This window comes from Vibrio sp. CCUG 15886 (assembly GCF_028570825.1).
GTDB lineage: Bacteria > Pseudomonadota > Gammaproteobacteria > Enterobacterales > Vibrionaceae > Vibrio > Vibrio vulnificus_B.
The window spans coordinates 230,687-288,357 of sequence record NZ_JAQQBT010000004.1; the positions used below are offsets into that span (position 1 = coordinate 230,687).

Annotated in this window: 47 protein-coding genes and 3 pseudogenes (2 of these 50 running past the window's edge); 16 read left to right on the forward strand and 34 right to left on the reverse strand. The window is 44.3% G+C overall.

What is annotated here, in order from left to right; translation table 11 throughout:
• The 4 genes and pseudogenes from PQQ36_RS11085 to htpX all read right to left on the reverse strand — a co-directional run.
• Positions 1-1,211: the 5' portion of an NAD(P)/FAD-dependent oxidoreductase gene (locus PQQ36_RS11085; RefSeq protein WP_011080753.1), read on the reverse strand. It extends 82 nt beyond the left edge of the window; only the first 1,211 of its 1,293 coding nucleotides appear in the window; the start codon lies at positions 1,209-1,211; its stop codon lies beyond the left edge, outside the window.
• A gap of 16 nt (positions 1,212-1,227) precedes the next feature.
• The gene (locus PQQ36_RS11090) at positions 1,228-1,953 is read right to left on the reverse strand and encodes an SDR family oxidoreductase (RefSeq protein WP_011080754.1); all 726 of its coding nucleotides are present in this window, start codon (positions 1,951-1,953) and stop codon (positions 1,228-1,230) included.
• A complete protein-coding gene (locus PQQ36_RS11095) occupies positions 1,950-2,369 on the reverse strand; it encodes a nuclear transport factor 2 family protein (RefSeq protein WP_011080755.1) in 420 nt (139 codons plus the stop codon). The genes PQQ36_RS11090 and PQQ36_RS11095 overlap by 4 nt, the downstream gene beginning before the upstream one ends.
• Positions 2,370-2,609: 240 nt before the next feature.
• Positions 2,610-3,478: pseudogene (htpX, locus tag PQQ36_RS11100) on the reverse strand (protease HtpX).
• A 352-nt stretch (positions 3,479-3,830) separates the two neighbouring features.
• Here htpX and PQQ36_RS11105 point away from each other — a divergent pair.
• On the forward strand, positions 3,831-3,998 hold the full coding sequence (locus PQQ36_RS11105; RefSeq protein WP_013572034.1) for a hypothetical protein: 168 nt from the start codon (positions 3,831-3,833) through the stop codon (positions 3,996-3,998).
• 50 nt (positions 3,999-4,048) lie between these two features.
• On the opposite strand, the gene bioD is transcribed toward PQQ36_RS11105, so the two are convergent.
• Genes bioD through bioB form a run of 4 tightly spaced genes read right to left on the reverse strand, consistent with a single transcriptional unit; the run spans position 4,049 to position 7,731 of the window.
• Positions 4,049-4,732 (reverse strand): dethiobiotin synthase, encoded by a 684-nt coding sequence (bioD, locus tag PQQ36_RS11110; RefSeq protein WP_011080758.1) that lies wholly within the window; start codon positions 4,730-4,732, stop codon positions 4,049-4,051.
• Positions 4,729-5,538 (reverse strand): malonyl-ACP O-methyltransferase BioC, encoded by an 810-nt coding sequence (gene bioC / locus PQQ36_RS11115; RefSeq protein ID WP_194592859.1) that lies wholly within the window; start codon positions 5,536-5,538, stop codon positions 4,729-4,731. Before bioC ends, bioD begins: the two co-directional genes overlap by 4 nt.
• Positions 5,538-6,695: an 8-amino-7-oxononanoate synthase gene (bioF, locus tag PQQ36_RS11120; RefSeq protein ID WP_273661209.1), complete on the reverse strand. Its 1,158-nt coding sequence runs from the start codon at positions 6,693-6,695 to the stop codon at positions 5,538-5,540. Before bioF ends, bioC begins: the two co-directional genes overlap by 1 nt.
• Positions 6,679-7,731: a biotin synthase BioB gene (bioB, locus tag PQQ36_RS11125; RefSeq protein ID WP_011080761.1), complete on the reverse strand. Its 1,053-nt coding sequence runs from the start codon at positions 7,729-7,731 to the stop codon at positions 6,679-6,681. The genes bioF and bioB overlap by 17 nt, the downstream gene beginning before the upstream one ends.
• A 140-nt stretch (positions 7,732-7,871) precedes the next feature.
• Here bioB and bioA point away from each other — a divergent pair, with 140 nt between their 5' ends.
• Positions 7,872-9,149, forward strand: coding sequence for an adenosylmethionine--8-amino-7-oxononanoate transaminase (gene bioA, locus PQQ36_RS11130; RefSeq protein WP_039553314.1), 1,278 nt, complete (start codon positions 7,872-7,874; stop codon positions 9,147-9,149).
• Positions 9,150-9,211: 62 nt separating this feature from the next.
• On the opposite strand, the gene serS is transcribed toward bioA, so the two are convergent.
• The 5 genes from serS to lrp all read right to left on the reverse strand — a co-directional run bounded on the left by serS (position 9,212) and on the right by lrp (position 16,226).
• Positions 9,212-10,519, reverse strand: coding sequence for a serine--tRNA ligase (serS, locus tag PQQ36_RS11135; protein ID WP_011080763.1), 1,308 nt, complete (start codon positions 10,517-10,519; stop codon positions 9,212-9,214).
• A gap of 91 nt (positions 10,520-10,610) precedes the next feature.
• Positions 10,611-11,960, reverse strand: a complete 1,350-nt coding sequence (locus tag PQQ36_RS11140; RefSeq protein WP_047109176.1) for a replication-associated recombination protein A — start codon at positions 11,958-11,960, stop codon at positions 10,611-10,613.
• Positions 11,961-11,966: 6 nt separating this feature from the next.
• Positions 11,967-12,563 (reverse strand): outer membrane lipoprotein chaperone LolA, encoded by a 597-nt coding sequence (gene lolA, locus PQQ36_RS11145; protein ID WP_176301207.1) that lies wholly within the window; start codon positions 12,561-12,563, stop codon positions 11,967-11,969.
• 72 nt (positions 12,564-12,635) lie between these two features.
• Positions 12,636-15,587, reverse strand: coding sequence for a DNA translocase FtsK (locus tag PQQ36_RS11150; protein ID WP_273661210.1), 2,952 nt, complete (start codon positions 15,585-15,587; stop codon positions 12,636-12,638).
• A 144-nt stretch (positions 15,588-15,731) separates the two neighbouring features.
• Entirely contained in the window at positions 15,732-16,226 is a 495-nt protein-coding gene (gene lrp, locus PQQ36_RS11155) for a leucine-responsive transcriptional regulator Lrp (RefSeq protein ID WP_011080767.1), read from the reverse strand.
• Between the two features lie 155 nt (positions 16,227-16,381).
• Here lrp and ald point away from each other — a divergent pair, with 155 nt between their 5' ends.
• Positions 16,382-17,506: an alanine dehydrogenase gene (gene ald, locus PQQ36_RS11160; protein ID WP_011080768.1), complete on the forward strand. Its 1,125-nt coding sequence runs from the start codon at positions 16,382-16,384 to the stop codon at positions 17,504-17,506.
• A 116-nt stretch (positions 17,507-17,622) separates the two neighbouring features.
• Here ald and PQQ36_RS11165 read toward each other — a convergent pair whose 3' ends face one another.
• Both PQQ36_RS11165 and cysB read right to left on the reverse strand, forming a co-directional pair.
• Entirely contained in the window at positions 17,623-18,825 is a 1,203-nt protein-coding gene (locus PQQ36_RS11165) for a methyltransferase (protein ID WP_273661213.1), read from the reverse strand.
• A gap of 58 nt (positions 18,826-18,883) precedes the next feature.
• Positions 18,884-19,858 carry an HTH-type transcriptional regulator CysB gene (gene cysB / locus PQQ36_RS11170; protein WP_011080770.1) on the reverse strand — a complete coding sequence of 325 codons (975 nt, stop codon included), beginning with the start codon at positions 19,856-19,858 and terminating at the stop codon, positions 18,884-18,886.
• 336 nt (positions 19,859-20,194) lie between these two features.
• On the opposite strand from cysB, the gene PQQ36_RS11175 reads away from it, so the two are divergent.
• The 5 genes and pseudogenes from PQQ36_RS11175 to miaE (PQQ36_RS11195) all read left to right on the forward strand — a co-directional run.
• Positions 20,195-20,959 carry a hypothetical protein gene (locus tag PQQ36_RS11175; protein ID WP_013572040.1) on the forward strand — a complete coding sequence of 255 codons (765 nt, stop codon included), beginning with the start codon at positions 20,195-20,197 and terminating at the stop codon, positions 20,957-20,959.
• A gap of 72 nt (positions 20,960-21,031) precedes the next feature.
• Positions 21,032-21,181, forward strand: a pseudogene (gene miaE / locus PQQ36_RS11180) (tRNA isopentenyl-2-thiomethyl-A-37 hydroxylase MiaE); the annotation flags it as partial.
• Between the two features lie 141 nt (positions 21,182-21,322).
• Entirely contained in the window at positions 21,323-23,524 is a 2,202-nt protein-coding gene (locus PQQ36_RS11185) for an AAA family ATPase (protein ID WP_130194689.1), read from the forward strand.
• Positions 23,525-23,894: 370 nt separating this feature from the next.
• Entirely contained in the window at positions 23,895-24,659 is a 765-nt protein-coding gene (miaE, locus tag PQQ36_RS11190; protein ID WP_039553304.1) for a tRNA isopentenyl-2-thiomethyl-A-37 hydroxylase MiaE, read from the forward strand.
• A 193-nt stretch (positions 24,660-24,852) separates the two neighbouring features.
• Positions 24,853-25,500: pseudogene (gene miaE, locus PQQ36_RS11195) on the forward strand (tRNA isopentenyl-2-thiomethyl-A-37 hydroxylase MiaE); the annotation flags it as partial.
• Between the two features lie 70 nt (positions 25,501-25,570).
• Here miaE (PQQ36_RS11195) and PQQ36_RS11200 read toward each other — a convergent pair.
• From PQQ36_RS11200 to sohB, 14 genes are all read right to left on the reverse strand, one after another.
• Positions 25,571-29,215, reverse strand: coding sequence for a zinc-dependent metalloprotease (locus PQQ36_RS11200; RefSeq protein WP_013572051.1), 3,645 nt, complete (start codon positions 29,213-29,215; stop codon positions 25,571-25,573).
• 29 nt (positions 29,216-29,244) lie between these two features.
• The gene (locus tag PQQ36_RS11205) at positions 29,245-30,111 is read right to left on the reverse strand and encodes a hypothetical protein (RefSeq protein WP_013572052.1); all 867 of its coding nucleotides are present in this window, start codon (positions 30,109-30,111) and stop codon (positions 29,245-29,247) included.
• A 230-nt stretch (positions 30,112-30,341) separates the two neighbouring features.
• Complete coding sequence (locus PQQ36_RS11210) at positions 30,342-31,172, reverse strand: ABC transporter ATP-binding protein (RefSeq protein ID WP_011080788.1); 831 nt, start codon at positions 31,170-31,172, stop codon at positions 30,342-30,344.
• A 2-nt stretch (positions 31,173-31,174) separates the two neighbouring features.
• Positions 31,175-32,041, reverse strand: coding sequence for an ABC transporter ATP-binding protein (locus PQQ36_RS11215; protein WP_011080789.1), 867 nt, complete (start codon positions 32,039-32,041; stop codon positions 31,175-31,177).
• Positions 32,042-32,059: 18 nt separating this feature from the next.
• Positions 32,060-33,901 carry an extracellular solute-binding protein gene (locus PQQ36_RS11220; RefSeq protein WP_011080790.1) on the reverse strand — a complete coding sequence of 614 codons (1,842 nt, stop codon included), beginning with the start codon at positions 33,899-33,901 and terminating at the stop codon, positions 32,060-32,062.
• Positions 33,902-33,927: 26 nt separating this feature from the next.
• Positions 33,928-34,971 carry an ABC transporter permease gene (locus PQQ36_RS11225; RefSeq protein ID WP_045619963.1) on the reverse strand — a complete coding sequence of 348 codons (1,044 nt, stop codon included), beginning with the start codon at positions 34,969-34,971 and terminating at the stop codon, positions 33,928-33,930.
• On the reverse strand, positions 34,971-35,993 hold the full coding sequence (locus PQQ36_RS11230) for an ABC transporter permease subunit (RefSeq protein WP_011080792.1): 1,023 nt from the start codon (positions 35,991-35,993) through the stop codon (positions 34,971-34,973). The genes PQQ36_RS11225 and PQQ36_RS11230 overlap by 1 nt, the downstream gene beginning before the upstream one ends.
• Positions 35,994-36,535: 542 nt before the next feature.
• Positions 36,536-37,234 (reverse strand): orotidine-5'-phosphate decarboxylase, encoded by a 699-nt coding sequence (gene pyrF, locus PQQ36_RS11235; RefSeq protein ID WP_011149988.1) that lies wholly within the window; start codon positions 37,232-37,234, stop codon positions 36,536-36,538.
• A gap of 84 nt (positions 37,235-37,318) precedes the next feature.
• The gene (lapB, locus tag PQQ36_RS11240) at positions 37,319-38,488 is read right to left on the reverse strand and encodes a lipopolysaccharide assembly protein LapB (RefSeq protein WP_061058398.1); all 1,170 of its coding nucleotides are present in this window, start codon (positions 38,486-38,488) and stop codon (positions 37,319-37,321) included.
• Between the two features lie 15 nt (positions 38,489-38,503).
• A complete protein-coding gene (locus PQQ36_RS11245; RefSeq protein WP_011080795.1) occupies positions 38,504-38,770 on the reverse strand; it encodes a LapA family protein in 267 nt (88 codons plus the stop codon).
• A gap of 138 nt (positions 38,771-38,908) precedes the next feature.
• Positions 38,909-39,190: an integration host factor subunit beta gene (ihfB, locus tag PQQ36_RS11250; RefSeq protein WP_011080796.1), complete on the reverse strand. Its 282-nt coding sequence runs from the start codon at positions 39,188-39,190 to the stop codon at positions 38,909-38,911.
• A 250-nt stretch (positions 39,191-39,440) separates the two neighbouring features.
• Complete coding sequence (gene rpsA, locus PQQ36_RS11255) at positions 39,441-41,111, reverse strand: 30S ribosomal protein S1 (RefSeq protein ID WP_273661216.1); 1,671 nt, start codon at positions 41,109-41,111, stop codon at positions 39,441-39,443.
• Between the two features lie 109 nt (positions 41,112-41,220).
• On the reverse strand, positions 41,221-41,901 hold the full coding sequence (gene cmk, locus PQQ36_RS11260; protein ID WP_011080798.1) for a (d)CMP kinase: 681 nt from the start codon (positions 41,899-41,901) through the stop codon (positions 41,221-41,223).
• A gap of 192 nt (positions 41,902-42,093) precedes the next feature.
• The gene (gene sohB / locus PQQ36_RS11265) at positions 42,094-43,155 is read right to left on the reverse strand and encodes a protease SohB (RefSeq protein WP_273661218.1); all 1,062 of its coding nucleotides are present in this window, start codon (positions 43,153-43,155) and stop codon (positions 42,094-42,096) included.
• Positions 43,156-43,285: 130 nt separating this feature from the next.
• Between sohB and PQQ36_RS11270 the strand changes: the two genes are divergently transcribed.
• The 4 genes from PQQ36_RS11270 to PQQ36_RS11285 all read left to right on the forward strand — a co-directional run bounded on the left by PQQ36_RS11270 (position 43,286) and on the right by PQQ36_RS11285 (position 49,333).
• On the forward strand, positions 43,286-44,029 hold the full coding sequence (locus PQQ36_RS11270; RefSeq protein ID WP_011080800.1) for a YciK family oxidoreductase: 744 nt from the start codon (positions 43,286-43,288) through the stop codon (positions 44,027-44,029).
• Between the two features lie 130 nt (positions 44,030-44,159).
• The gene (gene imuA, locus PQQ36_RS11275) at positions 44,160-44,843 is read left to right on the forward strand and encodes a translesion DNA synthesis-associated protein ImuA (protein WP_013572059.1); all 684 of its coding nucleotides are present in this window, start codon (positions 44,160-44,162) and stop codon (positions 44,841-44,843) included.
• A gap of 2 nt (positions 44,844-44,845) precedes the next feature.
• On the forward strand, positions 44,846-46,243 hold the full coding sequence (locus tag PQQ36_RS11280) for a Y-family DNA polymerase (RefSeq protein WP_273661220.1): 1,398 nt from the start codon (positions 44,846-44,848) through the stop codon (positions 46,241-46,243).
• Positions 46,244-46,258: 15 nt separating this feature from the next.
• Entirely contained in the window at positions 46,259-49,333 is a 3,075-nt protein-coding gene (locus PQQ36_RS11285; RefSeq protein ID WP_273661221.1) for an error-prone DNA polymerase, read from the forward strand.
• 71 nt (positions 49,334-49,404) lie between these two features.
• Here the strand turns inward: PQQ36_RS11285 and PQQ36_RS11290 are convergent, their stop codons facing one another.
• Positions 49,405-50,346 carry a chemotaxis protein CheV gene (locus PQQ36_RS11290; protein WP_011080804.1) on the reverse strand — a complete coding sequence of 314 codons (942 nt, stop codon included), beginning with the start codon at positions 50,344-50,346 and terminating at the stop codon, positions 49,405-49,407.
• 182 nt (positions 50,347-50,528) lie between these two features.
• Positions 50,529-51,746, reverse strand: coding sequence for a sugar metabolism global transcriptional regulator Mlc (gene mlc / locus PQQ36_RS11295; protein WP_011080805.1), 1,218 nt, complete (start codon positions 51,744-51,746; stop codon positions 50,529-50,531).
• A gap of 269 nt (positions 51,747-52,015) precedes the next feature.
• Between mlc and pyk the strand changes: the two genes are divergently transcribed.
• Positions 52,016-53,464, forward strand: coding sequence for a pyruvate kinase (gene pyk / locus PQQ36_RS11300; RefSeq protein ID WP_011080806.1), 1,449 nt, complete (start codon positions 52,016-52,018; stop codon positions 53,462-53,464).
• Positions 53,465-53,496: 32 nt separating this feature from the next.
• On the opposite strand, the gene PQQ36_RS11305 is transcribed toward pyk, so the two are convergent.
• Complete coding sequence (locus PQQ36_RS11305) at positions 53,497-54,675, reverse strand: patatin-like phospholipase family protein (protein WP_011080807.1); 1,179 nt, start codon at positions 54,673-54,675, stop codon at positions 53,497-53,499.
• 15 nt (positions 54,676-54,690) lie between these two features.
• Positions 54,691-54,783 carry a cytochrome bd-I oxidase subunit CydH gene (gene cydH / locus PQQ36_RS11310; protein ID WP_026060839.1) on the reverse strand — a complete coding sequence of 31 codons (93 nt, stop codon included), beginning with the start codon at positions 54,781-54,783 and terminating at the stop codon, positions 54,691-54,693.
• Between the two features lie 125 nt (positions 54,784-54,908).
• On the opposite strand from cydH, the gene PQQ36_RS11315 reads away from it, so the two are divergent.
• From PQQ36_RS11315 to PQQ36_RS11325, 3 genes are all read left to right on the forward strand, one after another.
• Positions 54,909-55,502 carry a porin family protein gene (locus PQQ36_RS11315; protein WP_225470699.1) on the forward strand — a complete coding sequence of 198 codons (594 nt, stop codon included), beginning with the start codon at positions 54,909-54,911 and terminating at the stop codon, positions 55,500-55,502.
• Positions 55,503-55,956: 454 nt separating this feature from the next.
• Positions 55,957-57,417, forward strand: a complete 1,461-nt coding sequence (locus PQQ36_RS11320; protein WP_011080809.1) for a sodium-dependent transporter — start codon at positions 55,957-55,959, stop codon at positions 57,415-57,417.
• Between the two features lie 2 nt (positions 57,418-57,419).
• On the forward strand, positions 57,420-57,515 hold the full coding sequence (locus tag PQQ36_RS11325) for a MetS family NSS transporter small subunit (RefSeq protein ID WP_017422301.1): 96 nt from the start codon (positions 57,420-57,422) through the stop codon (positions 57,513-57,515).
• Positions 57,516-57,582: 67 nt separating this feature from the next.
• Here PQQ36_RS11325 and PQQ36_RS11330 read toward each other — a convergent pair whose 3' ends face one another.
• A protein-coding gene (locus PQQ36_RS11330; RefSeq protein ID WP_225470698.1) for a hypothetical protein crosses the window boundary here: on the reverse strand, positions 57,583-57,671 show its 3' portion. 313 nt of this gene lie beyond the right edge of the window; the window shows 89 of its 402 coding nt (coding positions 314-402); its start codon lies beyond the right edge, outside the window; the stop codon is at positions 57,583-57,585.

Below are 57,671 nucleotides of genomic sequence, written 5' to 3' on the forward strand. Positions count from 1 at the left end.
CGAACGCCATCTTCATGGAATCCGTTGTACCAATACGCACCGCAAAACCATGTGTGATTTCGCCCTTGAATGTCATCTCGTCTCTGCTGTGCCGCGATCGACTCTGTGGTAAATACCGGATGGTGGTAAACAAACTTACGGATAACTTTGTCTTCGTCTATCTTGTCGCTGCTATTGAGCGTCACGCAAAACGTATGTTCTGCTTCAATGTGCTGGAGAATGTTCATGTTGTAGGTTAACGAAGGTAAGCGTGTGTCTTCTCCTTCCTTACCATCGAGTAAATAGTTCCACGATGCCCACGCAGCCTTTCTGCGAGGCAGCAAGCTGTCATCTGTATGCAAAACAACCTCGTTGGCTTGATATGCCATACGCGACAAAATCGAGGCTTCATCACAGGAAGCATCCTCCAATAGCGACCTCGCTTGATCGCTGTGACAGGCAAAAATAACGTGATCAAAACGTTGTGCTGCTCCTGCAACATATAATGTGACACCCGTTGAGTCGCGGATCACTTTTTCAACTGGACAGTTCAAACGAATACGATCAGAGAAGCCCTTCGTTAATGGCGGGATGTAAGCTTTTGAGCCACCATCAATCACGTACCACTGTGGTCGGTTGGTAACATCAAGAAGGCCATGATTGAGAAAGAAACGTAGAAAAAACGTAAGAGGGAAAGCACGCATATCCGCTAAGGTCGATGACCAAATCGCAGCCCCCATTGGCAAGATATAGTTGTCGCTAAAATAGTCACTAAAGCCATGCGTATCTAAGAACTCCCCAAGTGTTTGTTGGGCAATGTGGTCATGGTGCGCAGACGCTTTTGCCAGTTTGTTAAAGCGCAGGATTTCAAAAATAAAACCGTAGAACTGCGGTTTAAACCAGTTCCTTTTTTGAGCAAACAGTGTCGCCAGCGTGTGGCCATTGTACTCAAGTCCATTGCTGTCATTGCGAACACTAAAGCTCATTTGGGTTGCACGCCCAGTCACGCCAATTTCATCCATCATATTGATGAAATTGGGGTAGGTTCGATCGTTATAGACGATGAACCCCGTATCGACTGAGTAGTCTTTACCGTTGAGTGCAAAATCGATCGTCGCCGTATGCCCTCCAATGTAATCATTGGCTTCAAACAGTGTAATGTCATGCGCTTTGTGCAGATGGTAGCCACATGTTAATCCGGAGATGCCTGTACCTATTATTGCAATTTTCATACATTATCCTTTGAATTTATTGGGCAATTAATTTTGAAGCTAACGCCTTCTGCCAACGGTAAGGCAGTAACGCAAGTAACCGAATAAGAGCGGTAAACCGAGCGGGAAAATAGATGTGCTGCTTCCCGGATGCCAATTGTTGCCGAATCGCCTTTGAGGCTTGTTCAACCGTGATGATCATCGGCATTGCAAACGTATTTTTGTCCGTCAGCGGAGTGGCAACAAAACCAGGAAAGACAGTGACAACATCAATGCCCTTGGCTTGAAGATTGAGCGACAAGCTACGCGCAAAATACCCAATCGCGGCCTTAGACGCGCCATACGCTTCCGCTCTTGGCAGGGCGAGTTCCGAAGCAATAGAACCGACAATCACCACCTTGTGTCCAGGTTGAAAATGGGTTTGGCTGGCCTCGATACAGTTCACCACACCAAAAACATTGACGCTGAACACACGTTGCATCAATTGGGCATCAACGATGCCATCGTCCATGTATTCACAATCACCGGCGTTAAATATCCAAACGTTTGGAATAAAGGGCAGCACCGATAATGCCTCTCGCGTTTGCTGGTAATCCGTGACATCAAAACTGATCGTTGCTATGGCGGGGGAATAATCTTCTAGCTCTTGGAGAACCTGACGATTGCGTCCGCATGCAATCACTTTTGCACCTGCATCAGCAAAATCTTTCGCTAGCTGCTTGCCGATCCCCGATGTCGCACCGGTAATGAGCACTGAGTTCATTGCCCTAACCTCTGCTTTATGGCCCGAATGATCCCACCCAGTAACGGAAGGTTTTCATAGAGCATTTCGCCAAGGTCAAAATAGTCGCGGTGGTAAATCACCTTCCCCGCTTCAAATTTGAGGTGTGAAACGCCTTTAACCTCGACACTGGCCCCTTTTTTGAGTTTGGGATGCTGTAACGTCATCGTCCAAGTAAGAAAGCCTACATTGTCGATTTGGTGCTGCTCATGAATATCGAAACGGCAGTCAACCACGTTTTCATAAAGATTGGTAAAGTAAAGCTCCAACGCTTGCCAACCCTCTAAGCGATGTGCCGCATCCTCAAACACGACGTTTCTATGATATACATCCGCCAGTAAGTGAAGATTGTCTTTATTCAGTGCTCGGTACACATTACCGACCTTCATCGCGTCCATATTTCCCTTGTTCCATGGTTAAAGTGTTTTAAAAACAGTCACATTTAAAACATAGACTAGTGTAAGCAGTTATACCGATTGTTTTTTTGTATAACTTCTACTGAATACGAGAGGGGAAAAATTTGGATCACTCAAAACGAAAAAAGCCCAGAGAGAGTTCTCCAGGCTTTCTGTTTCGAATCCAATTCGCTGATGAGTTGGCTCACCTTTGCATCGATTCGCGATTCACTTGTCGCATCATTAGAAATTGCGAAGGGCAGCGATACGCTTATCGAGTGGCGGGTGGCTCATAAGCAGTTCTGTTAGAGATTGCTTACCGTTAATACCAAATGCCATCATGGTGCCATCCAGTTTTGATTCTTGGCTCATTTTTAGACGCTCTAGAGCCGCTATCATTTTCTCTTTACCAACTAGACGGGCGGCTCCCGCATCGGCATGGAATTCACGATGACGGCTATACCACATGGTGATGAAGCTCGCGAGAAAACCAAACACCAGCTCAAGCGCGATAGAAACCGCGAAATACACCATCATGTTTGAACCTTCACCTTCTTCATCGCTGTTATTAGAAGCCACCATGTTGGCAATAAAGCGAGACAAGAAGATAACGAAGGTGTTCACAACACCCTGCATCAACGTCATGGTCACCATGTCACCATTGGCGATATGGCTCACCTCATGCGCCAGCACCGCTTCTGCTTCATCACGTGTCATGTGTTGTGCAGCAGACCCGTAGAAACCGCGACCAGCGAATCGTCACGCTTTGCCCCAGTTGCAAACGCGTTGATGTCCGGCGAATCATAAATGGCAACGGTTGGCATACCAATGCCCGCTTGCTGAGCTTGGCGACTCACCGTTTCCAATAACCAGTGCTCTGTCTCGTTACGAGGGCTCTCGATCACCATTCCACCGACAGAGCGTAGTGCCATTCCCTTTGACATCATCAAGGAGATAAATGCACCACCAAAACCAAATACCGCAGCCATCACCAATAAACCTGAGAGGCTTCCTGGCTGCATTCCAGTTACAGCATAAACAATGTTCAACACAACGCTGAGGACTAGAACCACAGCTAGGTTGGTAATTAAAAACAACATGACTCGCTTCATTACTTTTCTCCAAAGAAGCTTATTTATATTGATGGCCAGTTGAGCTGACCTCTTTTGCTAATAGATATAGTCTAATTTGTTTAAAAACAAGGTTAAGTGATAAATTGCAACATTTGTTTACCAAGATGCTTATCTGTTAGAAATCAACATCATCGAATTTCTCTGCATCGTTTTGTTTCAAACGTCCTCTCACGCGTTAGACTTTTGTCTTATTGTGCTTATTCGGCTTCGTGCTATTTTCAATGTCAGATATTCAATACTGCTCTGAACTAGGTCGAATCGTCTTATCTGTGCCAATGAAAAGCGTTTCAAACAGAGCAGAAATAAACCCATGTTAACAAAGGACATGATCATGGTAGAAGCTAACAACTATCAAATGGCTATTGATTTATTGTGCTGTCACCTAGGGATTTCTGAAGAAGAGGCAAAACAGCAGCTCGGCATTTCAACTGAGCAGCAAGTTGCAAAGCAAATCTCTGATACTCAACAGGCGCTTATGGGCTTAGTTCAAGACAAATAAGCACAAGACCTGATAAAGAAAGGGCTGCCAACGGCAGCCCTTTTGATGTTTTAAAGCTCGAGTAACACATCCGCATTGATGTATTTACCGAGGTCTTTACGCTTGGCGCTTGGGATATAAGGAATTTCGCCCAGCTTTGGAACCTCCAAACGCTCTTCCAACATATCAATGATCTCTGCGTAGTGCTCTGTGCCAGGATTCACTCGATTAGCAACCCATCCAACCAAATTGAGGCCATCGGCTTTGATCACTTCAGCGGTCAGTAAGGCGTGGCTGAGGCAACCCAATTTGATGCCAACAACCAACACAACAGGCAGATCTTCTTGCTTAACCCAAGTAGACAGACTGTCAGTGTCTGACACTGGAACTCGCCAACCACCCGCACCTTCAACAAGCACGACGTCTGCATTCTCTTTGTGCTGCGCAAGTTTGCGGCTCAGCACAGCATAGTCAATCTCTACTTTTTCATGTTTTGCCGCAATGTGCGGAGACGCTGGCAACTCGAGGGCATATGGATTGATGTCCTCGTAATCAACGGCCACTGTCGCCGCTTTCTGCAGGTGCAAGGCATCTGAATTACGCCAACCTTCTGGCGTTTTATCGCTGCCTGCCGCTACTGGTTTATAACCAATAGTACGTAGATCTTTGGCCGCTAATGCGTGAAGAATCGCTTTAGATGCCACGGTTTTGCCCACATCGGTATCCGTACCTGCAATGAAAAATGCTTTCATCATAACTGTATAACCCCTAAACAAACCTTATAACTTGCCGGTACATGACCTAGATGGTTCTGAAATGTCTGGTACTCTCTTTCCACTCGTTTTAACGCTTGTCTTGTCGTTAAACCATGTGAGCGCCCGCTTACATGGTTCGCACCTATACCCTTAAGATCACGCATAACAGCAAACGCAGACTCGTACCAGACTGTGATATCGGTCAAGTCTAGATGATGGTTATGACTATGAGATTGCGCTAACGCAATTTTTACCTGATTGGCAGAGATAAAACGGTTGACGTGTTGATATGAGTCAATTTTTGCCCAGGCTTGCTTTAGCTCATTGAGTGAGCCATCCAGTAATGTGGAAAACAACACTTGGCCATGCGGTTTTACAACACGGTTCATTTCACGTAAAGGCCGCGATAAATCCTCGCACCATTGCAAGGCTAAGCTACTGAAGACAATGTCAAAATCATCACGTTCGAATGGCAAAGACTCCGCATCGGCAACGCGATACGACACCGACTCTAGCCCACAACGGGCCTTTGCCTGCTCAAGCATCTCATGCGATAAGTCGGCACATACGACTTCAGCGCCTCGTTGCAAAAGTTGCCATGAGAAATACCCCGTGCCACAACCAAGATCCAAAACACGCAAGCCCGATAAATCTTGGGGCAGTTTATCTAATAACTTATGTCCAACTTCTCGTTGAAATGCCGCATGCTGGTCATAGCTTTTTGCCGCCTTACCGAATGCTTGAGCAATAGCCAGCTTATCCACATACGCTTCCTCCGCAGTAAAGGATACCTTAGCCATTTCCATTAGTACTCTCCTGTGACTGTCAGCAGTACTTGTGCCAGTGTGTGCATCTGTTCTTTTGTGTGATTAGCAGACAACGTGATTCTTAGGCGCGCCGTGTTTTTGGGTACCGTCGGCGGACGAATCGCTGTCAACCAAATGCCTTGCTCTCGGCAACGCTGTGCAACCATCACGGCTTGTTGTGTCTCTCCAATAAGCCACGGTTTGATCGGCGTTTGAGTGGCCACAAAACTATCGTGCTCCCCCAAATATTCCGCAAAAAGGGTTTGTAGCTCATTAAGCTTGTCTCGTCGCCACTGCTGCGTTCGAATCATCTCCACGGCATGCGTCAACGCGAAAGCTTGTGCAGGCGGAAGCGCGGTAGAGTAAACGTGGTGACGAGCAAATTGAGCAAGGAAATCACCGCTGGATTTATCCGTTAGAAGTGCTGCCCCCGATAAGCCGAATGCTTTACCAAAGGTGACCACCAAAAAATCTGGCTTCACACTAGCGAGCGCACAGCTTCCGCGACCTTCTTCACCGAGCACGCCAACACCATGCGCATCGTCCACCATTAAGCTCGCCGAATGTCGTTGGGTGAGTGCGTGCATTTCAGCCAATGGTGAACAATCACCATCCATGCTAAATACGCCTTCCGTCACCACCAAACTTGGGCAATCAGATCGGTTTAAAATCGCATCTAGTGCTTGAAGATCATTATGCTTAAATCGCTTCATGCTAGCAGGAGACAAAAGCCCTGCCTCGATTAAAGAAGCGTGATTTAATTTGTCTTGCACTAGGAGATCGCCTTTTTCAAGCAGTGCAAGCAACAGCGCTTGATTGGCCGAAAATCCCGATCCAAACAAAGTGGCACTTTCATACCCTAGCCAATCACATAAGGAAGCCGCGAGATTACTGTGTGCAGGCGTGTAGCCCGTCACCAATGGTGATGCCCCACTTCCACAACCATATAAACTCAAACCCTGCTGCCAAGCTCGAACTAAAGATTGGTCGTTTGCCAACCCCAAATAGTCGTTGGCAGAAAAATTGAGATAGCGCTTCCCTTGATGTTCTAAAACCGTTTGATTTCCCGAGAAAATCACTTCACTTTGGCGATTCAAGCCCTGTTCACGTCTCTGCTTCAGGGCTTGCGCGATTCTTTCGTTAAAGGCTTGCGTCATAAAACAGATCGTCTTTTGTTGGGCGAGCAGCCACGCTTTCGACTACGCGATCTAACAATTCGTTTTCTGTAATTTCATCAGGTTTTTGTGAGACTTGCTGACTGTTAATACCCAGCTTGTTAAACAGCTGCATGTCTTTATCTTCGGAAGGGTTTGGTGTTGTGAGCAGCTTACAGCCGTAAAAGATTGAATTGGCGCCCGCCATAAAACACAAGGTTTGCATTTGCTCATTCATGTTTTCACGCCCTGCCGACAAACGAACGGCTGAGGTCGGCATCATAATACGAGCAACGGCGATTAGGCGGATGAAATCAAACGGGTCAACCTCTTCAGCCGTTTCTAAAGGTGTCCCTTTCACCTTAACCAGCATGTTGATAGGAACACTTTCTGGATGCGTAGGCAGATTGGCCAACTCAACAAGCAACCCAGCGCGGTCATTAGCGCTTTCCCCCATACCGATGATACCGCCAGAGCAGATCTTCATGCCTGCGTCACGTACATGAGATAAGGTATCTAGGCGATCTTGATAAGTGCGTGTGGTAATAATGTTACCGTAATACTCCGGTGAGGTATCGAGGTTGTGGTTGTAATAATCCAAACCCGCGCTTGCCAGTTGCTTAGCTTGTTCTGGGGTTAACATACCCAGAGTCATACAGGTTTCCAGCCCCATATCTTTGACGCCTTTGATCATGTCTGTCAGCAGCGGCATGTCGCGTTCTTTCGGATTCTTCCAAGCTGCTCCCATACAAAAACGAGTCGAACCGGCATTTTTGGCCTTTTGCGCGGCATCCAGAACACGCTCCACTTCCATTAATCGCTCTTTTTCAACATCCGTTTGATAACGAGCGCTTTGCGGGCAGTATTTGCAATCTTCTGGACAAGCACCGGTTTTAATCGAAAGCAAGGTACTCACTTGCACATAGTTCTTAGGGTGGTATTGACGATGAACTTGCTGCGCTTCAAACAACAAATCCATAAAAGGCATTTCCATCAACTCACGAACTTGCGCATGAGTCCAGTTATGACGTACTTCCACGTGTATTCCTTGCGTAATAGTTAACTTGCTATTTTTGTTCTGTTGACAGTCTACCGAGTCCCGATAAACTGTCAACATTAGCAAATAAATCAAAGTTTACATCTGATTTATTTTTAATCTATTTTTACTTGGATTTTATTATGGATTTGGCCTTCGACCGCCAGCACATCTGGCATCCCTACACTTCGACTCTCACACCTCTGACCTGCTATCCCGTGAACTCCGCAAGTGGTGTGTATATCAAACTGGAAGACGGAACCACGCTCATTGATGGTATGTCTTCATGGTGGTCGACCATTCATGGCTACAATCACCCTCACTTGAATCGAGCGGCACATCATCAAATTGATCAAGTATCCCATGTGATGTTTGGTGGTATCACTCATCAGCCAGCGATCAATTTGTGTAAAAAGTTACTGTCCTTGGCGCCAAATAACCTAGAGCATGTCTTTCTCGCTGATTCAGGCTCAGTGGCCGTGGAGGTTAGCTTAAAAATGGCCTTGCAATACTGGCACGCAAGAGGTGAGCGCAGGCCGAAATTTTTGACATTACAGCATGGCTACCATGGCGATACCTTTGCAGCAATGTCGGTCACCGATCCTGACAACTCGATGCATTCACTCTACAAAGGCTTCTTACCAGAGCACATATTTGCGAAATCACCGACTGGTGGCTTTTGGGATGAGTGGAAGCCAGAAGATCTCACTGACTTTGCGCAGAAGATTGAACAGCACCATCAAGAATTAGCCGCAGTAATCCTTGAACCCATCGTTCAAGGCGCGGGAGGAATGCGTATCTATCATCCAGAGTTTCTGAAAGGCGTTCGAGCACTTTGTGATAAGTATGGTCTACTGCTAATAGCAGATGAAATCGCGACTGGTTTTGGCCGTACTGGCAAGCTGTTTGCCTGCGAGCATGCCGATATCCAACCGGACATTCTGTGTGTCGGTAAAGCACTGACTGGGGGCTACATGACCCTTTCCGCGACCTTAACCAGCAAACACGTCGCCGATACGGTTTGTGGCGGTGAAGCAGGTTGTTTCATGCACGGTCCAACCTTTATGGGCAATCCACTCGCCTGCGCCGTCGCAACCGCCAGTTTAGAGTTGATAGAGCAAGGCCAATGGCAACAGCAAACCAAGCAAATCGAATCGCTGTTTTCTGAGTTACTGCCAAAACTTGAAGAATACGACTTGGTGAAAAACACCCGTTGGTTAGGTGCGATTGGTGTAGTGGAAACACATCGCCCAGTGAATATGGAAACCGTCCAAGCCCTGTTTGTTGAACAAGGTGTTTGGATTCGCCCCTTTGGCAAACTGATTTATATGATGCCGCCATTTATCAGCGAGCCGGCTCATATAGAACAATTGGTGAACGCCATTGAAACCGCACTTCAGCGTGCCGAGTGTTTTGTTTAGCCACGAGATAATAAAAAACCCAGCACAGTGGCTGGGTTTTGAGATTTTTTATGGTTAATCAATTAACCGATGTGCGTTGCGCCGCCCATGTACTTCTGAAGTACGGTTGGAATTGCAATGCGGCCATCTGCTTCTTGGTTGTTTTCTAGGATAGCAACCATGGTACGACCTACCGCTAAACCAGAACCGTTTAGTGTGTGTACAAGTTCAGGTTTCTTCTCGCCTTTACGACGGAAACGCGCTTGCATACGACGCGCTTGGAAATCCCACATGTTTGAACAAGATGAGATTTCGCGGTAAGTGTTCTGAGCCGGAACCCATACTTCCAAATCGTAAGTTTTGTGCGAGCCAAAGCCCATGTCACCGGTGCACAATAGCACCTTACGGTAAGGCAACTCTAGAAGCTGAAGCACTTTCTCAGCATGGCCAGTCAACTCTTCTAGTGCATTCATCGAATCTTCTGGTTTGGTGATTTGTACCAGTTCTACTTTGTCAAACTGGTGCATACGAATCAGACCACGAGTATCACGACCGTACGACCCTGCTTCTGAACGGAAACACGGCGTGTGAGCAGTCATCTTAAGCGGCAGATCAGCTTCATCAGAAATCGTGTCGCGAACAAGGTTCGTTACTGGTACTTCTGCTGTAGGGATAAGAGACAGTTTACGTGGCTCTTCATCACTTGCCTTTTCTGTCAGCGGTTCGGTGTGGAAAAGATCTTTACCAAACTTTGGCAGTTGGCCCGTACCAAACAAGCTGTCTGCGTTCACTAGGTAAGGCACATACATTTCCGTATAGCCATGTTCTTCAGTGTGAAGATCAAGCATAAACTGAGCGATGGCACGGTGTAGGCGAGCAAATTGACCTTTCATCACGATGAAACGCGCACCAGTGATCTTAACTGCGCTGGCGAAATCTAGACCGTCACCCATTTCACCTAGGTCAACGTGATCTTTTAATTCGAAGTCGTAAGACTTTGGCTCACCCCAACGCGAAATCTCAAGATTATCGTTCTCGTCTTTGCCATTTGGCACTTCATCCGCAGGAATGTTTGGAACAGAAAGGATGATGTCATCTAACTGCGCCATCACCGCGTCAAGTTCAATTTTTTTCGCATCTAAATCAGAGCCTAATGACCCGATTTGTTGCTTGATCTTTTCTGCGCCTTCTTTGTCGCCAGCCGACATCAGTTGACCGATTTGCTTGGAGATGGAGTTACGCGTGGATTGTAAATTTTCAACTTCTACTTGAATGGACTTACGTTGTTCTTCAAGTTTACCGATTGTCTCTACGTCTAGCTTAAAGCCACGACGTGCCAGTTTAGCAGCTGTTTCATCCAGCTCTGTACGAAGTAATTTAGAATCCAGCATTGTTAATCCTATGCTTTTTGTTGTGAAGGTACGCACCCAATCCTGTCGAGCACGTTGAAAAAATTAACCGAACAAATGTATCCAAAAATGCCTACTTTTCATAGCGCTTTTGTGGGCTATTTGCGTCTAAATTAGCCAAGTAATCTAACTTTTCAGCGATTTTGCTCTCTAAGCCTCGATTTGTTGGCTGATAGTACTTGCGATCAGCAATTTCAGCAGGCAAATATTGTTCGCCTGCGGCGTAGGCCCCTGGTTCATCATGAGCGTATCGATAACCTTCTCCATAACCGAGATCTTTCATCAATCCGGTCGGTGCATTACGCAAATGGAAAGGCACTTCAAATTCAGGAAGATTATGTGCATCCGACAGCGCTTGCTTCCAAGCGGTGTAGACCGCGTTACTTTTCGGCGCGCACGCAAGGTAAACGATCGCCTGTGCAATTGCGCGTTCGCCTTCTGCGGGTCCAACACGGGTAAAGCAATCCCACGCGGAAAGTGCCACTTGCATTGCCCTCGGATCCGCATTGCCCACATCTTCAGAGGCAATGGCCAGCAAACGTCGCGCGATATAGAGTGGATCACAACCGGCAGCGATCATTCTCGCCGACCAATAAAGCGCAGCGTCCGGGTTTGAGCCGCGAATGGATTTGTGCACGGCAGAGATTAAGTCGTACCAAATATCGCCTTTATTATCAAAACGAGAGACCTTCTCCCCCGCCACTTCCGCCAATAGCTTTAGCGTGATCTCTTTTTCACCCTGAGCATTGTCTTCTGCCATGTCATACAGCAGCTCAAGATAGTTAAGAGACATTCGCGCATCACCATTGACGAGCTCAGCCAGACGATCCAAGACATTATCAGCAAAGTGTGCTGGTGTATTACCCAGACCACGTTGTTTATCGTTGATCGCTTGGTTTAATGCCAGTGAGATTTCTTCTTTGTTGAGTGACGTAAGCTTATACACACGAGCACGTGACAATAATGCGTTGTTCAGTTCAAACGATGGATTTTCTGTGGTCGCGCCGATAAAAGTCACTGTTCCATCTTCAATGTGCGGTAAGAAGGCATCTTGCTGTGATTTATTAAAGCGATGTACCTCATCCACAAACAAGATGGTGCGACGACCCGCCATTTTGTTCTCGCGTGCTTTTTCAATTGCGGCACGAATTTCTTTCACGCCGGACGTGACCGCAGAGACGCGTTCAACTTCCGCGTTGGCGTAGTTTGCGGCTACTTCCGCTAATGTTGTCTTGCCTGTACCTGGAGGCCCCCACAAAATCATTGAATGAATGTGGCCGGCCTCTAGCGCGCGACGTAATGGCTTACCAGGGCCTAAAATATGCTGCTGACCGATGTACTGTTCGATCGTTTCCGGTCTCATACGAGCAGCAAGGGGACGAAAATCTTCGTCCCCTGAAAAATCTAAGGTGTAATTTGACACTGGCGATTAGTTCCTTTGGTCATCCACTTCAACCCCTTCAGGGATGTTAAAGGTGAAGCGGGCAGCTGCAGGCTTTCCTAGCTTCATCTCCGTAAACTTGAAGATGCCTTTTTGCCCATCTTGTTCAATGACATTAAAACCATGCACAATCCCTTTTGCATCAATATCAATTTGGAACTGCCCCTGGGTAGAGTCTGCCGCTTTCGGCACGAGAGTGAACACATTACCATCTTGCGTGATTTGATAGTTTTCCCAATCACTGGACTGATTACGAGTGAGTAAAACAAACGGTGTTTGTTGTACAGCTTGTTCTTGCCAGTAAATGCTTACCTGTTCAATAAATGGGCTGTAATACCATAAGGTTTTTCCATCCGAAACCAACAGGTTTTCATCCGGTAAAGAGGTACTCCAGCGAAACAGGCTTGGTCTGGCAATATCAACGCTGCCTTCCCCTTCCATCACGACTTCACCCTCTGGGCTTGTCACCGTTTGGTTGAAGTTTGCGCTAAAGCCATCATTCATGCCTAATCTCTGATTAAGCTCTTGCTGTGGATTTGCCAATGCTGACGCGCTAAGGAAAAATACAACTAACCATTTTTTCATTTTTATACCTATTTACGGCTAAGGTTTAAAAGGAGTTGCACGTTTTGACTCCTCCTTCTAAACGAAAGTTCATTATTCTCTTGGTGGTGCAGGAGCCAGCACTTCTCGGTTGCCATTATGGCCCGGTGCACTGACGATCCCTTGAGCTTCCAACTGCTCTACAATACGCGCCGCACGGTTATAGCCAATTTTGAAACGGCGCTGAACACCAGAAACCGAACCACGACGTGACTGAACAACATGTTCAACCACTTGATCGAAAAGGGGATCAAGGTCTTCATCGCTCTCCATTTGTTCGCCAGGTAGCAAACTTTCTGGCCCCTGGTCACCGCTGATGATCTCGTCAATGTAGTTTGGTTTACCACGCGCTTTCCAGTTGTTTACAACCGCATGCACGTCATCATCAGAGGCAAAGGCACCATGCACCCGGATGGTGTGACTCGAACCCGGAGGCAGGTAAAGCATGTCACCCATACCCAATAGCGATTCAGCACCGCCTTGATCGAGGATGGTACGAGAGTCGGTTTTGGTGGAAACGGTAAACGCCACTCGTGTTGGAATGTTCGCTTTGATCAGACCTGTAATGACATCTACCGATGGACGCTGTGTTGCTAGGATCAAGTGGATACCCGCCGCACGCGCTTTTTGCGCCAAGCGTGCGATCAACTCTTCCACTTTTTTGCCGACCACCATCATGAGATCCGCAAATTCATCAACGACGACGACGATATATGGCAGTTTTTCTAATAATGGTGGCTCCGTATCCATGCTATCCCCTTCTTGCCAGAAAGGATCGTGAATAGGATGGCCCGCGTCTGCCGCCATTTTCAGTTTCTCATTAAAACCTTTAATGTTACGCACGCCCATCACAGACATCAGTTTGTAACGACGCTCCATCTCACCAACACACCAACGTAATGCATTAGAAGCATCTTTCATGTCAGTGACGACTTCCGCTAATAGGTGTGGAATGCCTTCGTACACCGAAAGCTCCAGCATTTTCGGGTCGATCATAATAAAACGCACATCTTCTGGGCTTGCTTTATAGAGCATGCTAAGAATCATAACGTTTACCCCAACAGATTTACCAGAACCCGTGGTACCCGCCACCAGCACGTGCGGCATTTTCGCCAAGTCTGCGACCAATGCTTCACCAGCAATATCTTGCCCTAGAACCACCGTGGTCGGTGACGTTGCATTCTGGAACTGAGGACTGTCAATCACATCAGACAGGTAAACCGTTTGACGGCTCATGTTTGGCAGCTCGAGTCCCACGTATGGTTTACCAGGGATCACTTCAACAACTCGTACAGCCATTGCCGACAATGAACGTGCTAAGTCCATGGATAAGCTCGAGATGCGGCTAACCTTCACGCCCGGCGCTAAATCAAGTTCAAAACGGGTAATTACAGGTCCTGGGAAGATCCCAACCACTTCCGCGGTGATCTTGTAGTCGGCCAGTTTAGATTCGACCAATCTTGCTACTTGTTCTAGCGCTTCTTTATCGATGAAATTCTCACGTTTTTCAGGGTGATAAAGTAGCTCAAGCGTTGGTAGCGGCTCTTTCGGCACCGGCAGTGAGGTGTCTTGTTTCATCAAAAACGGGTTCTGCGTCGCCGCCATATTTTGCTGTGCTTTAGAGACCATGTTTTGGAAAGCGACCACATCTTGGTCTTCGTCCTCTTCCACATAATCTTCCATTTCTGGATTCACATCGCCCACACTGTCAGCAACAGGCAAGTCCACAATTTCTTCTTGAGTAGTATGTTGAGTAGTTTGTTCTACTCCTAGGTGAGAGAACATTGGCTCTGCCGACGACGCCATTGCGGCTCTCTGCGCCTCATTGTGATGCAATGGTGCTTCTTCAGCAAAACCGACCATGACAGGCTCATCGATTTCTTCTGAGATCTTATCCAGTTCGGAAAGTGAGATAACGTGATCAAACTCTTCAACATCCACACTGAAATCTTGTGCATGTTCAACTTGTGTTGTTTGAGAGTGTTCTGCAGAAACTTGAGCGATGTCGGCAACATTATAACGTGCACGCTCTGCACTCATGGTGTTATCAGGCAGGTCATTCACCGACAGCGCTTCTTGCTCTAACTCTTCAATTGTGGCGTTAAGCTTTTTCGCTCGCTCAAAGGAGTTATTCTCCAGTTCATCCAGCTCGTCAGAGACCGTTTGGTAGCTTACTGTTTGTGGCATATGGATCGGGTATTCTCTACGCATTTGAACCACAGGCTCCACTGGTAGCGGTTCAGGAATACGTTCTTCCTCAACAATCTCATCTTGTTGTGCTTCTATTTGTGGCTGAGCTTTAGGTTCATCGTCAGACAATGCCATCGGTTGTAATTCAGGGGCGATAACTTCTGTTTTTTCACCGCGAAGGCGATTCAGCGCCCACTGACAAACATCGAGAAACAGGCTACCGATCCATTCGACAATCGAGAGCCATGAGATGCCAGTAAGTAGAGTAAAACCCGCCCCCCAAGCAAACAGCAACACCAACGTTGTACCCAGTAGGTTCAGTGTGGGTAACGCAAGACTATTGAGAACATCACCAAGCACACCACCAGAAGAAAAATACCAGATATCGTCAAAATTGATGTCCGCCAAACCACAACTGGTTAAAATAAGTATCACCAAACCGAGTAAACGCGTTCCCCACAACATGAGATCAATGTGTTCATCTTCGTCTCTGGTTCGGAAAAAGACCCATGTCACAATCACCAATAGCACTGGCAACAAATAAGCCAACAGGCCAAATGTAAAGAAAAGTGTATCCGCTACCCAAGCACCAAATTGTCCACCGGCATTGCTGATATCTCCACCCCATGAGGTTTGAGACCAAGAAGGGTCCGCTGGGCTAAAGGTTAATAGGGCAATTGAAAGGAAAGCAGAAGTCAGTACGCCTAGAATAAGGCAGCACTCTTTGAGACGTTGAAAACCGTTCAGACGAGAAGACTGAGCCTCTTCGCTTGTTTTAATAATGGTTTGTACTTTTTTAGCGTTCTCTTTGAACATAAATCAACTTGAATCAACAGTAACTGAAACATTCCGAGCGGCCTGTGCCGCTCGGATTCATAAGTCGATTTAACCATATCGAAAGGAAAAACCCAACGCTTGGAAGGTGAAAGCAGCGATATAAGCCGCTTTCCTTACAAGAATTTAACGTGTTTTAATCACAAGTTGGTTGGTTTGCTTCACTTCTTCCATTACAACGTAGGTTCGAGTGTCATTTACACCTGGTAAACGAAGCAGAGTATCACCGAGCAATTTACGGTAAGCACCCATATCAGATACACGCGTTTTTAATAGATAGTCGAAATCACCAGAAACAAGATGACACTCTTGGATATCATCCAGTTTTTGAACCGCGGCATTAAACTGTTCAAATACATCGGGCGCACCACGATTTAACGTAATTTCAACAAACACGAGCAATGAGGCGTCTAGGTATTGAGGGTTTAACAATGCGGTATAACCCGTAATGTATCCTTGACGCTCTAAGCGACGAACACGCTCTAAACATGGCGTTGGAGAAAGCCCCACGCGCTTAGAGAGTTCAACGTTTGAAATTCGACCATCTTTCTGCAATTCATTCAAAATATTGCGATCGATACGGTCTAGATCCTTGGACGGCTTTTTGTAGTTATCTACCATTTTTTATTCCACCTTATTACTTCCTTGCAAAAAAATATACTACAACTTTTTAATATTCAGTATCAAATTTTGCCACATCACATCTATACTAGGCACAAATTCGACATTACACCCTACACATAGTCAATACAACCAGAATAAAACGAGGAGTCAGGATGATTATTGGCGTTCCAAAGGAAATCAAGAACCACGAATACCGTGTTGGTATGATCCCAGCCAGTGTGAGAGAACTTATCTCACATGGTCACCAAGTTTTTGTTGAAACTAATGCCGGTGCAGGCATCGGTTTTTCAGACGATGATTACATCGCTGTAGGCGCATCCATTCTTCCTACTGCTGCTGACGTCTTCGCGAAAGCAGAAATGATTGTAAAGGTAAAAGAACCTCAAGCTGTTGAGCGAGCCATGCTCAAAGAGGGGCAAATATTATTTACTTATTTGCACCTAGCTCCAGATTTTCCACAAACTGAAGAGCTAATCAAGAGCAAAGCTGTCTGCATTGCCTATGAGACTGTAACAGATCATATGGGTCGCTTACCACTACTTGCTCCAATGTCTGAAGTTGCTGGCCGTATGTCTATCCAAGCTGGTGCACAAACTCTAGAAAAATCTCACGGTGGCCGTGGTTTACTTCTTGGTGGTGTACCGGGCGTTGAACCAGCAAAAGTCGTTGTTATTGGCGGCGGTGTCGTTGGTGCTAACGCTGCTCGTATGGCTGTCGGCCTACGTGCTGATGTTACTATCCTTGACCGTAACGTGGATACGCTTCGTAAATTAGACGAAGAATTCCAAGGCCGCGCTAAAGTCGTTTATTCTACAGAAGATGCGATCGAGAAGCACGTTCTAGAAGCCGATCTTGTCATCGGTGCGGTGCTCATCCCAGGCGCAGCAGCACCAAAACTGGTCACAAAAGAACACATCGCGAAAATGAAGCCAGGTGCCGCTGTTGTTGACGTTGCAATCGACCAAGGCGGTTGTTTCGAAACTTCTCACGCAACCACACACGCAGAGCCGACTTACATTGTTGACGATGTCGTACACTACTGTGTTGCTAATATGCCAGGTGCCGTCGCTCGTACTTCTACTTTTGCCCTTAATAACGCGACTCTACCTTACATTGTTAAGCTTGCAAACAAAGGATATCGTGAAGCATTGTCAGCAGATAAAGGCTTCTTACTTGGTCTAAATGTGATTCACGGTAAAGTGACGTGCAAAGAAGTTGCAGAAAGCTTTAACCTAGAATACGTAGATCCAGCAGAAGCCATTCGCATGTTTAGCTAAGCTGCAGATTCTAATGCTCTCAGTAAAAAGCTCGCATAAATGCGAGCTTTTTTATTACGATGCGTTCTAAGTTATAACAACAAAGTCTATATGTAACACTAGCAAATAAGCATTTCTTAGGTGTTCTTTCTGTCAGATGCGTGAATAAGAATATTTCTCGGAGTAATATCTCGATCGCAAAATTCACTTAGCGATACTTGATACCCTTGTTCTTGGAGATACATGGCTTTGTCATAAATAAGCCACATTTCAATTGCACGTTGAAAGATTTGCTGTACCAAGCTTCGCCTTTCCATACGCCAAAAACGTTTCGCACCTTCAGCCTCATACTGATCGAAGTTCACTTGCGGCAAGTTCCATTCTTTCAGCTCCGCAGCCCAACGACAAAACGCTTCAAAGCCAAGTGAAAGCTGTGACTTTTTAATACTCGGTACAGGCGCATACTCTTTAAAAACACACTCTTGTCTTAGTAGCAAATCCAAACCAAGACGAAAATTCATCTCTAATTGTCGATGTCGCTGAACCCGGCTTCCACCAGTCACTGTCTGCTGCAATGGAATTCGCAGTTCACTTCGGCTAAGACGTATTGTCGAGAGCTTAGCCACACTCGACAATACTTGGTAAGCGTCGCTCTGAATGAGGTGATAACAACAAGGAGCAATCGTCATCGCTGCTACGCCTTTCTCGCAACCATACTGCATCATTCGAACATGTAAATCTCCGCAGGCATGTAAGGCGACGGCATGCTGTTCGGGCTTAAAGTATTGTTTAGATTGACATTCAAGAGCGTCACCTTGAACAAAATGCATGGGCAGATTCAGTGCATCCGCTTCGGATTGACCACTTTGGCACAAGGGTAACTGATACTCAAAACTCGTCACGCGTTGCCTGGTTTGGGAAGAAAGAACTCGGCCTAGGTATCCCTTACCCGAGCACCATTCTAGCCATTCGCTCCCTTGGTGACGAGTTAGGCTATAAGAGCCCATTGCTTCAATTTGCTTAAGTTTTCGTCCTGGAATTCCGACACCAAAACGCTCAGCGAGTTTAATGGTCGTTATCGAGTGTGGTGCAAGTGCAATGTTCGCCAATACCGTTCTGCTATCTGGAATAAACCTACCAAGATCTGCAATCAAACTAGTGGGATCGAGTTTGTATTGTGATAACTCTTGCGCTGAGAGTGAGTTTAACCACGCACACATATCAGGATGCGTGTCGACCCAAGGAAGTTGTTCATGCAAACTTTGATGAAATGGTTCAAAACGCCAGAATCGTTGGTGCTCAGTAAGCCATTCATCGAGCAATTGAAATTGTTTTTGCATGTATCCCCCTAAAACTGCGACGCTATTTTAGGGGGAAGAAGCGGTGGAGGAAAGCGCTTTAACGAACGGGAAGAACGATGTCTTTAAACATTTCATCAATCTCAGCATTTGATTTCAACGAGATCGCCTGTTCTACTACTGGCCTTGTCAAATGAGGTGCAAATCTTTCCATAAAATCAAACATATATGAGCGTAGGAACGTACCTCGGCGGAAGCCGATACTGGTGGTACTTGCACCAAACAAGTGGCTCGCATCGATCGATACCAGATCTTTGTCCTGCTCTTTATCTACCGCCATGCTGGCAATCACACCCACCCCAATCCCCATACGTACATAGGTTTTGATAACATCCGCGTCGGTTGCCGTAAAGACCACTCGCGGTGTTAATCCGACTCGATTGAACGCGGTGTCTAATTCAGATCGACCTGTAAAACCAAACACATAAGTCACTAATGGATAAGAAGCCAAATCTTGAATAGTCACTTTTTCCTTCTTAGCCAATGGATGCTCTTTAGGTACAACAATCGAACGATTCCAATGGTAACAAGGCAACATAATTGCGTCTTGGTACAAATGAAGAGCTTCTGTCGCAATAGCAAAGTTCGCCGTGCCTTTTGCAATCGCTTCGGACATTTGACTTGGCGTCCCTTGGTGCATATGCAGTGACACCTTAGGGTAACGCTTAACAAATCCTTTAATGACATCCGGTAAAGCATAACGAGCCTGTGTATGGGTGGTAGAAATATTCAGTGTGCCCATTTCAGGATGAGTATGCTCACCTGCCACAGCTTTAATACTCTCAACTCGAGCTAAAATTTCTTGCGAAATTCGCACGATATCTTCCCCAGCTCGAGTCACTTGAGTGAGGTGTTTACCACTTCGTTCAAATATCTGAATGCCTAACTCATCTTCTAAAAGCCTGACTTGCTTACTGATCCCTGGCTGAGAGGTATACAAGCTTTCGGCGGTCGCCGAGACATTTAGATTGTGATTAACGACTTCAACAATGTACTTCAGTTGTTGCAGTTTCATACTGGCCCCGTAATCCGTTACTAATAACAAATCTCACTCATTTGAGCAGAACTTGCGCATACTAAGTTCTCAAATATAATTATTAGTTATAACGTGTAACGTTAAAAATGAACAGTGAAATTGATAGTTTTCTCTGCCATTACTTAACTGGGGAGCTCATCAACGATGGTTTTTGTAATGCATACCTCATTCTTCAATCGGATTAGCAACTTTTGATTATTAAAGCTTTAAATAACAGCAATAATCACTAAGAATATGATTAATAGGTGCATGTCATTAAAGGAATCGTGTATCCTTACTCGTTAGCCGTTAATAAATAAAGCAGACAAAACAGATATGAATATTGGTTTAATCATCGCTCTGGTCGCCGTTTTACTTGTGCTTGTTATTGGTTACAACGTTATGTTGCAGTACAAAGTAAAGGCAGAAACCGCGAAAAGACAGGAGTCAGCGCGTTATGTTGCCGTTATAGATGCAACAGAGGAGTTGATCGGACATGCACATCATATCCCTTACAGCAAAGACTTATTGGTTTGTCTCAACAATCGCATTCTTGATGCGTTAGAAAATATGGCGGCACTTGATCCCAAGAGCAAGCAACTTGCTCAACGGGTCGAAGCAATGAAGCAGCAAATCGAACACCTTAAGAACAACTACCAAGGCGGTGAAAGCACAGCCTTTAAAGTTCCGAACAGTGATAAGCAAGCGATTGTAATGCTGAAACTTGTCAAACGCCTGAGAGACACCATTCGTAACGAGCACAATAAAGGTCGCTTTGATACCCAAGCTTATGTAGAAGAAAATGCTCGATTAGAAACGATGCAGATTCGCATTAACATTGAAAACGTCATCAAGCGTGCGCATGATTCTATTGCTCGCGGTCAAGCAGGCACCGCGGTTCAATTGCTTCGTAAAGGTATTGATGTACTGAGCACAAAAAATGATGCTTACTCAATCCAAGCCAAAGAAAAGCTAGAAACAATGCTTAATGAGGTTGATAAGAAGCGTTCAGATAAAAACGCGGTAGAACTGCAGCAAATGGAAGAAAAAGAGCGTAACAACGACATGGATGCACTCTTCGGTGATAAGAAAAAGTGGTAAGATTTACCACTACGATTCTCTTTACAAAAGGTCGCAAAAGCGGCCTTTTTTCATCACTAGTTAAACTGATTTATGATATCTCTCGAAGCGTACCAAGATCTGCTTGGCCCCATTAACCATTTTCTACAATGTGAAACACCTAGTGAATGGGTCGAAGAGGCCAAAAAGCCTGAAAATCTTCCCACCATCTTGATAGATCATTTGCTTTGTGAACTAAAGGCATAGGTGTGCATATTATTAAAAAGTCCATATTCAACCAGTCTTATTGCAATCCTCCCTCCTACCGTTTTTCCTGCTAGATCAAAGTCCACAACAAGAAAACATAGTAATGTTGTTCCATATAAATAGCGTAGGAAGAAAATTGTGGCAGATACATTGTCTATCAAAGGGGTGGCGAGTTATCACCCTAGCAGTCCAGAAACATTAGACATTACGAAGCAGAACACTTTCATTTTTGGATTGAATGGATCTGGAAAATCAACAATTTCAAACTTTTTGTATAAAGCTGACGAATATCCTAGTTGTAGCATTAGTGTTGAAGGTAACTACACTCCTATCGTTTATAACCAAAAGTTTGTGGATGATCATTTTGTTAATAGTTCAGTACAAGAAGGTGTCTTCACGCTGAGTAAAGATAATGCGGATCTTGAAGCTCAAATTGCCATTAAATCTAAGCTGAGAGAAAAGCTATTAGATGCCTTTACTGAAACAAAGAAACTCATAGACGCCGCTGAAAGTGCTCAACGAAAAGCAACCGACTCAGCCATTGAGGAAGTATTCAAACAAAAGTACATAATTGAAAAGACCTCACTTGATCCTTTCCTTAGATCGTTCAAAACCCCTAAACGCAAATTCTATGAACAAGTAAAAATGCAGAAAGGCGTTACTAACGAGACCATTGAAGCCTTAGATCACGAGTATCAAGAACTAAATCAATTCGATAAAAATCAACCATCAAAGATATCACTGGAACCAATTCTAGAGATTTCTCCGCAGGATAGTGTTTTGTTATTTGAACCAATTGTCGGGTCATCAAGTAGCCAACTAACAGATTTCATTAACAAAGTTGACAATCTAGGTTGGGTGAAAGTTGGGCAGGATAACTACCTAGACGACTCACAGACTACATGCCCATTCTGTCAGAAAGAAACTATTGACGAAGAGTTTCGGTCAGAATTAGCCGCTCTATTTGATAAAACATATGAGTCTACTTTGAGAAAAGTCGAACTAGTAGAAAGCTCATACCGTGACAATATAACGAAACACATTGATTCGATTAAGTCTGCATTTGCAAATTGTTCGATATACGACTCTACCCAACACAATGCCGAACCACTAATAGAGCTTCTAGAACACGCTTACACTAGTAACCTAGACCAGATCGTTTCAAAAATTAAGAACCCAACCCTTTCAGTCAAGCTTGCCGATTGTACAGAACAGTTCAAACCATTACTCGCACTAGCAGAAGGAATCAACAAATCGGTTCAGGCAATTATCGACAAAGCCAAACAATTCAAAGAGAGTGAAGAAAACATTAGATCACGTATGTGGGACTCAGTTAAGTTCCATACAACCCCAATATTCTCCTTGGAAAAAACACTGTTAGATGAAAAAGAAGAAGAGATTCAGAAGCTTAGAAAACAACAAGAAAAAATAAGACGTGTTGGCAAAAAAGTAGCGGATCGAATCAGCTCTCTTCGCTCAAAAACCTCTAATATTGACGACACAATAGAGAGGATCAATGAGAACTTGATCAGTCTAGGTATTACAAACTTTCAAATTGTGGCTTCCACGAATACAGAGCGAAAAAACTTCTTTATGCTTAGTCGAGGAGATAGCTCAGACAACACAACCCCTGTCTTCCGTTCTCTAAGTGAGGGAGAAAAAACGCTTATCACTTTCTTATATTTCATTGAAAAGTGTAATGGCAGTATGAGCAAAGACACCGACATTGCGGCTAAAGAAAAACTGATTGTAATTGACGACCCTATTTCAAGCCTTTCTCAAAATTACATCTATGATATTGCTTCATTGATTCAATCAAAGATCATTAAAGGCCAAAAATTCAAAAAAGTGATTGTGCTTACTCATAGCCTATTTTTCTTCCAAGAACTGATCAAGCTATCCCCAAACAACGCAGAGCAATTCGATAAGAAGTACACTCTTTATCGCCTAAATAAGAACCAATACTCTAGCGTAGAGCCAATGACACGGAATGAATTGAAAAACGACTACCAGTCACTCTGGCAAATCCTAAAAGATGTAATGAATGGTAAAGCAAACCCTGTTGTACTTCCGAATGTTATGAGAAACATTACAGAATACTACTTTGGCTTCGTTCACAAGAAGGACAAGCTATCAGGAATACTTAATGAATTAGCAGACAAAGAACCAGAACAAGGTCATAAAGCTTTTTACAGATACATCAATAGAGGCTCACACTCTGATCCAACCAATATAGGCTTAATGGTCAATATAAACCCACAAGCATATTTAGAGCGGTTCGAGGGGATCTTTGTCGCTACTCAGGATAGAGAGCACTATGACTGTATGATGGAACAATAAACGTTACCACTAAGGCATTCATTCAACTTAGCGTCTTGGTAACGAGCGGCGGTGTTTGCACACTACCTCAAGTTTGCCAAGACGAAAGCGAGTGTACTTTCGTACATCAACAACTTTAGGTCTCATTTGCAAATCTCCACAAAGACCTGTGTTTGCCACAGGTAGCCTCATCACACAATGTAATAAGCTACTTTGGGTCAGTAGGCAGGAGAATTGCCGAAGTGGTAACTTGCGTATTCTAGTTAAAAACAAACATTAAGTAAATTAGATAGTTAGTAGAGGGCTATAATAGTTTAGCACTTCAACATTCAGCCCAAATTTCAATCGTGTTAAACTCAAAACAAAGCTCAACAAAAACACGTAATCATAGATGTATAAAGAATTATTAGAACCAATCAATAACTTCCTAAAATGCTCAACCCCTGACTCTTGGATTGAAGAAGCTCGTAAGCCAGAGAACCTTTCCGTGATTTTGCGGGATCATTTACTATGCGAGTTGAAAGCTTCGCAGAGTGCGGTTTTTCTTCTTAAGCGCTATGTCTTAACCGATGAAGGTAAAGAGCAAATTACTCAATTAGTTGAGCCTTATGAGCACTTTGCTTACAAAGGTATTGGCAGCCTTGAAACTCTGAAAGGCAAGAGCAACATATCTAAATCAATCAAACCTAAAGATGGCTGTGCCTACGGACAGGATATGATTGATAAGATGGTTCTCTTGATTCGAGAAGAGCTACACCACTTCTACCAAGTGTTAGAAATTATTGAAGAACAAGGTTTGGAGTATCGCCCAATAACAGCAAGTCGTTACGCTAAGGGGATGATTAAACATATCCGCACCTTTGAACCAGCAGCGCTTATCGATAAGCTGATTATTGGTGCGTTCATTGAAGCTCGTTCTTGTGAACGATTTGCTAAACTCGCACCATTCCTTGATGAGCCAATTCAAAAATTCTACATCTCATTGCTACGCTCAGAAGCACGACACTACCAAGACTACTTGGAACTAGCAGAACAGATTGCTGGTGAAGATATTTCAGAGCGTATTGAACACTTCGCTAATGTTGAAGCCGAATTAATTACCTCTGACGATTCAGAATTCCGCTTCCATTCTGGCGCACCCAAATTGGCTGCATAGCATAAAAAAACAACAAAACAGGTAGCAATATGCACGGTGACTCTTCTAAAGGCCGAGTCGTGCATATTGCTCTTTTGCCAAAATTTGACTTTCCCAGAAAACCTATATCACCCTGTTTTAATTAAAGAATTGAGGTTGATAACAGTTCATTCTGGTAAGTTTTTTGTCTGTTTTTCGATAGTTTCAATATTCCCATGATTTGCGTGAGCTGAAAGCTGGGCAATCAGCGATGTATTTGATCCGTAAATATGCGGTGGATAAAGAAAGCTCACATACCCTACTCGATTGGTTTAAGCCATACGAAGATTTTGCCTATCGTGGAATTGGCTCCATTGAGACACTAAAGGGCAAAAGTAACATTTCTAAAGCCATTATGGCTAAGTCAGACTCGCCTTATAGCCAAGAGCTCATTGATAAAATGGTCTTACTCATTAAAGAAGAGTTGCACCACTTTTACCAAGTTCTGGAAATCATGCGTGCCAGAGGGATTGAATACGAAAACGTGACCGCAAGCCGCTACGCAAAAGGTCTGCTCTCACACATGAAGACACATGAGCCTGAGACACTGATCGATAAGCTTATTATCGGAGGGTATATTGAGGCACGATCTTGTGAGCGGTTTGCAAAGCTCGCTCCTCACATGGACGATGACATTGCCAAGTTCTACGTTTCTCTGCTGCGCTCAGAAGCACGGCATTACCAAGATTACCTCACCCTCGCAGAACAGATCGCTGGCAAAGATATCAGCGAGCGAGTCGCCCATTTTGGCCAAATTGAAGCACAGCTGATTTGCTCAAAAGACGACGACTTTAAGTTTCACAGTGGCGTGCCTACACGCTGAAAAATATTGTTTATTGATTAAAATGATAAAAAGCCCGCTGGTTAGCGGGCTTCGAGTTATTTATCAATGATTAGTGTGCGTGTAAGTCATCAGATAAGTAACTAGTACGGTTATATACTGGTAAATTCTCCAGAGACTTCAACTGGTAGGCATACTTCTTAAGCAACTCAGCTCGTTTTTCAGCATCTTGATAATCTGCAAGCACCACAGCTTCTAAAGTCAACGTTGTCAAATCAACAGAGGCTGCTTCAGCTTCTTGCAACGCTTTAATGTCATTCGTGAATGCAATCATATTCCAAGCGTAGCTGTTTTCTGGTGTAGCGTAGTAAGTAGTGCCGTTTGAGCGTTTAAACGTACGTAAATCACTCATTGAGCCAACAGGTTCACTTCGCATACTGATCTTGCGAGCTAATACTTCATCACGCTGATCCACCATATTTCCTGCTGAATGCCAAACCATTGCCGTCAAAATAGCTTTGGTCAATGGAACTTCTTCGAAACGAGGAAGCGCAAAGTAATTACGTACACTCCAACTACCGTAATATGGCATAGTTTCGACTTTATCGTCCCATGTTATTGCAGTGAAGTCACCTTTTGGTCGAGAGTAATTACCTTGTTCATCTTTGAAGTTCAGATAAAGAAACTCTTCACCCAAAATCAAAGTATCTAGCAAGAGATCCCCTTTCGGATAGAACTGGAAAAATCCATTTGCTAACCCTGTCGTTTCTGGTAATTCTAACAGTGATGTCGTAGAGCGATCTGTTGAACGACGCATACCAACACGATCAACTAGTGCCACGGATGCCGCTAGTTTATCTGGCCAATGACCGATGTAATCGATGTAGTTAGAGTAGTTATTTACTGGAGCAGGACGTGGAGCCTTGCCACTGTTTAGGAACTTACCTATCTCACCTACAACTTTTTCCCCTGTTGCTAATGACGCTTTGATAGTGTCATCAAAACATGTCGTCGGGACGAAGTTGATAGGGAAATTATTACGCATTGAATAATTGCCCATGATCTCTGCAAGTTTCTTGTAAGTAAATGAACCGTCAGCTTTCTCAATTTCACACGTATGGTCTGGAGTAATCAGGATGTTTACAAGTTGATCACGCGCTTTATCAACAGCTAATGGAGCACCACAGTAAACGGCAAATGGCCAACGAGTTGCATTTGCTTCATCACTACAGAACGCTTCCTGTGCTTTTGGCAAGCCCTGCATTTGGATATGTGAAAGAGGGCTAGAGAATACTAACTCACGGTAGCGATCGTATACATGTAGGGCATTACGCCAATCTTGGAACTCTTGAACTCGACGAACTGTGTAACTCATCATCGTCCCTTCAGAGAAGTTCTCTCTCATACCACGTACTGTACGTTTGTAGTACAGGTCATCGTAAGTTTCTAACTTGTAAGACATAATTTCAGAACGGTTGCGCCCTTCATCATGACGGTTACAGTCATCATTTAAACTTACATTTCCGTCAGTACAAAACGCAAAGTCTCTCATCGGAATCGCAGGGTTTTCCGATGCTAGCGCTTTGATTGTACCGTCACTTAGAAGATCCGAAGGTGCCTTGTAAGGATCAAGAATCTCCTCGCGAAGCTGCGCATCATACTGGCCAGCGTCGAGATAAACAGTTTGCTCGCTCGTGGTATTGTCTGCTTGATTCACTACCGTTTCAGTAGCTTCAACTTGACGCTTATAACCAAAACGTAAAGCGGCCAAATCATAAGGACCAAAAACTGGTAGTGCATTCAATAGCGATGGGTTGTAATCCATGATCGATGAATACCCAGGTACTACTTTCAGACCGTGCTCGGCAAGCTCATGATCTTTAAAGTAGTTTGAAGCATCATTACTACCTTTGAAGTTGTGACGAAGACCAAAGTTATGGCCTAGCTCATGTACAAGCGTTTTCGCATAGAATACGCCAACAATGAACAGGCTCAGCTCTTCTTGTTGTTTCTCCGTCAAATCAGCCCATTCTTTTAGGCTACCAACTTCGCCTATTTGACCATTGTTCCAAAGAGATGCATCTTGGAAGTTGAAGCTCATACCACCAATAGAACTTGGCAGACTCTTCAATGTAGCACCAGATCGAAGCGCTGAAACTGGGTACATATTGTTCTCAGCCCACAGACGACGCTCCAACTCTTTGATAGCACTTAAATCTTCAAATGAGACATTCTCATCATTGGCTTCAAGTTCTTCTTTAACAGCGGCAATGACATCGGCCATAGACTCATTCGCCATTGGAGATTGCTCAAACGCAACCATATCTCCCAAAGAAACAACTTCTGTAGACTGAGACGCTTCAGTAATAGAGGCGACAGAGTTTGATGTAGTTGATTCTCCAGTGCTGTTTGTCGCGTTAGATGTAGAACCTGTATCCGGTTTTGCAACTAATTCAACTCGCCCTTTGTTATAATCTTGAGCAATACGATCCCATAGCCAATCAGAGATTGAACGCAAAACACCTGAGTACTGGTTTACATGTGCGTGAACAATTTCGCCTGTCAACGGGTTAACCGCTGAGGGGCCATACCCAGCCAAACCATTGTCTAGTGGCTCATCAATCAAGTTGATAACATTGTATCTCAAATCACCTGACAACTTACCTGAAGGTTCGTGAAGACGAATTTTGGGAACACCCACTTTCTCTAACTGTGGATTAATTCGGTCAATAACATCTTTCGTGACCTGCTTAAAGAACCGTGTTTCTTCGTTTTGATCAAAACTGTCCGAAAGATGGTAATCAATAAATTCTAGGCTTGGGTTAAAACGGTGAAGATAGCTAAACTTCTGATCAAATTGTCCATCTACATACGATGGATCAGGACGGCCTACTTCATTAGCAAAGAAGCCAAAAGTATCCTCATCACCTTTCAGATACATCACTGGTTCATATTCTGTCGATGAAGAGCGAACAAGGTCGAGAGGCACAAGAGAATAGAATTGAGATGCCGTAAACGACAACTTATCCATGTCAAAGCCGTTACTACTTAAGGAGTTAATCATGCAGCGCCAGTTGTTTGCGATACGATAATCTTGTTTAACTTCAAAGTTAATTACGCCATCGGCTGTAACTTCGTATCCCTTCCAACCCGTGTTAGCGTTTGCAGCAACTCGAGGGCTACCCACTTTCGTATAACATCCACTTGCGAATGTGAATAACTGGTTCCATGTTGCTTCAGCAACTTTTACATCATCAAAGCTAGGTTCAAAAAAGCGGCGGTCTTGCCAACGCACTTCATTGTTATCTACTTTTTCTTCTTTATTCGTACACTCCCCGTAGTCATTTTCACGACATTGGTAGTCTACGTAGTCAACTGGAATGGAAAGAACTAGACTTGTGTCGTCTGGATTATTGATCCAACGTCCTAATTGACCTTTATCAATTTCTCCCTGGCTAATGACGTCAGGGCTAATCATTCGTACCTTCAACTCGCCAGATCCCGAGTTATCCTGGCTCGCTTCAAACGCCAAAGTTACAAGCTTTTCTTGTCCCTGCATAAACGGGGCCATTGAGCCTGCAAACTTAGGAGCGTTCGCCATAGATGGCATATAAAGATAAACTTGGTCTGTTTTTACATTCGTTTTTTCAAACGAATTTTCTGGTTTGCTTAGTGTGTCATATGCTTGGTCATCTGCGCCACAGCCGGCTAAAATAGCTGTTATTGCAGACGCTAATGCTACTTTTTTAAAATGCATATTATCGTCCTGTTATAATATTTTTTTCCCTAGAAAGAGAACGTTAGTTGTGCAATATAGGTCGCTTTATCAGTATCGAACAAATCGATATTGCCTAGCGTTCCTCGCTCTGCGTCTGAATAGAAACCTGCCGTTGATACCGTGAATGACGTAGACCAGTTATCAGTAATCCCATATGAGGCATATGCTGACGCCCCATAAGTAAACTGACGACTGCGAGTTCCTTTGTAACTCATGCCATTACCGCCTAAAGCCGAAGCTCCAATCGTTAGATCATCAAAACTATAACTACCGCCTACAGAGATGGAGTAAACCCATTCGGTTAAAACTCGGCCATTCATGGTTTCATACTTGTAAAAGTTTTTTCTCACTCTAGGCGTAACGGAATAATTTCCGCCTAGCATTTGAAAACGAATTGGGGTTGATATCCGAATCGCTGTATATAGCTTGGTGTCTTGTGATATTTCTGACGTAGGAATGGTTAGTTGGCCACTTAACCCTATCTTACCTGTCTCACCAAACTCATAGATATTGGAGTAACTTGCTCCAAAAACAGAGTCTGTTGCATAAGTACCGACTTTATCTTCTAAGGCTCTATAGCCACCTGTAGAAAAATATAGGCCAGTCTTATCTGATAACTTGTAGTTAAGAGTTCCATTCCATGAAAAGTTTCTAACCGAGCGATAATCATTCGTGTCGTATAGATTACTGTCATAGGCAAGTGAAGCTGAACCGCTGACATTACACCAAATACACGAAGACTGTGCTTCTGAGGTCGATTCCGTGTTGCTTTCGCCATTAGTTTGACTATTTTCTTCTGCATATATAGAAGAAGAAAATAATGCACCTAATAGAATAGCGAGCGGCGTTATCTTCCACTTTGTTGTGTGCTGCATATTGTTAACTTCCATGAGATTTAAGTTTATTTGAATAAACTTAAGTTAAACGGTTTACCGAATTACATTTGCACGTGTCCTTCGTAACAAATTGTTCCGATAAGCCTATTAACCGTAAAGAGTTCTCTTTACGGTTAAATTCCATATTTATTTTTCAATTTAACGCTTGTGCTACTTTATAGAAAATAATATTAAATTCTAAAAAATTCACTTTTTCTATATGTAACAAATTATGATATTTTTCGAGTCACTTCTCTTTTTTTAACTCTGTATTTTGGATGCGTTATTGGTATCGCTGAAAGCAATTTTTTTGTGTAGTCATTTTGTGGATTATTGTATAGCTCTACTGATTTACCATATTCCACGATTTCACCAAAATACATCACTGCAACATTATCTGACACTTGTCTCACTACTGATAAATCGTGTGAAATAAAGATAATGGCTAAGTTCATTTCTTGCTGTAATTTTAAAAGCAAGTTAATGATTTGCGCTTGGACAGAGACATCGAGCGCGGAGACCGATTCATCACAGATAAGCAGCTTTGGTTTTAGTGCAATCGCTCTTGCGATACCAATACGTTGGCGCTGTCCACCGGAGAATTCATGTGGATACCGATTAATCGCGTTCGCAGGGAGCCCCACCTTCTCGAGTAACTCCAATACCCATTGCTTTCTTTCTTGCTGCGTTCCTACTTTGTGAATAATGAAAGGCTCTTCCAAAATCATACCTATCGTATGTCGCTGATTTAACGACTCAAGTGGATCTTGAAAGACAATTTGCATCTCTTTACGCAAAGGACGCATCTCTTTTGCAGAGAGTTTCGTAATATCACGTCCTTCAAAGAAGATCTTTCCGTCAGTTGGCTCAAATAGCTTGAGAATAGTGCGACCAAGCGTACTTTTCCCACACCCCGACTCACCAACAAGACCTAAAGTTTCTCCTCGTTTCACTGTTAAGGAAACACCATCAACGGCTTTTACGGTATATCCCTTGGAAAAAAGTTTTTTTCCTGAAACAAAGTGTTGCTTCAATCCTTCGATTCTCAGTATCTCATCCATAATTAACCTCGAAACTCAGGAAATTTTGAAACGTCAATCGGCTTAATTTCGATCAATTGTTTAGGTTCATGCTCTAAACTTGGCATCAATCCCATTAACCGTTCTGTATAAGGGTGTTTAGGGGCATCAAATAATTCAAAAACATCGGCATATTCGACTATCTTGCCGCCATACATGACCGCTACATCATCACATATCTCCGCAACGACACCGAGATCATGGGTAATAAAGATAACCGCCATGCCGGTCTCTTCTTGCAGTTCGTTAATCAACTCCAAAATTGAGGCCTGAACGGTAACATCTAGAGCGGTTGTGGGTTCGTCACAAATCAGGATCTCAGGCTTGCAAGCCAACGCCATTGCGATCATGACTCGCTGTCTCATACCACCAGATAAATTATGTGGGTACTCATCTAAGCGCTTTTCAGGCATTGGGATGCGAACTTTTTTCAACATTTCCAACGCCTGTTCACGACGGGCTTTTCTATCCAAATCAGGTCGATGAAGCTTCAATACTTCCATAAGCTGCTTACCTACCGTATGGACAGGATTGAGTGCTGTCATAGGATCTTGGAAGATGATCGAAATACGATCGCCACGCATGGCATACATTTCATCCGCTGGAAGAGTGACGAGGTCTTTGCCTCGATAGAGGATTTCGCCACCAATAACTCGTCCGTACGGCTTAGGTAGCAAGCCCATGATAGACATGGACGTGACACTTTTCCCGCATCCAGATTCGCCAACCAAACCTAGTGTACGTCCTTTTTTTACATCAAAACTTACACCGTGGAGTACTTGTACAGCACCATCATCCGTTTGAAACTCAGTCTCTAAGTTTTTAACGCTTAGAACTACTTCACTGTTCATCTTCCTGATCCTACCTAATTACATCTTGTATCTGTCATCAACAACGGCAACTTTCGGGAATGTCTTACCTGACTTCATCGCTTTCTCAGTTTCCTTTTTGAGCTCTTTATCGATCCAGAAATTGCCGATATCCATTGGGTGGAAGATGTTTTCTGTCGCCTTAGTCATTGCTGTTTGAGGTGTTTTCAACCAACGCCAATGAACTGCGCGGGTGTAAGGAACCATGTAACCAGGGACAATAATATTGGCTTCTGCTACGTACTCTTGAATTTGGTGAGAAAGTGCAAAACGCTTCTCTTGGTCAAATTCAGCATCGTATGCTTCGATCAACTTATCTAACTCAGGACTGCTGTAATTGGTATGAGCGTTGGTTTGAGGTTTATTGGCATTGTCTGAATGCAAATATTCCCAATATGCAGGGATTTCACCTGAGCCCATGTTGAGAAATGCCAGTTGATGTTTCTTTTCAAGGATGTATTTAAAGGCTGAAGAGCCATCCACCAGGTTCAAAGTAAACTCCAAGCCAGCTAGTTTAGCTTGCTCTTTTAAGAAGGCGATTCGAGGAGTCCACGATTGGTAGCCGTAAGTAATGGCAAAAGACAATCTTTGCCCTTTTTCGTTCACGCGAATACCATCAGCACCGATTTTGTCGAAGCCTGCTTTCTCAAAATATGCGATGGCTTTTTCTGCATCAAATTCAGGTGCTTTATTGTCTGGTTTGTCATATTGTCCGTGACCGAAACCAAGACCATGAGGCTTACGGGAATAATCGCCACGCATGATGTTCGTGATCATACCGTCATAGTCTGTTGAAAGCATGATCCCCTTACGAACATTAATGTCATCCAGTAGCGGCATAGCAGTATTCATCCACAAACCACCAGCGCCCTGTGGAGCTTGGTTGTAACCCCAAAACTTCTGGATATACCCTTTCTCAAAGCCTTCAGAATCGGCTTTGCTGTGCCAATACTCTGGTAGAATCATATCGAAGAAATCAAGACTGCCTTTTTCGAAATGTTTCAAGGCAATATCTTGATCACGAATGACATTGATGCGAACTTTGTCAACATTGTAGCGGTTTTGATAATAGCGATTACTGTATCCCCACCAATCCTCGCCAACGTGCTTAAAAGTAACGCGTTTGCCTTTTTCTACATTGTCCATGTAATAAGCGGCTGTAGTGGGTTCTGCCTTAAAGTTAAATGCACGAACAAAGTTGTCTGGCATACCATCTTTATTGTCGTCTTTAGTGCCTTTAAAAAAGTGCTCAGGACGAGGTTGCACACCATTACTTGGCATGTTGATCAGCACCATTAAAGCATCATCACTCTGCGCAGTGGCCGTTTTGATAGCAATGGTGTAGTCGTCATACTTGACGACTTCTTTTATGCTGTTGGTGAAGAAATCGTTATACCAAGGGTCGATGATGTCCTTTGACTGATAATACTTCATCATAAACACATAATCGTCGGCGGTAACACTTTCACCATCAGACCACTTTGCGTTCTTATCCAGCTTGAAGTAGACGGTTTTGTTGTCCGCATCAAAAGCCCAAGAGTCTGCCAATTGAGGAATCCACTTACCTGTATTAGGGTGACGCTGCGCGAGTTTTGGCGCGCCATCCATGAAGTAATGGCGTAAACCAGAATTGGCATCAGGACCAACACTTCTCAGTGTCTGAGGAAAACTCACCATATAGGTCGTTAGCGTACCGCCACGTTTGGCCTCTTCTGAAGCAAATAGCGGCTCGTTTTTATTCGTTAACCAATTAAGGTCACTAGGCAGAGATTGTGCGAATGTCTGAAAACTCAAAGCAGACAAAGCGGCTAATGTAGCGAGACTTACTTTTGTGTATTGCATCTGTGTATCTTCCTTGAAACTGATACCTATACGTATCGAGTAAATTTCTTTGGATCAAAGGCTGCGCGGATCGCTTCACCAATAAAAGTCACCATAACCAATACCGCTACGATAGACGTAACGACAGATGACACGATCCAAGGAGAGTCTAAGTTCGATTTACCTTGTTGTAATAATTCACCCCAACTTGGTGTTGGTGGCATTAGGCCTAGCCCTAAATAGTCTAAAGCGGTTAGCGCTGTAATGTTACCCGCAATGGTGAACGGAGCTAGGGTTACTATCATCACCATTGTATTCGGCAAAATATGGTGCAATAGAATTCGCATAGTCGAGGCACCTAGCGCTTTCGCAGCCATAACATATTCTCTAGCAGATTCTTTATATGTCATGGTACGCATGTACCAAGTCATCCCCATCCAGCCAAATAACACGTTTATAGCGACAAATAACGCGAAAGTTGGTTGGGTGATAGAAACGAGAATCATAATGACATAGAGGAACGGCACCATAGACCATATTTCAATCAGCCTTTGGACGAACAGATCAAACTTGCCACCAAAGAATCCCATTGCACAACCGACTACGGTGCCAATCGCATAGGATATCGCCATCGTAACTAGCGCAAATCCCATCGCAGTTCTAAAGCCATACACCAAGCGCGCTAAAATATCTCGTCCGATGACATCAGTCCCTAGATAATGCTTCGTCTCTGCATTGGGCGCTGTTGGAGGAAAGTCACCCGAGAAATCTTGTTCGTACGGATTCCAAGGAACGATTGGCATGAGTACAAAGTTGCCTTCATCCGCTTGGGCAAACTTTTTCTGCAGCACACGATAATCCGCTTCGCTAGCATAATCCAAACCGAAATCTGTTCCTGAGCGTACATCACTAATCACAGGGAAAAACCAATCCCCTTGGTACTTTACGATAAGAGCTTTGCTATTAACTAATAACTCAGCGAATAGAGACAGAACCAGTAAGGTCGAGAGAACAATAAATGACCAATAGCCACGTTTAATATTCTTGAACGCCTTAATTTTCTTTTGAGTTAATGGGCTTACAGTAAACATCAGGCACCAAACCTTACTCGTGGGTCAGTTAATGCCACACAAAGATCTGAAAGAATATTGCCCACCATCAACATAACAGCATTAATAGCAACAATACCCATTACAACGGGATAATCACGCTCAATAATAGATTCGTAGCCAAGAAGTCCTATACCATCGATATTAAAAATAACTTCGATCAAAAATGAACCTGTCATAAAGAACAATAGAGAATTACCAAAATGACTTGCGATTGGAATTAAGCTATTTTGCAAAGCATGCTTTTTCACTGCTTTTTTAAAAGGCAACCCTTTAGAAATCGCGGTACGGATATAATCTGAAGAAAGGTTTTCCATTAAACTATTCTTCATCGTCATTGTTAACGTCGCAAAGTCGCCAATCAAATAACAAATAAGCGGCAAGACTGCGTGCCACATAATATCTTTAAATTGAAGCCAGAAGGTTTCATAGTCGTCAAAGTCATCGCCGACAAAACCACCCATAGGAAACCATTCAAGGTTATAGGCAAAAACGGTGATCAAAAATACGCCAACAACATAACCAGGCAAAGCATAACCAACAAAAATCATTATCGATGATGCAGAGTCAAAAACAGAACCGTGCTTTATAGCTTTGTAATAACCTAAGGGTATGGAAATAAAATAACTGATAAAAAACGTCATGCCGCCATAAAATAAGGAAACAGGAAGACGCTCGGCGATCATAGTCCCAACAGGCTCATAATAGCGCGTGGATTCACCAAAATCTAAGACAAGAAGACGAGTCAACCAATCCCAATAAGCTTCAACAACTGGTTTATCTAAACCGTAGAAAGCGTTTAGCTCTGCCATTTGATCTTCGGAAAGGGCCGAATTGTTACCAGCGACACTGACCGTAGCGCTATCACTGCCAGAATGCATGCTTGCCAGCATACGCTCTACAGGGCCACCAGGCACAAAACGGGTAATGGCAAAAATTAAGATGGTAATGCCAAGAAACGTCGGCACGATTAACGCCATACGTCTGAGGATATAAGATAACACCTACGCTCTAACTCCATGCTGTGACAAATTGATTGCCTTAAGACCACAACGACCTTGTTGCGGCCAAACGATAATTTCTGATGATATATAATCACAAAAGTATCAATAAGTACGTTCTCAGTTACAATCCGCAACATTTGAACGCTCAGTCTTACATATATTTTTTAGTCAATCACACGGTAAAACGTATGAAAGTGTGGTTATGATTACGAATAATTAACACACAAGCATCAATTAAAAACCAAATGTTAGGGTGATATCAAATTCGGCTTTTCTAATATAGAGCGCGTTACGGATACAAACATGCATAGATAGTCGACTCCCATTCACTTTACCGCATAACAAACCCATTCACCGAACCAATAGAAAACTCAACAATCCAAAAGTCATTTGATTTTACTTGCCCTATCAAATAAAAATGCACTCTTTGATAGTCACAAAGAGTGCATAAAAATTCAATATAAATATTTTCATAACGCGCCATTTATTTTGCGACAAGCATCACAATAAAAACAGCATAAGTATCAATCTATGAGCTCAAGCTATTTGGTTAGGCTTGTATTTATAGCTTGCAAGACTGCCGCAGGATCTACTGCCTGCGTAATTGGCCGTCCGATAACAAGGTAATCAGAACCTGCTTGTACCGCTTCAAGCGGTGTCATGATACGACGTTGATCACCTTGTTCTGAGCCGAGCGGGCGAATACCTGGCGTAACCAATTTAAACTCTTTGCCCAGCTCATTCTTCAGCAGAGAGGATTCTTGAGCAGAACACACAACACCATCCAAACCAGAATTCTTCGTCAACGTAGCTAAGCGAATCACGTGATCTTGTGGTGCAACGTTCAAACCAATGCCTGCTAGGTCGCTTTGCTCCATGCTGGTGAGTACGGTCACACCAATCAGTAACGGGCGATCTTTACCATAAGGTTCAAGAATCTCACGAGATGCTGTCATCATCCGTTCGCCACCACTTGCATGTACATTCACCATCCAGACACCCAACTCAGCGGCTGCTCGAACGGCTTTTGAACATGTATTTGGGATATCATGAAACTTCAGATCTAGAAAGACAGAAAAACCACGTTTATGAAGCTCACGTACGAAATCAGGACCAAATAGCGTAAACATTTCCTTACCTACTTTTAGGCGACATGACGCAGGATCAATTCTATCTACGAAGGCCAGTGCATCGGCTTGATTATCGTAATCCAGTGCGACAATAACTTTTTGGTCGATCATTTCATCTCCTAACTGTTTTTGGTTCTTATTAAATAAAAGGTTAAAAAAATGCAGCGAACAGAAACTCTGTCAGCTGCATTGAAACTATTCGCCATCCAATCCTCGGATTGGCTTGATCGTCCCCCACCCTTTACAGGAAGGACAATGCCAATAAAGGGAATGCGTAGAAAAACCACATTTGCGACATCGGTAATGAGGCTTAATTTTAAGCTGCTCTCCGACCATTGCCTGCAGCGTTGTTAAGCTTTCTTTGGCCCTTCCATCTTCCGCTTCTGCAAGATGGTAGTCCATCAATCGATAAAAACCTTTCATCGTCGGGTTTTTAATTAATTGCCTTGTTAACAACTCTTGGGCAGCACCAACACTTTCGTGATGTGCAACCAGTTGGGCTAGCATTAGCTCAGCAGACACACCTGCTTTTTTACTAATACACGCGCGCAGAAATTCGACAAGTTGATCTTCTTGGCCTAGATGGTGGTAACACTCAGCAAGAATAGGCAACGCTTCACTAACGAAATCCGCATCTTGTTCTAGAACATGTTCTAGATACTCGATCGTCTTGCGATATTCTTCCATCTCGAGGTAAATACGCCCAAGAGAAATCGATGCTCTCACACATTTAGGATCTTCTTGCAGTGCTTTTTTGAAATGGCTGATGGACTTGGTTTTATTGCCATCCGCTTGTTCTAACATCGCTAGCTCACACCAATAATGGGCGATGTTTTTTCTAATCGATTTTTTCCCCGTCTTCACTAAAAGGTGGGCATAGTGAATCGCTTTGTCCCACTCTCGTGTCTGCTGGTAGATTAAGACTAATTGCTGTAAAGCAGCATCACGATGTTCTGGCTCTTCAACTAACTGTTCGAATATTTTTTCCGCGCGGTCCAGAAAACCCGACACCATATAGTCTTTCGCCAGTTGTTGTAGCGCGATGTTTTTTTGGTCAATGGTCAAGCCGGAACGAGAGATCAAATTTTGATGTATGCGAATGGCGCGATCAACTTCCCCTCTAGAACGGAAGAGATTTCCTAATGCCAGATGAGTATCAATCGTGTCGTTATCGACTTGAAGCAACTCAATAAAGTGATCTACCGCTTTGTCCGATTGATCAGACAGCAGTAAGTTCAGCCCCGTCACATATTGTTGAGAGATCTGATTGGAGTGCTTCTGCTTGTCATCCTGTGCACTGCGATGGCCCATATACCAACCATACGCAGCGGCAATAGGAAGTAACAAGAAGAGTAATTCAAGCATTAAACCGATTCGCCCTTACGCTTGTTTTTCGACCTGTGTGCTTTGCTTTTTGATCTGTTTGTTTAGCTTTCTGATTTTTAATCGCATCTTAAACTGTAAGCTAGCAAAAATAGCCCATGCTAATGCAAAGCCTGCGACAAACACACCGCCCAGCAAAGTGGACAAATGAAAATCCCCTTTTGCCAGTAAGTAGTTGAAAGTAACAACTTCTTGATTCTGAGAACCTAACGCCAGTGCAATAAGAAAGAGAGCTATTACAGCAATGATTTTTATAATTTTCATCTGTCATCACCTTGAAGATATCAGCCGATACAATTATGCAGGAAAACCCACCTGCCGACCACGGATAATAACAATTATCTGACGATAAAAAAGCGGCATACTCTAGGTATGCCGCTTTTAAATCACGATTTATGTAAATCAGCCAATGTTTACGCGCTCGCGCAACTCTTTACCTGGCTTGAAGTGCGGTACATATTTACCTTCTAGTTCCACTTTATCGCCAGTCTTTGGGTTACGACCAACACGCGGTTCACGGTAATGAAGCGAGAAACTACCGAAACCACGAATCTCGATACGATCACCGCTTTCTAAGGTTGAAGCCATGTGCTCCAAAATATCTTTGACAGCATCTTCTATCTCTTTGGCTGAAAGATGTGTCTGTTCAGCGCAGAGTCTTTCAATCAGTTCAGACTTAGTCATAGTTTCCCTCTTCGAGTCATTTTTATCACTTATTATAGTAAGTAATATCAATTACACCAAATACTTGCTACAAATTGTAGTGAAAAATCCGCTACTTGGATGTAATCCTTTTGGGGAAATTTCATTTAAGCCCCAGCCAAAAGCTAGGCGGCAATATTCAGTGGAATTACTACTACATTCACCATTAAAACTTATAGCAGACTTTCGTGTAAAAAAAAGGAGCCTTTCGGCTCCTTTTTTAAGACGTCTATTATTCGCCTTTAGCTGCTTTGAAAGCGTCAGCCATAGCATTACCAAACGCAGCTTCGTCAGCCTTGTTGATGCTTGCCATTGCTTCTTGCTCTTCAGCTTCGTCTTTCGCTTTGATTGAAAGGTTGATTACGCGGTTCTTACGGTCAACACCAGTAAATTTCGCTTCAACTTTATCACCAACGCTTAGGATCAGTGTTGCGTCTTCAACGCGGTCACGTGAAACTTCAGACGCGCGGATGTAACCTTCTACGCCATCTTCTAGCTCGATAGTTGCGCCTTTAGCGTCAACTGCAGTTACAGTACCGTTAACTAGAGCACCTTTCTTGTTGTCAGCAACGTAAGCATTGAATGGGTCGTTTTCCATTTGCTTGATGCCTAGAGAGATACGCTCACGCTCTGCGTCTACTGCTAGAACTACTGCAGAGATTTCGTCGCCTTTCTTGAATTCGCGAACCGCTTCTTCGCCAGCTACGTTCCAAGAAATGTCAGATAGGTGAACAAGACCGTCGATACCACCGTCTAGACCGATGAAGATACCGAAGTCAGTGATTGACTTGATCTTACCAGTTACTTTATCGCCTTTAGCTTGAGCTTCAGCGAATGACTGCCATGGGTTAGCTTTACACTGTTTCAGACCTAGAGAGATACGACGACGTTCTTCGTCGATTTCAAGAACCATAACCTCAACTTCGTCGCCAACATTAACAACTTTAGATGGGTGGATGTTCTTGTTAGTCCAATCCATTTCAGAAACGTGTACTAGACCTTCAACGCCTTCTTCGATTTCAACGAAACAGCCGTAGTCAGTTAGGTTAGTTACGCGACCAGATAGTTTGTGACCTTCTGGGTAACGCTTAGCGATTGCTACCCATGGATCTTCACCTAGCTGCTTAAGACCTAGTGAAACGCGAGTGCGGTCACGATCGAACTTAAGAACTTTAACTAGGATCTCGTCACCAACGTTAACGATTTCAGATGGGTGCTTAACGCGCTTCCACGCCATATCAGTGATGTGTAGAAGACCGTCAACGCCACCTAGATCTACGAACGCACCGTAGTCAGTTAGGTTCTTAACGATACCTTTAACTTCAGAACCTTCTTGTAGAGTTTCTAGAAGCTCGTCACGTTCTACTGTGCTTTCAGATTCGATAACTGCGCGGCGAGATACAACTACGTTGTTACGCTTCTGGTCAAGCTTGATTACTTTGAACTCTAGCTCTTTGTTTTCTAGGTGAGCAGTGTCACGGATAGGACGTACGTCTACTAGAGAACCTGGAAGGAAAGCACGGATACCGTTTAGTTCAACAGTGAAACCGCCTTTAACTTTACCGTTGATGATACCAACAACAGTTGCAGCTTCTTCGTAAGCTTTCTCAAGAACGATCCAAGCTTCGTGACGCTTCGCTTTCTCACGAGAAAGTTGAGTTTCACCGAAACCGTCTTCTACAGCGTCCAGAGCAACGTCTACTTCAGAACCAACTTCAACTTCAAGTTCGCCAGCAGCGTTCTTGAACTGTTCAGCAGGAATTGCAGACTCAGACTTAAGACCAGCGTCAACAAGAACGTAGCCGTTTTCGATAGCTACTACAATACCTTTAACGATAGTACCTTGTTGGAATTCAGTCTCGTTTAGAAACTCTTCAAAGAGTTGAGCAAAAGATTCAGTCATTTATTTAATCTTCAAAAAATTAAACTTCCATGGGTATCCTACCGCATGGGGTTATTAACTTCGCCAATCATCATCCTTGCGATCGACGTTCTTACCTGCCTGAGTGAAATTACTCAGCCAGCTTAGATTCGATATATTGTAGTGCCTTTTCGACCACTTCGTCGATACTCATCGAGGTGGAATCTAGCACAAGCGCATCCTCAGCAGGGCGTAATGGTGCCACTGGGCGGTTACGATCTCGATCGTCACGCTCTTGGATCTCGCTTAAAAGGTCGTCAAATCTAACATCTAACCCTTTATCTTGCAACTGTTTAAGGCGACGATGTGCACGTTCTTCCGCGCTCGCATCAAGAAAGATTTTGGCTTTGGCATTTGGAAAAACAACCGTTCCCATATCACGGCCATCGGCCACCAAACCAGGAGCCGCTTCAAATGCTCTTTGACGACGCAGTAAAGCTTCACGAACACGGGGTAATGCTGCCACTTTTGAAGCCGCCATGCCCGTTTCTTCTTTACGCAATTCTTTAGAGACATCCTCGCCTTCAAGAATCACTTTAACCAAGTCGCCTTCAGCAACAAACTGTACGTCCAAATGGGTGGCAAGTGGGACTAATGCATCTTCAGACTCTGTGTCTACGCCATGATGAATAGCAGCCAGTGCTAATACACGGTAGATCGCACCAGAATCTAATAATTGAAAGCCGAGTTTCTTTGACAGCAGCATGCAAAGGGTACCTTTACCCGCACCACTTGGTCCATCTACGGTCACTACCGGAGTCTGAGACGACATGTTTTTCTCCACCTTTTGTTTTCTTTCTCGGGTTAATACCCAGTTTCAGAGGCGCGTATTATAAAGGGAATCGCTAATTGGGGCGAGGAGAAATCCCTAAGTAATCGATTACATCGACGATCTTATTGACCACAATGAAAAACGGCGAAAGTAAGAACCTTCGCCGTAATGATGACTGCCTGTGCGTACGCATTAAACAATGGGCTTTTGTCCACGCTCAGCCAGTTTAAGAATCACACTGTCTGCCACTTTTGCCGCGCTACCGGCTAGTTTATCTGCCAGTTTTTTCTTTTGTACATAATGTACTGCCAGCACGGTTTTTTCTTTGCATGCCGCAACAATAAGATCATCAGAAGTCGCAATGTCATCCACTAATCCTAACGCATGGGCCTGCGTTCCAAACCAGTGCTCCCCTGTTGCGACTTTTTCAAGCTCTAATTCAGGACGACGCTCACGAATAAAATCTTTAAACAGATCATGCGTTTCTTCCAATTCTTGCTTAAATTTCTCACGAGCTTTGTCGGTATTTTCACCAAACATGGTTAAGGTGCGTTTGTATTCACCAGCGGTCATTTGTTCAAACTCAATATCATGCTTCTTTAATAGCTTGTTGAAGTTTGGGATCTGGGCAATGACACCGATTGAGCCAACGATGGCAAATGGAGCAGAAACAATTTTATCCGCGACACAAGCCATCATATAACCACCACTGGCCGCCACTTTATCAACTGCAATCGTGAGCGGTAATCCCGCGGCTTTAATACGATCCAATTGTGACGAGGCCAAACCATAACCGTGAACCATGCCGCCGCCAGATTCTAAACGCAGCAATACTTCATCTCCTTCGCCTGCAACGGCTAGAATGGCGGTGATCTCTTCGCGTAATGATTTCACTTCTTTCGCATCGATACTGCCATTGAAATCCAATACAAACAGATGCGGTTCACGTTTATGATCCAACGTCCCTTCTTTCGCGGCTTTTTTCACCTCTTTTTCACGCTGTTTGTCTTTCTCTTTTTCTTCTTTTTTAGCCGCTTTATCACGCGCTTTTAAGTAGGCGTCATCATGTAGGTAATGCTCTAGATGTTCGATAGTCTGTTTATGTTGCTCAGAAAGATTGGTTATCTCCAACTCCCCTTTCGTGGCAGACGATTTGCTACTCAAGGATTTTGCGAGCACCAATAACACGACAATCGCCACAATAAAGGTAACGACTTTCGCTAAAAACAAGCCGTAATCTAATAAAAATTCCAATGTAATATCCCCTAGAGTGTGAATTGGTGTATTGTAACCATCTTGTCACGATTACCAAGACTTTCCGTTGCATATCTGTTTGATTTTGCAACGCAGGATAGAACAAATAGAAATATAAGGATTGAGCACAGTGGATTATTCAATCTCTACAGATGCCCTGAAAGATAAAGTTATACTGGTGACGGGTGCTGGTGCTGGCATCGGTCGTCAAGCTGCATTGACCTACGCAAAACATGGTGCCACCGTAATTCTCTTAGGGCGCAACGTTAAGAACCTCGAATCCGTCTACGATGAAATAGAAGCCTCTGGTTACCCACAAGCGGCAATCATTCCTCTTGATCTCAAAGGTGCCACCAAACAAAACTACATCGATATGTCTGAAACCATTGAGGGCCAATTCGGTCGCTTGGACGGTTTACTGCATAACGCAGGAGTCTTGGGTACCTTAAGTCCTTTCGATCAAATCAGCGAAGAAGACTTTGATGACATCTTACAAATCAACGTCAAATCCGAATTTTTAATGACCCAAGCGTTATTGCCATTGCTGCGTAAAGCACAAGCAGGTCGCATCATATTCACCTCATCCACCGTAGGCCATTCTGGCCGCGCATTTTGGGGCACCTACGCCATTTCTAAATTTGCGGTTGAAGGGATGATGCAAATCCTAGCCGACGAATTCAGCAATTCTCCAATTCGTGTTAATGCTATTAATCCAGGTGCCACACGCACACGCATGCGTGAAAAAGCCTACCCTGGTGAAGATGCCAATACACTGAAAACACCAGCAGATTTGATGCCGCTTTATCTCCATTTAATGGATCCTGCAACCACCGACGTGAATGGCCAATGCATTGACGCACAGCCAAAGCGCTAGCGCGCAGATTCTCGTTACTTCCATCGATTAGAAAGGCAGCAAACGCTGCCTTTTTTCATTTTCTGTACGATAAAAATCTTGCGCCTTTCTGGCAGTTAAATATACTGTATATATACACAGGTATTTTATTATGCAGAACATCATTCAGACCTTAAAAAACCAACAGTTGATTTGGCATGCAAATTCAACAAGGTGCGCTAATGAATCTCGTTACCAAACTTCTGGTATTGATGAGTTAGATAAACTGCTTGGTGGTGGATTCCCACAGCATGGTGTGGTGGAAATGGAATCTGCACTCGGCATCGGTGAATTGCGCTTACTGGCTAATTATCTTAAACAGCAGCAGGATCTGATCGTGCTGATCCATCCCCCTGCCGTTTTGAATGCCGCTTTTTGGCGTAATATGGATTTTCCCTTAGCCAATTGTCTCGTGATCCACTCAGTGTCAACCAAAGAAGCATTATGGGCCGCCGAGCAATGCCTAAAAAGCGGAGTGTGTCGTACCGTTATCCTTTGGCAAGATGAGATGGAGATTCATCAAGTCAAACGCTTACAAGTGGCCAGCGAGCAAGGGGGTTGTGTACTGTTTATGTTCCGCCCTTATCAATCACATCGCCTTTCTTTACCACTGTCCTTAAGCTTGCGTCTTTCGCCTACCGAGCACGGCATACATGTCGAACTCTTAAAACGCCGAGGAGGATGGGGACAAGGAGCGGTTGATATTGATTACCACAGTCAGTATCCCCACCTGACACTGGCAAGCCAAATCCCAAACCATACTGTCATTCCTTTTCCTGTCGCTATGCAGGGGTGAACATGCATTTATGGTTATATCTGTCGTTTCCTCGACTACAAACAGACTCTATGTTGGTGACGCAACATCCTCTTGCTGTGGTGCATCCTCAGTCACACCAAGTGGTTCAAATAAACGATTTGGCCTCAGATGCGGGTCTGGCTGTCGGTATGGGATTAGCCAGTGCTGCGACTCTTTGCTCCCAGCTACAAGTCATTGTTTATGATGAGAAGTTGGAACATCGCAAACTCAAAGAGATCGCACAATGGCTCTATTTTATGACGGCAGACCTCGTGTTAGATCCTCCGAGTGGCCTATGGGTTCGTGTCAGCCATATGCTGAATCTCTATCAAGGGCTTGATAATTACTGGCACACTCTCAGTGATCACCTAGCGACACTGGCAGTCAGCTACCACGCTTCGACGGGGTTTTCTCCCCTATCGGCGAAATTACTGGCCAAGTCAGGGCATCCGCTCATTAGCGACAACCAAACGGAGCTACTCACAAAAGTAAAAAAGCACCCACTCACATTTAGCGAATTAAAAGCCACCACTATCGAAAAACTGCAACGTATCGGTATTCATACATTCGATGCATTGCTGACGCTTCCTTTACAAGAGCTCGCACGACGTTTCGATATCGAACTGGTTAATTACATTGGAAAGTTAACTGGTCAACTCAAGCACCCAGTGGACTTTTATCATCCACCTTCTCGTTTTAAACAGGAGTTAGAACTGCTGTTTGAGTTAGACAATGTCCAATGGCTGGAAAAGCCGCTAGAGAAGCTATTTAGGCAGTTAGAGAGCTATCTCACCATTCGCAATAAAACCGCGCATGAGCTGCAACTCACCTTATTCCAACGTAATGACTTAAGTAAGGCTATCTCTTTTCATTCCGCGCAAGGTGAATATCGTAGCCAACAATGGCAAAAGCTCTCCGCTCTAACGTTAGAATCCACGATTCTTCAGGCTCCCGTTACACGTCTGCAGCTAGAGGTCATCCGGGAAGGTGAGCCCAATGCTCACCCTACTGATCTCTTTTCTCATCGAACAGGGCAACTCTCTCGCCTCGAGTTGTACTCACTGTTGCAAGCAAAATTAGGCGCAGATTCCATAGCCATTTTGAGCTTGAATCATGATCCTAGACCTGAAAAAGCAACCCGTTACCAATCAACATTGACAGAAACCCCAAGCGAAGAGATTGAATGCCGGCTACTACGCCCAAGTTTTTTACTCCCTGCTCCTGAGCCTTTGCAACATCATGTTTCTTTGATACATGGTCCTGAACGTATTGTCAGTGGTTGGTGGGATGGCGATGAGATCATGCGCGATTATTTCATTGCGAGAACCGAGCAAGGCCAGTGGCTTTGGGTATTTCGCGATCAAAAAAAGCAGTGGTTTTTACACGGTTTATTTTGTTAAGCAATTAAGGTCGTTATGTTTTACGCTGAACTCTTTTGCCAAAGCAACTTCTCTTTTCTGACGGGGGCTTCTCACCCTGAAGAACTCATCGTGCAGGCGAATTTTTTAGGCTACCACTCGCTGGCGATCACGGATGAGTGCTCACTAGCTGGCATCGTAAGAGCCCACAGCGCCATTAAGCAACATCAACTTTCGGTCAAACAAATCGTCGGCAGCTTTTTTAAACTCAATACAGAATGTCAGTTTGTCTTGCTCTGCCCCAACCGCGAAGCCTACGCTGAATTATGTCGAATCATCACCAACGCTCGTCGACGCTGTGAAAAAGGCCAATATCAACTGTCACAGTGGGATGTCATGTCTCTAAAACATTGCTTGCTCATCTGGCTTCCGACAGGGCAAACGAGTGATGAACAATGGGCAACATGGCTTTCTCGTTATCAACAATCACGTCTTTGGCTTGGCTTACAACGCCATCTTCACCATGATGATGAACATTACCTTCACCACTGCCAAACATTGGCAAACCAGTTTGATTTGCCCATCACAGCCTGCGGTGGAGTATTAATGCACAGACCCGAGCGATTACCTCTACAGCACACGCTCACCGCCATTCGTCACGGTTGTACGGTAGAACAACTGGGCACACAGTTATTGACCAATGCAGAGCAGTCTCTGCGTTCGGAGAAGAAACTCCGCAAGCTGTTCAAACCTCAGTGGCTCGCAGAGAGTCTGTATATCGCCAGCCTATGCAGTTTTGACCTTGATAGTTTACGTTATGAATACCCAAGCGAGTTGATTCCTGATGGCTATACTCCCGACTCTTACCTCGAACACCTTGTCGAACAAGGCAAAAAATTGCGCTTTCCAGAAGGGGTTCCCGACGCTATCGAGCAAACGATTCAAAAAGAGCTTGCTCTGATTAAAGAGCAAAAATACCCATTTTTCTTCCTCACTATCCATGACATTGTCATGTTTGCCAAACAGCAAGGCATTCTCTACCAAGGGCGAGGGTCTGCGGCCAATTCCGTCGTCTGCTATTGCTTACAGATTACCTCCGTTGACCCTAGACAGATCGCGGTACTATTCGAGCGTTTTATCAGTAAAGAGCGTGACGAGCCACCGGATATTGATGTTGATTTCGAGCACGAACGACGTGAAGAAGTCATTCAATATATCTATCAAAAGTACGGTCGCCAAAGGGCTGCGCTGGCAGCGACGGTTATCTCCTATCGTTTCAAAAGCGCCGTTCGACAGGTAGGAAAAGCCTTGGGTATCGAGGAAACACAGCTCGATTTTTTCTTGAAGAACATCAACCGTCGTGATCGCCAGGCTGGGTGGCAAGCGCAGCTCGTTGAACTGGGTTTGCAACCCGATTCACTCAAAGGACAACACTTTATTCAGTTAGTCGAAGAAATCATTGGTTTTCCTCGTCATCTTTCACAGCATGTTGGTGGGTTTGTTATCTCTTCTGGGCCATTATACGAACTGGTTCCTGTCGAGAATGCCGCCATGCCTGAGCGCACCATTATTCAATGGGATAAAGACGATCTTGAGAGCCTAAAGTTACTGAAAGTCGATGTTCTATCTCTTGGTATGCTTACCGCAATCCGTAAGTGCTTCCGCTCGATTGAGCAACATCATCAACAACGACTTTCTATTGCCGACATTACTCGCCGCCAAGATGACCAAGCCGTCTACAAGATGATTCAAAAAGCCGACACTATCGGCGTCTTTCAAATTGAATCTCGAGCGCAAATGAGTATGTTGCCACGGCTTAAACCTGCGTGTTACTACGATCTTGTGATTCAGATTGCGATTGTTCGCCCAGGCCCGATTCAAGGTGATATGGTCCACCCTTTTCTTAAAAGACGTGATGGAGAGGAGCCGATTAGTTATCCATCGGTACACGTCCAAGAAGTATTGGAACGAACACTCGGTGTGCCTATTTTCCAAGAACAAGTGATTAAATTGGCGATGGTGGCTGCGGGATTCAGCGGCGGAGAAGCCGATCAATTACGCCGCGCTATGGCGGCATGGAAAAAAAACGGTCACGTCTTCAAGTTCAAAACAAAGTTAATCAATGGCATGTTGGAAAGAGGCTATGAGTTAGACTTTGCAGAACGTATCTTTGAGCAAATTTGTGGCTTTGGTGAATATGGTTTTCCAGAAAGTCACTCCGCTTCCTTCGCAGTTTTAGCCTATTGCTCTGCTTGGTTAAAACACTACTACCCCGCTGAGTTTTATACTGCCCTACTCAACAGCCAGCCCATGGGCTTTTATAGCCCATCCCAGCTGGTGCAAGATGCCAAAAGGCATGGTATTGCTGTGCTACCTATCTGTGTCAATTTCTCTAATGCAGAACATCAACTGGTGAGGTTAACATCAGGCGAGTTAGCCATTCGCCTTGGTTTCAATCTGATCAAAGGGTTAAGCCACGAAGGCATCACTCGCCTACTGACTCATCGACCCGCACAAGGCTACCAATGCATAAGCGAAGTGAAACAAATCCTGCGTCAGGCAAAAGATATCCAGAGCCTTGCCTCTGCCAATGCTTTTTATCAATTGGCGGACAATCGTTATTTGGCTCGCTGGCAGGTGATGGACAACCTTGATGAACTGCCTTTGTTCCAAACGTTACCCAGCATAAGCAACAACCCTTTACCGAAGCCAAGCGATTATCAAAATGTATTAGAAGACTATGCGGCAACAGGGCTCTCTTTGGCTGAGCACCCCGTTGCTATGTTAGAAAAAGCGGGCGGCTTAACACGCTTTACGCGCGCCAACCAATTAAACCAATGCTCTCATCGCTCATTGGTGACGGTGATCGGACTGGTGACCGGAAAACAATCTCCCGGAACCGCAGCTGGTGTCACGTTTTTCACTCTCGAAGACGACACTGGGAATATTAATGTGGTGGTCTGGCAGGCAACCTCAAGAGCACAAAAGCAAGCCTACTTAACCGCGAGGCTGTTAATGGTGAAAGGCATTTTGGAGCGCGAAGGAGACGTCATACATGTGATCGCAGGGAGGTTGATTGATCTGACGGAGAAGCTGTCGGGTTTAAGCCCAAAATCTCGTGAGTTTCATTAAGAAAAAATGCCAACCAGCAACCAAAGGCAATAAAAAAGGAGTGAATCTTCACTCCTTGCGTTTAACCACCGTTAAATGATTTCTCTTAAGCGATCTTGGGTAACTTGCACCAGTAGGTCTGGCTGGAACTTCGAAATAAATCGGTCACACCCTACCTTTTGCACCATCGCTTCATTGAAACTGCCACTTAATGATGTATTGAGCGTAATAAACAACTTAGACATACGCGGATCACTGCGCACTTCGTGTGTGAGTTTATAACCATCCATTTCTGGCATTTCCGCATCGGTGATCATTAACAGCAGCTCTTTATTTAAATCCTTACCTTCATCACACCAAGATTTGAGCAGATTCAGGGCCTCAAGGCCATCGCGACATTCAATAATGTGAAGGCCAAGCTGAGATAAAGTATCGCGGATCTGATTACGTGCCGTAGACGAATCATCCACCACTAACACTTTACGCCCCACCATTTCATTCGACAGTTTCGAATCCAAAATGCCTTCAGAAATCGTTACGTCGTAATCGATGATTTCTGCCAGAACTTTTTCAACATCAATAATCTCGACGATTTTGCTCTCTTTCCCTTCTTTCACATGGGTGATCGCCGTTAAATAATTACTGCGCCCTGACGTTTTCGGTGGCGGCTGAATTTCCGTCCAAGCGGTATTAATAATATTGCGCACTTGGCCAACCAAAAAGCCCTGAATGGTTCGGTTGTATTCGGTAATGATGAGGTTCTCTTCTTGCCCTTCTAATTTCGAGGCAGGAAAACCTATCGAGCGTCTAAGGTCAATAACAGGAACTGGCTCACCTCGCAAGGAAGCGACGCCTCGGATGTTTGCGTGAGCGCCAGGTAACTTGGTCAGCGGTGGCACTTTCAGCACCTCCCTCACCTTGAATACGTTGATCGCAAATAACTGACGGCTATTTAAACTAAACAGCAGAAGTTCCAGACGGTTTTCACCAACCAAATTGGTTCGCTGGTCTACAGTATTTAAAACTCCAGACATACAACATCCTAATGGGTTAAAACTCTATTAAAAATAGCCTAAAAAACATAAGTCATGGCAAAAGTACATGAATGAAAAACAGAGATCAATTGATGAGGGACAATTGAGATAGGCAGGTCACTGATTTCAAGGCCGAATAAAACAAAACCTGGAGAAGATCCAGGTTTGCCGCGAGTTGGGATTTAACCTTCGACCACTTTCATTAATAGCAAGCCATCGTAAAGAGCCTGCTTAATCAATGCTGCCCCTGGCATGGTTGCCTGTTTATAGAAACGCGATTCCACCAGTTCAAGATCTTGGTGATAAACAGGCAAGCTTTGCTCTTCAATGCAGCGTCGAATAGCCGGATAGAGAACTTCCTTCGCTTGGTTGATTACACCGCCGATCAGCACTTTTTCTGGGTTAAATAAGTTGATGACAATCGCAATCGCCGAGCCAAGATAACGGCCGAGTTTCTCAATGACATCCACAGCTAATGCATCTCCATTCGCTGCGGCCTCACAAATGCTTTCTATCGTGACATCTTCCAGCTCTTCGAGAATGGACGACTCTCCATTAGCAATGCGTTCCATTACCTCTTCACGAATGGCTTTAGAACTTGCGACCGTTTCAAGGCACCCTCTGTTGCCACAGTGGCAAAGTTTGCCTTGTGGATCGATCTGGATATGGCCTAATTCGCCAATGTTCCCGTGACGGCCCTGCAATACCCGTCCATCAAGTATGATACCCGCACCTAAACCATGGTGGATCGAAATAAGAACCGAGTTTTCGTTACCTTGAGAGTGACCAAATAGCTTTTCCGCCAAAGCCCAAGCTCGTGTGTCATTGGCGATGAAAACCGGTAGCCCAGTCGCTTTGTAAATCTCTGGACCGAGAGCGAGGTTTTCAACATTGTAATGCGGCATTTGCAGCACAATGCCTTGTTCTGAATTGACTAAGCCAGGCAACGTAATCGCGATGCTGGTTACACGATCCAGTTGATCGGCATAGGTTTGGAAAAATTCTTCGATTTCGTGTAGGAGTCGAGCAAGAACGTCATCTTGATCCCTTTCGTGGATATCGATTTTTGTATCGATCAGGACTTCACCACCCAATTCATGGAGTGCAATGGTGAGATAACCTCGTCCAAGTCGCATCGAAAGAAATTGCCATCCAGCATTATTCACTTGAAGGCCGACCGCTGGTCTTCCTCGGCTAATCGCTTCTTGCACGGTAGTTTCGTGCACAAGATGTGCTTCTATCAACTCACGGGTAATTTTCGTAATACTCGCCGGTGCCAGCTCGCTTTCTTTTGACAAATCGATTCGAGAGATTGGACCCTTAAGGTCAATTAGTTTGTATACACGACCAGCATTGACCTGTTTGATATGATCAATATGGCCCGGTTGAGCCATGTACATCTTGCACTCCAACATTCTATAACGGAGCAATTTTTTTACTTTGCGAAGTAATTGTGAAGTGAATTGATAAATCCCCGTGACCAGCATCACGTATAAACATGAATGTTTGTGTATCGAATCAAATATCCATCATTTAGTCGGCGACATATCGCATCACCTCAAACTTATTTTTCTTGAAAAAATTTCTGAATTTTGTGGAAAGTCAACAGCAAAGAGACCACGCTTCTCTGTATAACTATCTATGACATACGTCTATCGCAGGAGAATCTATGACTCAGCCATTAAGAAGAACAAAAATCGTGACCACTTTAGGTCCTTCAACTGACAAAGATAATGTACTAGAAGAAATTATTCGAGCCGGCGCGAATGTGGTCAGGATGAATTTTTCTCACGGCAGCGCAGAGGATCATAAAACTCGCGCAGAAAAAGTGCGCAATATTGCCGCCAGACTTGGCAGACAAGTGGCTATTTTAGGTGATTTACAAGGCCCGAAGATCCGAGTATCAACCTTTAAAGAAGGGAAAATTTTCCTTTCAGTGGGTGACCTCTTCACTTTAGACAGTGACTTGCCCAAAGGCGAAGGCGATCAAAAATCAGTGGGATTAGACTATAAAGCACTGCCTCAGGATGTGGGACCAGAAGATATTCTGCTGCTTGATGATGGACGTGTACAACTGCAAGTGCTGACGGTCGATGGCAACAAGGTGAACACTCGTGTGATAGTGGGCGGACCGCTGTCAAACAATAAAGGTATCAATAAAAAAGGGGGCGGACTCTCTGCTGACGCTCTAACGGAAAAAGACAAACAAGACATCTTGCTCGCCGCCGAGATCAAAGTCGATTATCTCGCGATCTCCTTTCCACGTAATGGTGCCGACATGGACTATGCTCGTCGCTTGGCCAGAGATGCCGGCTTGGAAGCCAAACTTGTTGCCAAAGTTGAACGAGCAGAAACCGTTCGAAACGATGAAAACATCGACGATATTATCATGGCTTCCGATGTCATTATGGTTGCTCGTGGCGATCTAGGGGTAGAAATCGGCGATCCGGAATTGATCGGTGTACAGAAAAAACTCATCAAACGAGCCAAAGAACTCAATCGTGTCGTCATCACGGCAACACAAATGATGGAATCGATGATTGAAAATCCAATGCCGACTCGAGCAGAAGTCATGGACGTAGCCAACGCGGTGCTGGATGGCACCGATGCCGTGATGCTTTCAGGGGAAACCGCCGCTGGTAAATACCCAGTCGAAACGGTGCGCTCTATGGCAGAAGTCTGCATTGGGGCAGAAAAAACGTGGGAACCGGGCAGCCAGAATTATCGCATCGATAAATCCTTTGTCACCGCCGAAGAAACCATTGCAATGTCGACAATCTACGCCGCAAATCATATGGAAGGCGTCAAAGCGATGGTGACGTTGACTGAATCGGGAAGAACCGCATTAATGACGTCAAGATTGAACTCAACACTGCCCATTTTTGCGCTTTCGCCTAATGAGCGAACCCTTAATCGCTGCTCTCTCTATCGTGGCGTCACTCCCGTATTTTTTGATACCAAAGTAGAAACTGGATTTGATGTCGCAATGGCCGCATTGAGCACGCTTAGAAAGAAAAAACTGCTCGATTTTGGGGATTTAGTGATCATCACACAGGGGGACATCATGGATGTTGAAGGCTCAACTAACTGCATGAGAATCCTGCCTGTTTTTGACTAACTCGCTTCATTAGTGATAGTGACAACCGCCCTTCAGCGGTTGTCATTTGTCTGATTCAACCGTGACAGCATTCTTTGCTGTTTAACCAATTGATACTGTTTAATAAAGCGATAACCGGCCTGCACACCACAATCGTAATCAAACAGCAATTCGTCTCGGCCGCTGAGCAATGAACTGGATCTCAGTGGCGCATCCGGTGTAATTTGAATAATAAACGTATCGTCAGGTGGCTTAGCAAGAAAATCTCGGGTTAACGAATACGTTTGATAGTGCACCATCAGCATATCGGCTAATCCCGAATCAAAATTGTCACCAATCAGATGGCTAAGGCGGTAGATGTTGTCTGCACCAAATAACCAACGCCCCCCGTTCAACAAGCGAAATTTGTGATCGGGAATCGCTTGAGAATCGGCAATTTGTTGTTGAAAGAACAAGCTCCAATCTTCACGCCAGCGGCTCACCCTATCCTGCCATTTCAACTGCACATTACCGAATGAATTACGAAACCAATCAGCTTCTCTCGGTTTCATCTCATTAAGATTAAGAGGCGCAGTATTCTCGGTTGCACTAAACGGTTCGGTTCGGATCACCACAATAGAACGGGCATTACGCCGCCACGGCTCCTGAACCGGAACGGACGCCGATACCCCACCGTCCACATACTCGTTGCCATTTATCATCACAGGCTTCGCATATAGCTTAGGAATGGCACACGTTGCCAGCATGGTGTCGTGCCATATCGGACCAAACATTGGCAAATAACGGTCAGTCAATGTCGATGTTTCCGTCACCGAAGCATACGCTTGTCGTTCACCCAATATGGTTTCACCAAGATCAAGATCCAACTTATAGGGATAAGAGCGAATTTTATCCAATGCCCATTCTAAACCCAGATATTGCTTCTGCCGAATGTAACCAAATAGGTTAAAAAACTCAGAATCCGTGGTGAGATCGAGTATGAAGGCTTTTCCTAATCCATGCTGACGACACAAGTAAGCACACAAATTTAAAGCGCCAGCAGAGGTACCATAGAACTCATGGAAAGGGTCAAAATCAGAGAGGATGAAAGCATCTAAAACGCCAGCAGTGAAAATACCTCTTTGGCCACCCCCTTGGGCAACCAAAGATGTTTTTCCCTGTTGGTATTTGGCGTACCGCTCTATGTCAAGATTGGTGTAACTGTTCGTGACAATACCACTGTTTATTGCCATCGGCGTTACCTAAATTTAAGCGGCAGTGATCGCAATAAAACCAAAAGAGAGTAGAACTGCAAAGACAGTTGCTGTGATGATTAGGGCTGCTTTTAGATCGTGTTCCATAAACACCTCCAACTTGTAACAAAGTAATAACAGTAGTATGAGGGATGTCTGGAAAATGTCTAAAGATGTCATACAAATTTGACGTTAGCATCACAAATAAACAGTTGGCGAAAAAGGAATTTATCATGTTAAAACATCTCTCCCTCCTCAGTTGCACACTCTTACTTATGTTTGCGCCACTGGCATCAGCCAACAAACTGATTGTAACGCCTTTTGTTGGTTATACCTTTGGTGGTGCTGTTGAAGATGAAAATCAAGACACATTCGATCTCAATGCCGCGCCAAACTACGCCATCGCCATCGAAACCCCTCTGGATAAGGGACGAGTTGGTCTGTTCTACTCCTATCAAAGCTCGGAAGTGGATGTCATCAAACAAGATTATGGTTTCCACTATTTATACTTCCAAAGCAGCATTTACTATCCAACAGATTCTGGCTTAAGCAGTTATCTCGGTATGGGACTCGGTGCCTCTTACGCTGATGTAGATTGGGCAGATGACAAAGTTGGTTTCTCCACCAGTATCTTGGGCGGAATTGAATACCCAATTACCAGTAATTTGCTGATTTCAGCTCAAATTCGTTGGCTAGGAACGGTGGTCGACAATGACTCAAGCGCCGCCTGCGTTGTGCCCACCACGGGACAAAACTGTGTCATTCAATTTGAGACCGATTGGGTAAACCAATTTCAATCTAATTTAGGATTAACCTTCAAGTTTTAACATTAATACAACAAAAATATTCTGGTGGGCGTATAAAAATCAGTTATACGCCCTAAATGTTTAAAAAAGCAACATACACCAGCAACAACCAACAAACCAACACATTCCACTAAAAAGACCACAAAACACCATTACTTAACTTTGCATACACACTAAAAAGCAAAATAAAAACCAAATATAAATCCAAATTTAACAATTACATTCTATTGCTTAACGCAAAATAAATCGCTACTCTCCACCTTACGCGACAGTTGAATATTTCAACCAACGCAAACACACATCAAATAAATTGGAATTTAATTCTAAATTTTCTCTCTTGATTCGACACAAAAACTAACAATGACATTAACATTAGGTTAATTGCTCGAATACAGTATGAAAGACCGTTTTTCATACATACTCGTCATTCAAAGAGAAAAGCTTCATTCCTCAGGGAGTCGTAAAGGAGTTAGTTATGAAGCGAGAACAATGGGGATCCCGAGCGGGATTTATTTTAGCGGCAGTCGGTTCAGCGATCGGTTTAGGCAATATTTGGCGTTTCCCATATATGGCTTACGAGAACGGTGGCGGCGCATTTTTTATTCCTTACCTTTTTGCCATGATCACCGCAGGTATTCCCTTTATGATCCTAGAGTTCAGTATGGGACAAAAATACCGCGGCTCAGCGCCAGCAACCTTAGGTAAAATCCACCCTAAATTTGAATGGTTAGGTTGGTTCCAAGTTGGCGTAGCGGCCGTTATTGCAGTGTACTACGTCGCCGTTATTGGCTGGGCAATCTCCTACTTTGGCATGTCATTTACACAAAGTTGGGGAAGCGATACCAACGCCTTTTTCTTCAGTGAATATCTGGCACTTGGCGATAACTCACCAACTAATCTAGGTTCCATTCAATGGAAAATTGCTTTGGCAATGCTGATTGCGTGGGGGATCACCTATGCCGCCATCGTGGGTGGCGTAAAATCTGGCATTGAGCGAGCATCGAAGATCATGATGCCGATTCTTTTCATCATGGTACTGCTGTTGATTGGTCGTATGATCTTCTTACCCGGAGCTTTGGATGGTGTGAACTACATGTTTGAGCCAGACTTTAGCAAGATTTGGGACGTTAAAGTATGGGCGGCAGCCTACGGGCAGATCTTCTTTACCCTCAGTATTGGTTTTGCCATCATGCTGGCTTATTCAAGCTATCTACCTGAGAAATCGGACATCACAAATAATGCTTTCATGACCGTATTAATCAACTGTGGTTTCTCGATTCTTGCGGGTATTATGATTTTCTCGGTACTGGGCTATATGGCGCAAGAACAAGGCAAACCAATCACGGAAGTGGTGTCTGCTGGTGTGGGCCTCGCATTTGTTACGATCCCGGCAGCCATTAACTTGTTACCCGCTCCTTACATCCTTGGCCCATTATTCTTCTTAGCATTGGTGGTGGCAGGTCTAAGCTCGCATATTTCAATCATGGAAGCGGTCACTTCTGCGCTTATCGACAAACTAAACTGGAGCCGCAAAAAAGCGGCCACTATTGTCATCGGTAGTGGACTGGTTGTCTCTATGGCATTTGCAACCAACGGCGGTTTGTTACTACTCGATCTCGTTGATCACTTTGCAAACAACGTCGGTATCATGGCCGGTGGTTTAGTTGAAATCGTACTAATGGCATGGCTGCTCAACAAAGTGGCCGATGTTCGCGAATACGTGAACAAGATTTCCGATTTCACGATTGGTACTTGGTTCGATGTTTGCCTGAAATTCATTACCCCAGCGGTTCTTGCTGTGATTCTAGCCACCAAGCTGATGACGCTGTTTACCGAAGGCTACGGTGGTTATGACTTGACGCTTGGCTGGGCAATTATCGCAGCGCTGTTTGTGATGGGCTTTGTTATCAACGCAACAAATCGTAAGGAAGCATAATTATGGCAACGAGTGCAATTATCATGATGCTGATTGGTCTTGGCATTACCTGGGGTGGTGCAGCCATCTGTATTAAACGAGCGATGGACAAACAATAACTTGTCTCTTATTTCTCGATAATACTGCACATAAATGAAAACCGGCTTAAGCCGGTTTTCTTGTCTTCTAAAACTGATATTTAATGCCTACCGCACCGCCAAGCTGCAGTTCTGCACCTTTATATAAACTGAGCTCTGGTTGTATTTGACCATACA

Excerpts from the sequence above, each read along its gene's own strand:
- PQQ36_RS11090 (WP_011080754.1), bottom strand. The coding sequence starts at position 1,953 with ATGAACTCAGTGCTCATTACCGGTGCGACATCGGGGATCGGCAAGCAG.
- PQQ36_RS11095 (WP_011080755.1), bottom strand. The coding sequence starts at position 2,369 with ATGGACGCGATGAAGGTCGGTAATGTGTACCGAGCACTGAATAAAGAC.
- PQQ36_RS11105 (WP_013572034.1), top strand. The coding sequence starts at position 3,831 with ATGGTAGAAGCTAACAACTATCAAATGGCTATTGATTTATTGTGCTGT.
- bioD (WP_011080758.1), bottom strand. The coding sequence starts at position 4,732 with ATGATGAAAGCATTTTTCATTGCAGGTACGGATACCGATGTGGGCAAA.
- bioC (WP_194592859.1), bottom strand. The coding sequence starts at position 5,538 with ATGGAAATGGCTAAGGTATCCTTTACTGCGGAGGAAGCGTATGTGGAT.
- bioF (WP_273661209.1), bottom strand. The coding sequence starts at position 6,695 with ATGACGCAAGCCTTTAACGAAAGAATCGCGCAAGCCCTGAAGCAGAGA.
- bioA (WP_039553314.1), top strand. The coding sequence starts at position 7,872 with ATGGATTTGGCCTTCGACCGCCAGCACATCTGGCATCCCTACACTTCG.
- serS (WP_011080763.1), bottom strand. The coding sequence starts at position 10,519 with ATGCTGGATTCTAAATTACTTCGTACAGAGCTGGATGAAACAGCTGCT.
- lolA (WP_176301207.1), bottom strand. The coding sequence starts at position 12,563 with ATGAAAAAATGGTTAGTTGTATTTTTCCTTAGCGCGTCAGCATTGGCA.
- PQQ36_RS11150 (WP_273661210.1), bottom strand. The coding sequence starts at position 15,587 with ATGTTCAAAGAGAACGCTAAAAAAGTACAAACCATTATTAAAACAAGC.
- lrp (WP_011080767.1), bottom strand. The coding sequence starts at position 16,226 with ATGGTAGATAACTACAAAAAGCCGTCCAAGGATCTAGACCGTATCGAT.
- ald (WP_011080768.1), top strand. The coding sequence starts at position 16,382 with ATGATTATTGGCGTTCCAAAGGAAATCAAGAACCACGAATACCGTGTT.
- PQQ36_RS11165 (WP_273661213.1), bottom strand. The coding sequence starts at position 18,825 with ATGCAAAAACAATTTCAATTGCTCGATGAATGGCTTACTGAGCACCAA.
- cysB (WP_011080770.1), bottom strand. The coding sequence starts at position 19,858 with ATGAAACTGCAACAACTGAAGTACATTGTTGAAGTCGTTAATCACAAT.
- PQQ36_RS11175 (WP_013572040.1), top strand. The coding sequence starts at position 20,195 with ATGAATATTGGTTTAATCATCGCTCTGGTCGCCGTTTTACTTGTGCTT.
- miaE (WP_039553304.1), top strand. The coding sequence starts at position 23,895 with ATGTATAAAGAATTATTAGAACCAATCAATAACTTCCTAAAATGCTCA.
- PQQ36_RS11200 (WP_013572051.1), bottom strand. The coding sequence starts at position 29,215 with ATGCATTTTAAAAAAGTAGCATTAGCGTCTGCAATAACAGCTATTTTA.
- PQQ36_RS11205 (WP_013572052.1), bottom strand. The coding sequence starts at position 30,111 with ATGCAGCACACAACAAAGTGGAAGATAACGCCGCTCGCTATTCTATTA.
- PQQ36_RS11210 (WP_011080788.1), bottom strand. The coding sequence starts at position 31,172 with ATGGATGAGATACTGAGAATCGAAGGATTGAAGCAACACTTTGTTTCA.
- PQQ36_RS11215 (WP_011080789.1), bottom strand. The coding sequence starts at position 32,041 with ATGAACAGTGAAGTAGTTCTAAGCGTTAAAAACTTAGAGACTGAGTTT.
- PQQ36_RS11220 (WP_011080790.1), bottom strand. The coding sequence starts at position 33,901 with ATGCAATACACAAAAGTAAGTCTCGCTACATTAGCCGCTTTGTCTGCT.
- PQQ36_RS11225 (WP_045619963.1), bottom strand. The coding sequence starts at position 34,971 with ATGTTTACTGTAAGCCCATTAACTCAAAAGAAAATTAAGGCGTTCAAG.
- pyrF (WP_011149988.1), bottom strand. The coding sequence starts at position 37,234 with ATGATCGACCAAAAAGTTATTGTCGCACTGGATTACGATAATCAAGCC.
- lapB (WP_061058398.1), bottom strand. The coding sequence starts at position 38,488 with ATGCTTGAATTACTCTTCTTGTTACTTCCTATTGCCGCTGCGTATGGT.
- PQQ36_RS11245 (WP_011080795.1), bottom strand. The coding sequence starts at position 38,770 with ATGAAAATTATAAAAATCATTGCTGTAATAGCTCTCTTTCTTATTGCA.
- ihfB (WP_011080796.1), bottom strand. The coding sequence starts at position 39,190 with ATGACTAAGTCTGAACTGATTGAAAGACTCTGCGCTGAACAGACACAT.
- rpsA (WP_273661216.1), bottom strand. The coding sequence starts at position 41,111 with ATGACTGAATCTTTTGCTCAACTCTTTGAAGAGTTTCTAAACGAGACT.
- cmk (WP_011080798.1), bottom strand. The coding sequence starts at position 41,901 with ATGTCGTCTCAGACTCCGGTAGTGACCGTAGATGGACCAAGTGGTGCG.
- imuA (WP_013572059.1), top strand. The coding sequence starts at position 44,160 with ATGCAGAACATCATTCAGACCTTAAAAAACCAACAGTTGATTTGGCAT.
- PQQ36_RS11280 (WP_273661220.1), top strand. The coding sequence starts at position 44,846 with ATGCATTTATGGTTATATCTGTCGTTTCCTCGACTACAAACAGACTCT.
- PQQ36_RS11285 (WP_273661221.1), top strand. The coding sequence starts at position 46,259 with ATGTTTTACGCTGAACTCTTTTGCCAAAGCAACTTCTCTTTTCTGACG.
- PQQ36_RS11290 (WP_011080804.1), bottom strand. The coding sequence starts at position 50,346 with ATGTCTGGAGTTTTAAATACTGTAGACCAGCGAACCAATTTGGTTGGT.
- mlc (WP_011080805.1), bottom strand. The coding sequence starts at position 51,746 with ATGTACATGGCTCAACCGGGCCATATTGATCATATCAAACAGGTCAAT.
- pyk (WP_011080806.1), top strand. The coding sequence starts at position 52,016 with ATGACTCAGCCATTAAGAAGAACAAAAATCGTGACCACTTTAGGTCCT.
- PQQ36_RS11305 (WP_011080807.1), bottom strand. The coding sequence starts at position 54,675 with ATGGCAATAAACAGTGGTATTGTCACGAACAGTTACACCAATCTTGAC.
- cydH (WP_026060839.1), bottom strand. The coding sequence starts at position 54,783 with ATGGAACACGATCTAAAAGCAGCCCTAATCATCACAGCAACTGTCTTT.
- PQQ36_RS11315 (WP_225470699.1), top strand. The coding sequence starts at position 54,909 with ATGTTAAAACATCTCTCCCTCCTCAGTTGCACACTCTTACTTATGTTT.
- PQQ36_RS11320 (WP_011080809.1), top strand. The coding sequence starts at position 55,957 with ATGAAGCGAGAACAATGGGGATCCCGAGCGGGATTTATTTTAGCGGCA.
- PQQ36_RS11325 (WP_017422301.1), top strand. The coding sequence starts at position 57,420 with ATGGCAACGAGTGCAATTATCATGATGCTGATTGGTCTTGGCATTACC.